We start from the raw sequence: 57,671 nt of genomic DNA, 5'->3' as shown, positions 1-57,671 counted from the left end.
ACCATTGTCTGCGTGGGTGCATGATGAGCGCAGAGAGTTTGACCTGCAGATTAACGCTTTGATGAGCTATAACCAGACGAATGACGAGTTACTGCTGGTGGAACATGTCACTTGGGCACGGGCCTATTTGTTACGGCGCATTGATGTCAATGTCTACGCCAGCCTGATAACTATCTTACGCCACCAGAGGCGAATGGTGTTGGCTGAACGCTACCGTCTGGAGGCCGCCATGCTATTCCCCGCCGATCGACGCTTTTCTGATGAGCCTTGGTATCAGCAACAGTAATATCCAGCGTGGCTTTGAACAAAAAGCTCAGCAGGGGCTTTTATTCCCGTACTCTGGCTTGTCGTGCTTACGACTCTGAGGTTACGTGTCGTTCGCAAGATTAACCCCCCGGATCTGGCGAGCCGGGGGGCTTTAAACGCTTAGAATGCCACGGAACCCTGCACGAAGAAGGTGCGCGGTTCACCGACGTACTTGCCGAAGTTGTTGTCGTTGGAGCGGGTGAAGTAGCGCTGATCAAACAGGTTTTTCACCCCGGCACCCAGCGTCAGGTTCGACAGCTGCGGCCCGAAGTTATACTCCCCACGCATATTCCACACCATATACCCGGCGATGTTGCCAAACTGGCCGTCGGCGCTTTCCTGCGTGACGTAATCCGGCCCGGTGCCCGGCGAGTGCTGCTTGGACTGGGCATAGCTGTCCAGATTCCACACCCAACTGCCGGTGGCGTAGCGGGTGCCGACGGTATACACCTGGCGCGAATAGAACGGCAAATCCTTACCGGCGAAGTCGCCCTTGTCAGTGCTGGCTTTAGTATAGGTGTAGCTGGTGTAGACGCTTACGCCATCCAGCGCGCGGTTCAGTTCGCTGAGATCGTAGCTGAGCGCCAGCTCGATACCCTTGTGCTTGGTGGCGCCCATGTTGGTCCAGCCGACATCGTTGCTGATGTACTGCAGCTGGTTATCGAAATCGATATAGAACAGCGTGGCCTCGGCTTTGACGATGGTGTCGTCATAACGGGTACCGAATTCATAGGTATGGGCTTTTTCCGCCGTCAGGCCCGGCGCGGGTTGGTTGCCGTTGCCGCCCTTGGTCAGCTGGAAGTACTGCATGCTGCCGAACGAGGTGTTGGCGTTGGCGAACAGCTTCCAGGCGTCGGACATATGGTACATGACGTTCAGTGACGGCAGCGGTTCGCTGTAGCTCTTCTCGCGGCTGATGTTGTTGAACGAATCATCCACATGGGTGCGGATGCTTTCATAGCGCAGGCCCGGCGTAACCGTCCAGTTGCCGACGTTAATGGTGTCGTCAATGTAGAGGGCGTGGGCTGCGGTGCCGCCGGAGGTGTGCTGATAGTAATCCGGCGTTTCCGGCGTAGAACCGATATCTGTCGGGTTGTACCAGGCTGAACGGGACGCTTTTTCATCCATGGTTTCGTTCAGGTAGCGGTAGCCGAGGGTGATCTCGTGCGCCATGTCCCAGAAACGGAATACCTGCGAGTAGCTGGGTTCGATCGCCCAGGTGGAGTAGTGGCGTGGGTAAGACACCATACGCTTCATCCCGGCGTTTTTACCGGTGCCTTCCGATTCGATGCTGCTGCCGCGATAGCTGTCGGTGAAATACGTCAGCACTTCGAACTGCTTGTCGTCTTCCTGGTGCTTATATTTGAACGACATGTCCTTGCGGCGGCCTTCGAACTGGTCCCACGGACGGGTCGACTGGAACGGATTTTGCGCATACTGCGCGCTGCTCAGCCCGCCCGGCATACCGGATTTTGCATCGTAATAGTGGAAATTGGCCAGTAACTCATCACGATCGGTAAACGCATAGCGCGTTTTCAGCATGAAATCGTCGATGTCGGTATTGTCGTTGTTGTCGCGATAGCCCTGGCCGTGCAGGCCGGAATACAGCAGCTCTGCACCGAAACCGTTGTCGGCGGTGCCGCCGAGCGAGGTGCTGGTCAGGGTTTTCAGGCCGCCGTGGCTGGCCCCCTGGGTCTGGACGCTGGCCGCGCCACCGAAGGTTTTGGGGATGTCCTTGGTGACGAAGTTAATCACGCCGCCGACGTTTTGCGGCCCGTAACGCACCGCGCCACCGCCGCGCACCACGTCAACCGATTGCAGGCTGCCAATCGACAGCGGTGCCATCGACAGCTGTGGCTGACCGTAAGGCGCGACCGCCAAGGGGACGCCGTCCATCAAAATGGTGGAGCGAGGTGAAAGGCGCGAAGTCAGGCCACGTACGCCGACGTTGAGCGAAATATCGCTGCCGCCGGTACCGTTGCTGTCGCGCACCTGCACGCCAGGCACGCCGCGCAGGGTATCGGCAATGGTCTGATCGCCTTGTTCATGCATTTGTTGTTCGGTCACGATGGAACGTGCGCCGGGGTGGTTGAGCAACACCGAACTGGTATCCGGGTTATCCAGCCAGTTGCCGACGACGGTAATAGTGTCGGCTGGCGCATCATTTTGAGATTTATTATCAGCAGCAAGGACTGGCATTGCCATGGCAACGGAAGCCGCCAACAGCGAAAGACGAAAAAGAATTGACATAATAATGCCTTAAAAGTTTCGAACCCGGATGTGTTTTTTTAGAAATGACAATCTTAATGATAATTATTGGCAAGTAAATAGCTTTGTTGCGGAATAATTCAACCGGTAAGCAAGTGGCGGGGAAAGGTGTCGGAGCCCGGCCGGCGGGCCCCGAGCGGGGGTTATTTTGCAGTGACCCAAAACACGCCGCTGTAATCCAGCGCGGTGAATTTATGGTGCACCATTTCAATATCCGCTTGCGGATCAATATCTTTAAATAAGTCCGGGTGCAGGAATTTAGCGATGGCCTCGACCGCAATAAAATTCAGCGGCGTGTCATAGAACTGGTGGTAAATCGCCATCACGCGTTTTTCCTTTACCGCCTTCAGCACGTTGAGGCCGGTGCGGTTCATCAGTATCGCCAGCTTTTTCTCTGTGGTGGCGGTATCGGTGGCATAGCCCAAGGGAACCGCCAATGTACCTTTATGACCGCGGCTCCAGTCGGCGCCGGTCATCAGATAGAAATCCGGGTTGCTGGCGATCATCTGTTCCACGTTCACCTCACCGCCCATTTCCGGGAACAGTTTACTGCCGATGTTGTTGCCGCCGGCGGTATCGATAAATTGGCCAAAGCTGCCCTTGCCGAAGGTGTTGCAGCACTGCTCGCCTTTCATGCCGGCGCTGCGTTCGATAAACACGCTGGGGCGCTGTTCCGGCTTCAGCGTAGCCACCCGCTGGCGTACCAGATCCAGACGTTGCTGGTAGAGCTGGATAAAGGCGTCGGCATTTTGCTGCTCGTCAAACACCTTGCCCAACAGTTGCATGCTGGCGACGGTGTTGGTCAGCGGCTGCTGACGGAAGTCGATAATCAGTACCGGGATGCCGATTTTTTCCAACTGGGCCAGCACGCCGCTGTCCTTCAGCTTGCTCAGCAGGCCGATGTCGAAAATGATCAGATCCGGCTTACGGACAACGGCGCTTTCTACGCTGAAATCGCTGACGTAAGGATTATCGAAGGTGGGGATCTGCATCACCTGCGGGAATTTTTTCGCGTAGGCCTCCACCAGATCCGGTGCCTTCACCTTCAGCGAGTTATCCCAGGCGATAATATTTTTCAACGGCTCCTGCGGATGCAGGATATTCAGTGCCAGCAGCGCGCGGGCATCGGCCAGGATCACCCGTTGGGCGGGCTGCTGCAGGGTGACTTCTCGACCCGCGACATCGGTGACGACGATCGGTGCGGCCTGTACGGCGCTGACCATCAGCAGGGCGCAGGCGGCCAGCCAACGGCTGGCTTTGGCAATAAGAACGGCAGGCATGGAGATCCTTGGGCATGGGGTGTTGAATAAAGAGGCTAATGATAATCCATATCCTTTCGCTTTTTGAACACCCCCGTGCGGATATCTTAGGCTTTGCCCATTAGCGGATCGCTGACGCTGTGCTCGCCGTTTTCCAGCCGCCCGGCCATGCGGCGTTGCCAACCGTCAGAGGCCTGCAGTGAAATATCGTACCAACCTCCGCTGGCCCTGGCGTCAAAGGCCTGCTGGTGGCGCTCTCCTGCCGGCAGCTCAATCGACCAGGGGCCGTTTTGCGTATAAGGGCAGCGGGCGATAGTCACGGTTATAGCCTGGCGGGCGGGGTTAGTGAGGGTTAATGACAAGTGGTCGCCTTGCGGCGTCAGGCGGACTTGCGGCTGCGGTTGCCCAATGGCGCCGCGCAGTTCACGATGAAAGCCGTTCGGGCCCAGCAGCCACAGGTGATACTGATCCGTCACGGACCAGTTATCGCTGAGCGCTTTGCCGGCCTCGACGGTATAGCGCCGTGGGATCTGGTTCAAATCCAACCGGTCGTAAACGTGAAATACCACCCCCTGTGCCCCGGTGTTGTACAGGTTGAGCGTCAGTAATTGCTGGCCGGGGGAGAGAGTTTCTTCAACATGCAATTGGTAAGGCAGGGCGCGTGAAGGGCGCGCCAGCCGTGCCTGATGCGGCAACTGTTGTTTGTCTGCTGCCGGCAGAGGCACCTGCGGCAATTGCTCCTGCCGCTGGCGCAGGCTGTCGGCGGAATGGCGGCTGGTGGCGGGCAGGTTGGGCAAGGTTTCCCCGTTGGGATCGACAAAGTTGAAGGCCGAAGTGAGATCGCCACATACCGCGCGTCGCCAGGCGCTGATATTGGGCTCGTGTACCTGGAAGCGCTTCTCGAGAAATTGCAGCACTGAAGTGTGGTCGAACACCTGTGAATTAACCCAGCCACCGCGGCTCCAGGGCGACAGCACCAGCATGGGCACACGCGGGCCGGGGCCATAGATGCGGCCGTCCGGCGGCGGTTGTTCCTGTGAGCCTGGCGGGGCGACATGCTGAAAGATTTCACTGTCGAACGGCACCGTCGATTTACCGGCGAAGGTGCCATCTTCACGCAGTGACGGTGCGGAGGGCGACGGCATATGATCGAAGAAGCCGTCGTTCTCGTCGTAATTGAGCAGCAGCACGGTTTTACTCCACACCTCGGGATTCTCCGTCAGCGCATTGAGGATCTCCTGGGTAAACCACCCACCCTGCACCGGGCTGGAAGGCCCGGGGTGTTCCGAGTAGGCCGCCGGAGCGATGATCCAGCTTACCTGCGGCAATTTGCCTTGCTGCACGTCGGCGCGGAAACCGGCCAACATGGCCTCTAAATCGTTGCCGTCCGCCGCCGGCAGCGTATTGCCATTGCCTTTGTATAACGGCGCTTGGGCGTTCAGCTTGTCGCGGTAGGGGACAAAGGCAGTAAAGTCCTTCGGCGGCTGCGCCGGATTGCCCACTTTCACGCTGGCCGCACGGTACTGACGGAACCCCGCCAAAGGGTTGTCGGTGAAGTTATCCGGTAAAAACTGGTAGACCTTCCAACTGACGCCGCTGGCTTCCAGCCGTTCGGGATAGGTTTGCCATTGGTAGCCTACGTCGGGTGGGCCTGGGCTGTCCCATTCGTTGACCACTACGGCGACCTCGGCTGCCGTCGGACCGTTAGTGCCGGTCCAGTGGAACAAGCGATTGGTGTTAGTGCCGGCGTGGATCGAGCAATGATAGGCGTCGCACAGGGTGAAGGTTTCGGCCAGGGCAAACTGGAAGGGCAGCTCATGCCGACGGTAATAACCCATCGAGGTCGGCGTTTTGTAGGTTGGCCAGGCGCTCATGCGGCCGCTGTCCCAGGCAGCTTGCTCATCCACCCACGAGTGCGGCGTGCCGCTCACCCGCTGGGCATTGCCACGTTTGCTGTCCAGATGGTAAGGCAGCACCAGTCGATCTTCCCCTTGCTGTTGCCAGACGTGACGGTTGTCGGGCAAAGGAATGGTTATGCGATCGCTAAAGCCGCGTACGCCGGGCAGCGTGCCGAAGTAATGGTCGAAGGAACGGTTTTCCTGCATCAGGATCACCACGTGTTCGACATCGTTGATGGTGCCGGTACGGTTATTGGCTGGGATCGCCAAGGCTTTGCGGATCGACGCGGGTAACAGTGAAAAAGCCGATCCGATGGCGGCAGCCCGCAGTATTTCTCTGCGCGAAAAGTCAGGCATGCGTCGTTAAACTCCCTGAGGTTTGTTTTGAAGATAGTTGCTAACGACGGTAATAGCGAAAAATAACAAGGAGATGAACAGGGGAAAAATAATGCCCCGCATGGGGGCATTGATGGGGAAGCTTATTGTCGGATCAGACGACCGAGGGTTGGCGCCGTTTCGAAGTCGCTACGGAACGGGTTGATGTCCAGGCCGCCGCGGCGGGTATAGCGGGCAAAAACGCTGAGCTTTTCCGGTTGGCAGCTTTGCTTGATGTCGTTGAAAATGCGCTCGACACACTGCTCGTGGAACTCGTTATGCTGGCGGAAGGAGATTAGGTAGCGCAGCAGGCGCTCGCGATCGATTTTCCGGCCCTGATAGTGGATCACCACGCTGCCCCAGTCCGGCTGGTTGGTGACCAGACAGTTGGATTTCAGCAGGTTGGACGACAGGGTTTCGGTCACGATGTCCCCATGTTGGTCTGCTGCACCGTGCAGATATTCCGGCTTAAAGTCGAAATCATCGACGGCAATATCCAGATCGTCGATATTGATGCCCGGCAGGCTATCGATCTGCGGCGAATATCCGTCCAGACCCGGATAGAGCTTAACCCCAACCTGGCCGTTTGCCGCTTGCGACAGGTCTTTTTGCATCGCGGCACTCACCTGTTCCACGCTGTCGAAGCGTGTCTGGTTAAAGCTGTTGAGATAAAGTTTGAATGACTTGGACTCGATCAGGTTGGTGGAAGAATGGGGCAGGGTGAATTCACCAATGCCCACCACCGGCTTGCCTTTGGCGTTGAGCCAGGAAAGCTCGAAGGCGGTCCACAGATCAAAGCCGCTGAACGGCAGGTTTTGTTCATCTACACCGATCAGATCCCGACCGCGTGAGCGTGGCAGGGCCTCGAGCAATTCGGGAGCGTACTGGTCCGGATAATCGGAGTTTGCGCCAAGATGGGTGATTTTATCTTGTTTTTTGATATGCATATTCATTGCTCCTTGCATGATCGGTATTGATATAGCGGTTAAACAGGCTGCGAGCGGCGTAAATCGGCCCGACACCCACCAGGGCGTAGACCACCTTGATCAAGAATTGTGACAGGATCATGGTCTTGATGATATCCCAGCTCAGAACGTTGTAGAACGCCAGCGTGCAAAACACCACGCTATCGATGGCCGAGGCGACCACGGTGCTGGTGATCACGCGCACAAACAGGTAGCGGGAGTTGGTCAGCTCTTTGATTTTGCACAGCAGGTAAGAGTTGACGTTCTCGGAGATTAAATAGGCCGCAGACGACGCCACCAGGACCGCCATGATGCTGTGGACGATGCCGTCATAGGTCTTGCTGAATTCCCATTGCGGAATACTGGGTACCAAGGTGGTGACCCAGACGCCCAGCACGAAAATCAGGTTTGCCATAAACGAGATGATGATGGTGCGCCTGGCCAGTCGCAGCCCGTAAAACTCGTTCAGAATATCCACCAGGATAAAGGTGAGGGGGTAAATAAAAATCGCCGGGGGAGTGATGAGGTTCAATGCGGGAATTTGAATCGGTTTGACGCCACACAGGGTTGAGAAGATATAAATCACGCTGAGTGCGACGGTAATGATCAGATAGGCGTACCACGATCGTTCATGGCGATCGCTGAGCTCATAGGCGGTTTGCTGCTGATTGTTACCGTAGATTTTGCGGTACAGCGCCTGCAGCTCATGCCGGCTCAGATCTTCCGATATTTCGCTGTCGGCCAGCTCATTGAGCCCCATGGTGATGGTTTTGCCGGTGGCCAATATCATGACATTGGCGGCGAGGGTGCCATGCCGGGTAAAGCCCAATAGCTTGAACTTTTGATTCGGTTCCATTTATAGCCGTTCTCCAAAGATATAACCCAGGAATTGCACGGTATCCTGATGATTTTTTTCCATGCAGTAATCTTCTTTGTCGTTAACCACAAAGAAGCCATTTTTTCCCGAGTGATACAATAAAGGCGAATCGCAAACCAGCACCGGCGGGCGTTTTATAATAATCACCTCGCCTGGAATAAATGAACCTTTTATTTCGGTCTCTATTTTCATTGCTACCATATTTGACTCATCGCCGAAGAAATAAGTCAAAGGGAACTCCGTTACCAACTGACCGACTTTCCAACCGGCAACTGCTAAAAAACGCGACTGAGGAATAACGGGCACTGCGGACGGGTTTTTATTGCCTTCGGTAGAGAGCGTTTCATTGAGCAGTTCCAGCTTGGCCAGATCATAATCTTCGATCTCTTCACAGGAAACGCCAAAGAAATCTGAAATCCGATTGATGGTGGCCTGCTGCACGTTGTTAACCCGGCCGTCGAGAATTTTATAGATGGTGGTACGCGTCAGGCCAGTGCGGTTAGAGAAGGATGCTTTAGTTTCGCCCCGGGTGCGCATCAGATATTCAATATTCTTAATGATGTTGATTTTGCGCTGCGCGTTAGTGGTCTTCATAAGCATTCCTTACAATATTCTGGCCGGCATTACTATATCGCACGCGCCGACATTGTCCAGAACTGACGCTGAGGCTGGGGTGGTAACCGGCTGATTAATCATTGGAAATGGGCTTTGATCTCTCACGTATCATGCCAACTGATGCTTTTATCATGATGAGTAAAATGTAAAACAAAGGTAATTAAATATAAATCAATTGGTTAGGTTTAAGACTGGAGAAAGTGGACACAAAAGTGGGTTTTGTGTCTACTTTTGTGTTGACCACGGTGGTTTCCGTGAGCTACTGTTCATCCACACTGAAGTGTTTCTTGACGGTCAAAACGGTTAATAAACGATTGTCTGACAACTTCTATAATAAAAAGCTCGGGGAGGGAGGCGTTTCCATTCTCTGGGTATTAAAGGATGTTTTAGCTACCGACACCAGGGATCCCCACTACGTCTTCTGTTTTACCTTCACAGTAAAAAACCCGCTTTCGTATTGATGCCAGTCGGCTTTTTAGCCGACCGATATCAATTTGTTGCGCCTAAAAAAGGTGGCGACAACTTAATCAAAAACCCTTTCTGTACCGATTACCCCCACTCCCCAGCGCGGGAGAGTAGGGATATCAATCAGCTTTGCGCAGGCGCAGTTTTCTGAGAACGGCTCGTGGCCAACTTAAATACCCAATAGATCAGGCTGGCAGCCAGCAGAGAGTTGATGGTCGGCACGCCCCACTCAGTCACCAAGCCGACAATGCTGCCGACGATGCTGGCGATGATCGCCGCCCAGCCGATAGTCGGCGTCTGGTCCGGCAATTTCCCTTCTCGACGGCTCTCGTCGAGAATTTTACGGTGAGTACGCAGCAGATAATAATCCACCAGCATGACGCCGATAATCGGCGGGAACACCACGCCAAGCACCGTCAGGAAGTCGACGAAGCGGTCGAGGATCCCCAGTACCGACAATGTGGTGCCCAGCACGCCGATCACCAGGGTGGTGGCGGTGTACTTCAGTCTTTTGCCCGTCATGCCTTCGACGGCGTTAACGATGCCCAGCGAAGAGGAATACAGGTTGAGGTCGTTAACCCTGAGGGTAGAGAACACCACGACCAGCAGGCCTGCACCACCGGCGACCTGTGACATGATGGTGACCACATCCGCCGTGCCCAGCGTTTTGGCGATCAGTATCGCCAGGCCGTTAACCACGAATTCCCCGGCAATGATGGTGAAAATGGTGACGCCAAAGACATGCTTGCCGTTCCTGGAGTAGCGCGTCAGATCCGGCGTCATCAGGCTGGCGACAATCGCACCGCCGACCACGATAGTTATACCGGCGCTGATCGACAGCGGTTCGCCTGGTGGCACCAATTGGATAATTTCAGGCAGATTGTGGCCGGTGAGGGTGATGATGGAGATATAGGCCACCAGCATAATAAACATCGGTACCGCAATCCTGGCGGCGATACGCAAGGCTTTAAAGCCGAACGCCACCAGAATGGTCAGCAGGGTGCCGGACAGACCGGCCGCCAGACCAAAGCCCAGCTTGTTCCCCAACGCGAAATCCAGCGACTTGGCGAAGATGGCGTTTTGAATGCCAAACCAGCCCAGCAGGCTGACGGCCACTACCACCCCGATCAACACCGATCCGAGTCGCCCAAAGCCGCACCAACGGGCCAACAGGCTGCCGGAGATCCCTTCGCGCATGCCCGCCAGGCCCAGGCCATAGGTCACCACGCCAAAGATCAGGCTGCCGATGAAAATGGCGGTAAATGCATCGAGCAGCGTCATGGAGTGGCCGAGTACGGCACCGAGCATAAACTGATCGAGCGCGGTCAGCATGCCCATATGCACTATGGCTACGCTTAAAAACGAGACTCTTTTATCCTGAGGTACCCGGGTTAACGGATAGTCTTCGATTTTGATCACGGTGAGGTATTCCTTGCTATTTAAATAAACTGGATGCCTTTAGCTATCAGGCGATCGGGAATGTAGCTGTCCAGCTGAGCATATTTGCAAAATTCCTCAAACTGCTGCTGTGTGTGGACATCAGATTTTTGATAAATGTTATATATTCTATTTTCTATGGTCTTATTGCTGATGTTATATATTTTGGCGATTTCTTTCACCGACAGCCGTTGCAGCATTAAAAATATAACGTCCAGCTCAGCCCGGGTAAAAATGGTGCTGTTGGTTTCTGTGGTCAGTACGCTGGGTTTTTGATGGTTGATATAGTTAAGCGGGGATAAGGTGTTAAGCGGTTTGGCGTTCCACATTACCCCGAAGACTTCTTTCTTGTCGTTGTAGATAGGCAGTTTTTCGCTGATAAACGGTGTCAGGCTGTCTTTCCCGTACCAATAATGTGTTTCTATCACGGCAACCCGATCCCGCGAGATCTCGGTCATTTTGTCATGTTCAACAAAATCGGCTGCAGATTCGGCCCAGTCGGCGGGGAACTCGTCGTCTCGTTTACCGGCTATATCAAAATTTAATGGCGTATTGGTATAGAGGTAGGCGGCCCGGTTCATGTAAAGATGACGGGATGCCAGGTCCTTGATGCCCCATGGCTCACTTAAGTGCTCCATCATGGCAATCAGGCCTTTCAAATAGAATTCATTACTTTTATCGGGCGAATCCATTCTGACCTCACCGACTGGAATTGGGTTAAATCTTTTTCGCCAGGTAGTGACGCGTATGCTGTTTGGCATAGTCGCCTAAGTTGCCGTAAACCTGATAGCCCAATTTTTCATAAAAGCCGCGGGCCTGAAAATCGAAAGTATCGACATAGGCCATGTGGCAACCGCGTTTCTTGGCCTCTTCTTCGGCCTGTACCATCAGTTGACGGCCATAACCGCTTTTACGGTATTGGTCGCTGACCCAAAGATACTGCACTTCAAGCCCGCCCCACCAGGTTCTGGCAACCAGTCCGGCAACGATTTTACCCTCGTCATCGGTGACGGTCAGGAATAAGGGGTGGATATCGACGGGTTCAATTTTGGCGTTGTGGGCCCAAAGACTGTCAATCACAAATTCTTCGTCTTTCGGGTTCGGTTGGTCGGTAATATTGATATTCATCGTTATAATATAATTCCCTGTGATAATTATTAGGCGGTGCAATCAAACGGAGGTTACTCCAACCGGTTTAACTATCACTTTTCATAATGTATTACAAGGGTGGTTTTCACCCGTTCCCGTCACGTACTCAAGGGGCTATATTAGCTGCGACAGGGCCAGAAAATAACGTAATACGCGGTAATAAATAGCCTTTGGTCCTGCTCAGTCTATCTATTCCTATTGTGCCTCACCAGGGCCCCATCCAGGAAATACATTAGCTATTCAGGCTCCACCGGTAGAGCAAGTTAACTTGCCAAAGGGGAGCCGCCGCGTACAGCCTTTTCCCAGAACCCGCTTTTAAAGCCTTATTTACCCGCCGCCTCGCCTTTGGCTATGCCTTCCAAAGCCGGCGGTATGGCCGCACCGAACATTGTCCCATGGTCTAAACCGGGCCATTCCCGATAGTCAACCTTAAGTCCGTCAAGTGTCGCCAGCCGTGTGGCCAGGCCATGAGCCGCATCTGCGGGTAACTGACTCTGCCTGATAATCGGCGGGGCTTCACGCATTTTCTCCGCACCGCCGATCCACAACTGCAAATGGGCGGACAAAGACGGATGCCTATCCATAACACGTTGCGCTTCTTGCAGGATAAAGCCTTTCCCCCACCACAGCGAAGGTTCCACCGCGATGTAATTCTGGAAAGTAGCAGGTTGGGTTAACAGAGTATGCAGAACGAAAAGGCCACCATAAGAGTGCCCCCACAGCGTTTGCTGCTGCGGGTTAACGGTGACCTGAGCGGCAACGGCAGGCTTAATCTGGGTTTCGATCAGTTTAAGGAAAGCGTCTGCACCGCCATGGGGCTGCTTTCCTGAACCTTGTTGCGAAGCCGGTGTGTAGTCGTAACTGCGGCCTCTGGAGTCGATACGCAGATCGTTGTCATAGCTGAGTAGCACCAGAACCGGCGGCTGTTTTTGTACGGCAAGCTGAGCCAGCAACTGGGCGTTCAACTCCATCAATACTGCGTTGCCGTCCAGGAAGTAGATAACCGGATAGCCGCCCAAGGGCGGAGCAATGCGCGGTTTTATTATGCGGACACGATAACGGCGCTGACCGTCCGCCGAAGTGAAGCGCAGATCGCTGAATTGATAATCAGGCGATTTTGAATCGACCAGGGTTGTGCCGATTTTACGTTCCAGATCGGGCCTGGCCTGCGCCAGCATGGGGGGAGCCAACGCCGATAATCAGCGCGATAACGAGGGTGAGACAGCGACGATAAGACGATGGCATGCTGGATTCTGTTTATCAAGAAAAGGGGATATTAGCATTTATGTTGGGAAGCAAAAAACCTGTCTTTCGACCCTATCTTTGCATAGGAAGCCGACCTTGGACGGCCGGCGTTAGCGGTGGTTGTACCATCATCCTGTAAAAGAGGTGTTGGCCGGGGAGGAAATTCCTTTAAGGAGCTAAACCCCGGCCAACTCTGACATCAGTCAGAAGTGCATTTTAGAAAAGATATTTCACGCCAAGCGCAGCCTGGGTGTCGCTGTAGCCTGTATCCCCCATTTGTTGCCCAATGTTTGCCCACAGATTCAGATTGTTACCGAGTTGCCCTTCCACACCTGTTTTTATTTCGCCGATGTGGCGAGTGCCGGCCATAGAGACCCTGGTGTCATCCAGGGTTACGCCGAAGTTTTTACTGTTATGGAGCCAGTTGGCTTCGACAAAGGGTTGGAATGTCCGATCTTTACCTTCGTCGATAGCGCTGTGCCCTTTAAGGTACGCCTTGACGCCAAGACGGGTACGGATGTTGTTTTGCCCGTCGCCCTGCACGCGAGTTCCATTGGATTCGGTATGTTCCTTCGCTTTCACGCCCATCCAGGTAACCTGAGCCTGAGGTTGTAACCAGAAGGTTCTGATCATGCCCTGGCGGCTCTTGCTTTCACCGAGAAGGAAGCTGTAACCGCTGGCTAATGATGCGGTAAATCCACGGGATTTATATTTCTCGGCGTTGAGGTTATCGCCATTCACTTCGTTGTTAAACCATTGGTATTGCAGCCAGCCATCCATGTAAAGACCAGACTTATTTGCCGCATTCGCATACCAGGTGCTGTAAATGCCGGTGGAGTAGCCATCAATGTTCCCACGTGAGCCGTAGCCGGTAACTGATGAGTGTGTATGGCTTTTCTGGTTGGCATAGCCTGACATTACACCGAGGTGGTAACGGTTAAGTCCATCAGTGCTCCACTGAGCGAGATCGGCACCCAACTGCACCACATAACGGTTGGCCTGAGTCTTGTTCTGACCATCAGCCATCTGGCTGCGTTGATGCCCACCCTGATTACGCAACCACATGCTGGTCACTTTTTTCTCACCGGTAAGCACGTCGGTGTACTGAGTTTCACCCAAACGGTCGTGCAGCGAGAGAGTAAATAGCGTATTGGCGGCCAGCATATTCGTGGCATAGCTGCCTGCTTCTGGGCGGAAGATATGCTCAGTGGGACGTTCTGGTTCCAGAGGGTATACCGGCGAAATCGGTTTTGCGGGGTCCCCCGGTATTACAGGCTCCGCTGGCGTTACAGGTTTTTCCTGCGTCCCAGGGTCTACAGGGGGGATAACAGGTTTTTCTTCCGATATGCCGGGGGAGACAGGGTTTGTCTGCGTGCTGGACAGATACCAGTTTTTGTTTTTCTTCACCAACTCGTAATCATAGGCACCGGCAGCAATACGTCCTGTTTTGGTGAAAACGCCTTCAGACTTTCCGCCGACGGAAATCAGCTCAATGCCTTCGACAGTTTGTGCGCCGCCGCCGCCGGCCTTATTTACCTGAACGTTTGAATTACCCGCCGAGTCACCGGTGATCACCAGCCGGTCCGTTTGCGACTTATCGTCACCCAGCAGGGTATTGAAGATCAGAGTGCCATTGTTACCGGTGTAGTTTTGGGTGGTGAGTGTTTTAAACTGCCCGCCGGTCGGGGGTGAGAAGGCAAGGGTGCCGGCGTTGCTGACAGATTGTGATACGGTTGAATTACCGGTTACCGTCCATACGCCGCCTTGGTCGAGGGTCATATTAGTGGCATTTTTGGCTGCCCCGGTAAGCGTGGCATCTTCCAGCCTGACCGATACCACGTTTTCTGGGGCGGCCATGATATCACCATAGAGGCTGGATTTTTGTGCAGTGAGATTGACAACGCCATGTTCACCGGGATCTGCGTCAAAGGAGGTAATCAGCAGGCCGCTGCCGGAGCGTGGGGCAATGACATTTTTAAACGTCACATCCAACGCGGCTCCGTAGGAAATCAGAATACTCCCCAGGGAAGACTTCAGCGTGCTGTCAGTTATGCTGACAGTACTGACATCATTATCTTTGGATAGTGTGTCTCTATTGGCAAAAATAACAGCGGCATTTTTCCCTTCTGTCTGGATTTGAGTATTAGTGGTGGTCATCCGGCCGCCGTTATATATGATCAGGCCGTGAGCGAGTTCACCGGTTGTTGTTATACTTCCGCCAACCAGAGTTATTTCTCCTTTGTTGCCGGCACCGGCACCTACAGAATTGAGCCCCTGTGTTTCTATGGCCACATTAATTGCAGATGCAGATGAGCCTTCATCTGCAGCTCCTATCCCGAGGCTTTTGTCACCGAAAGTTTTTATCGTACCGCCGTTGATGGCGACTTTGCCGCTTTTATAGGCCACCGCGCCATATGAGGCATTTCCGGTTGTTTCGGTGTTTACGTTAAACGTCTCAATAGCAGCACTATTATCCTTGGCCAGGATCCCCACGCTTTCTTCACCGGCGGTTTTTATGCTGCTATCACGAACAGTGACTTTGGCATTATTCAGAGCCACTGCCCCTACAGAGTTGTCCCCGGTGATTTCGATGGCTAATTTAGCAACCTCAGCGGATGATCCCGTATCAGTAACGGCAATACCGTGGCTGTTTATATCTGTGGTTTTTATCGTACTGCCGTTGATGATGAGCTTTCCGCTTTGATATGCGGCTACACCATAAGAATCCTTACCTGTTGTTTCTATACTGGCATCGGAGATTTCAATGGATGAATCAGCATCTTTGACATAGACCCCATAACTTTTGTCTCCTGTGGTTTTTATACTCCCGGCGCTGACGATGGTTTTCCCGCCCTGGTAAGCTGCCGCACCATAGGCTTCTTTACCACTTGTTTCTACGGCGACATCAGATGCCTTAACGGAACTGTCGACGCCAACTGCCTGGAGCCCATCGCTCATCTCACCCGCAGTTTTTATACTGCCGCCGCTCAGGGCTACTGTCGCAGCATCCTGAGCCATAGCCCCTTTTGTGCCATTTCCTCTGATATCCAGCGTGGTGCCCGTGGTGTTGATAGTCGAACCGTTACCAGACGCCATAAGCCCAGACCCCATATTTCCAAGGGTGGTAATACTTCCATCCGTCAGTGATATATGCGACTGGTCAAGGGCAATCACCCCAGTTTTATAATCTGAATTAGCGGTAAGTACAGTTATATTTTTTCCTGTGATAGAACTATCCTTTCCAGAGGAAATAATGATATCGAATGTTTTGTTCTCTACATCGATTTGCTTACCATTATTGACAATAAGCATTTCTGCCAAAGCATTCGGCAGGCCAGGTAAAAAACACGAAGTGCCTAGTATTAATGCGCCATTAATGGCGTAAGATATTCTTTTAACTTTAAAACTTAACATGGTATTAACGTCCCTTATGTTAACATATATATGATTGATATTTTATTTGATTGAGGGAGAGTTGGCCGAAGAATAGGGTGGTAATGCATTTGTTTTTTGAGGCTGATTGTTATCTCTCTCAGTATCTAACATGGCTAAAATAGCTCAGCTTGAAACTGGGGTAAAGCTTTCAGTTCTGATTTTTATTGATTATTGAAAGTGGGTTAGACTATTTGATGTTATTTGTTTTTGTTATGAATTAATATGTAATGTACTTACTGCTTATGTTTTTTATTTTCTATGTATTTTTATTTAAAGTCAAAGGGTTGTGGTTTTTGTTTTGGGTTTATGAGAGCCTGGGTTACCGGGGGCTTAACGTTGAAAACTAAAATATTCTGGTATAATTTTGATTGAATTAATAATTAATTGATTTATAAGAAAGTAGAGTTACTTATATCATGCTTTAAATAAATAATATGAATGTTTACTACTGTAATTATAATTTTATAGCGCGTGATATATGAGAGGTAATGTAATCATTTAAATAAGCTATTTAAGAATGGTGATTGTTCCTTCCTGTGGGGGAATAGCGTTTGCCCGCAGGGTGAGGCCTCTGGCCGAATAATCGAACGTGTTCGATGAAGAGTCCTACCCCAGAAAGCAAAAAACCCGCCATAGGCGGGTTCTTCTAAATATGGTGCCCGGACTCGGACAACCGGTGCTTGCACCGGATTGAACAACGCTTTAGCGTTGGCCCGCAGGGTGAGGCCTCTGGCCGAATAATCGAACGTGTTCGATGAAGAGTCCTACCCCAGAAAGCAAAAAACCCGCCATAGGCGGGTTCTTCTAAATATGGTGCCCGGACTCGGACAACCGGTGCTTGCACCGGATTGAACAACGCTTTAGCGTTGGCCCGCAGGGTGAGGCCTCTGGCCGAATAATCGAACGTGTTCGATGAAGAGTCCTACCCCAGAAAGCAAAAAACCCGCCATAGGCGGGTTCTTCTAAATATGGTGCCCGGACTCGGAATCGAACCAAGGACACGGGGATTTTCAATCCCCTGCTCTACCGACTGAGCTATCCGGGCAACGGGGCGCATTTAACCCTATTGGCCGGATATCGTCAATCGGTTTCTATCACAAAGCCGATCGGTTGCTCTATTTTCATGCAGTGGCGGGTAAGGTTCGTGGGGCATGGAGGAGGGGGGGGAGTGATAAATATGCAAAGAATCCGTGTATTTATACCGTTTTGGTTTTTCTGATGGTTATTATTATGTGTTTTATAACAATGGGTTATGCTTAAACAATTATGTAATTAATCGACATAATAGTTACTTGAACCTCATAAAAAAACATGCAATCATTGCGCAAATTTTAGCACTCTACGTCCCCTAACGGCGTTTCCGCTCATTTAAGTCAGAGGGTTGCAGGCATGACTGGTATGGTTACTCAAGCGCTACTGCGCACCAGACATCTGATGATGCCGCTACTCCGCCGCGATCTTTCCCGAACGTCGTCCTCCAGACACGCCCAGCCCAGCATGCGGTAAGGCAACTTCATGCTCGCTGTTAGGCATTATTAAAAATAGAGCTGTGGCTCTGATTTTACTGATGTCTATCGGACGCTGCCGATACCAGTTCCCGATAGTGGCCTGATAATCTTAAGAGAGTCAGCCGGTCACGTATGCGCTCTATGCTGCCACCCCGGACATCAAGTTGCCGGGATAACCTTTGTTATCTCATCACCGTGCCTTGTGGCACAGCCTCATCCTTAACCGTTTGAGAGTTAGCACTATGAAAGAATTGAAGATAGCCACCAGCGCCAGCCTGGTCGCCGCCATTGAAACGCTGCGCCAGATTGTCCGCGTCGAGCAGACGGATTATACCGACGTTGCGGCATTGGTCGTGTCGGTTGATGACGTCAACGCCGGCATCCTGGCACAGCTTAAAGCCACCGGGTTCGAGATCCCCACCTTTGTGGCGGTGGCCGGAGATGAGCATCTCTCGCCGGACTACCTGCCGTTTATCAGCGGTGTTTTCGCGCTGGACGGTGCCAGCAAGGCGTTTTATATGGCGCAGTTGGAAGCCGCGGCGGATGCTTACGAGCAGGCGCTGCTGCCGCCGTTTTTCAAAACCTTGAAAACCTATGTGGAAATGGAGAACTCGACCTTTGCCTGTCCGGGGCATCAGGGCGGGGAGTTTTTCCGCAAGCATCCGGCGGGCCGCAAGTTTTTCGAGTTTTACGGTGAAACGCTTTTTCGTTCCGACATGTGCAACGCCGACGTTAAATTGGGCGATTTGCTGATCCACGAAGGCTCGGCCAAGGACGCCCAAAAGCATGCGGCACGGGTGTTCAACGCCGATAAAACTTATTTTGTGCTCAACGGCACCTCGGCCGCCAACAAGGTGGTAACCAACGCGCTGCTGACCCGTGGCGATCTGGTGCTGTTCGACCGTAACAACCATAAGTCCAACCACCATGGTGCGTTGATCCAGGCCGGTGCGACACCGGTGTATCTGGAAACCGCGCGCAACCCGTTTGGCTTTATCGGCGGTATCGATTCCCGCTGCTTTGACGAGCGTTATCTGCGCGAACAAATTCGTCAGGTAGCGCCGGAGAAAGCCGAGGCAGCGCGTCCTTTCCGCCTGGCAATCATTCAGCTCGGCACCTACGACGGCACTATTTATAATGCGCGTCAGGTGATCGACACCATTGGTCACCTGTGCGACTACATCCTGTTTGATTCGGCCTGGGTGGGTTACGAAGGGTTTATCCCGATGCTGAAAGAGTGTTCACCGCTGCTGTTGGAGCTGGACGAGCTTGACCCGGGCATCTTTGTTACCCAGTCGGTACACAAACAGCAGGCCGGCTTCTCGCAAACCTCGCAGATCCACAAGAAAGACGACCATATCAAGGGCCAGAAGCGTCACTGCAACCACAAGCACCTGAACAACGCTTTCATGCTGCACGCCTCTACCAGCCCGTTCTATCCGCTGTTTGCGGCGCTGGACGTCAACGCCAAGATGCATGCCGGGGCCGCCGGTCGCCGTATGTGGATGGACTGCGTGAAGCTTGGCATCGAGACGCGCAAGCAACTGTTGGAACGCTGTTCGCAGCTCAGGCCGTTTGTCCCCCTGCAGATCGCGGGCAAGAACTGGCAGGATTACGACACCGATTTGATCGCCAACGACGCCCGTTTCTTCAATTTTGTGCCGGATGAGAAATGGCACGGTTTTGAAGGTTACGCGCAGGACCAGTATTTGGTCGATCCGTGCAAACTGCTGCTGACCACGCCGGGTATTGATGCCGCCACCGGCCAATACACCGAGTTTGGCGTGCCGGCCACCATTCTGGCCAATTTCCTGCGCGAGAACGGTATCGTGCCGGAGAAGTGTGACCTTAACTCGATCCTGTTCCTGCTGACGCCGGCGGAAAACCCGGCCAAGATGCAACAACTGGTGGATATGCTGGTGCAGTTCGAACGTTACGTGGAAGAGGACGCGCCGCTGAGCCAGGTGCTACCAACGGTATATCGCAAGAACGAGCAGCGTTATCGCGGCTATACCCTTCGCCAGCTGTGCCAGGAGATGCACGATTTATACGTCAGCTTCGACGTTAAGCAGCTGCAAAAAGAGATGTTCCGTCAGCGTCATTTCCCGCAGGTGATGATGAACCCACAGGACGCCAACGTGGAGTTTATCCGTGACAACGTTGAACTGGTGCCGATCGGGCAGGCCGAAGGGCGCATTGCGGCAGAGGGCGCGTTGCCTTACCCACCGGGCGTGCTATGCGTAGTGCCGGGCGAAGTCTGGGGCGGGGCGGTACAGCGTTATTTCATGGCGCTGGAAGAGGGCATCAACCGGCTGCCGGGCTTCTCCCCGGAGTTGCAGGGCGTTTATATCGAGAAAAAGGATCACGGCTGGAAACGCATTTTCGGCTATATGATCAAGCAATAGAAAATAAGGGCCGGTTTGCACCGGCCCTTATTATTGATAACGCCACCGCAAATTATCTTCTGCGGTAACTCTTCTGGGCGTTGTTCACCTTCACCAGGTAACGGCGAGATTCGCCGGCCGGATGCTTGGTGGTCAGCGTCTGATAGACGTCGCCCGGCTGCATGCTGTTGATGATGCTCACCGCACGGGTCCTGTCGCTAGAGAACACGCGTAGCACGCTACCGGCGCCGCCGTTATAGGCGGTGATAACCGCGTAGCGGCGTGAAGTAGGGTTTTGAATCCCTCCCAAATAGTTGTTCTGCAAAATGGCCAGATAAGCCGTACCGGTATCGATGTTGTTTTCCGGGTCGAACAGGTAACTGCGGCTTGGTTTGCCCCATTTCCCACGCATCTGGAACACATCCTTACCGGCGGTGTGCTGCACCACCTGCATCAGGCCCAACGCATCTGAACCGCTCACCGCATAGGGGTTAAAGCTCGATTCGGTCTGCATGATCGCCAGGATCAGCGACTCTTCCACGCCGTATTTCTCCGACGCCTTGCGAACCATCGGCAGGTATTTGTGGGCACGTTTGTCCAGGTGGTTTGGCACCAGCTGAATAGTGACCGAGTAAATCACGTGCAGGCCGGAGGTGCGTTTTTGCAGCTTGGTCTGCAACAGATAGTCGGCGAAGTGCGCCGCACGCCATTCCCAACGGATCGGCGCACCTTTGTTATCCAGTACCTGGCCGTACAGGAACGGCTCTTTACTGATCTGGATATCGTTGACGTCGGAATAGAGATCGATAGAACCCGGGTCGTCCCCCATCAGCAAGGTGCTGATAATCGCCTGGCGCAGGTGAGCGGCAGGATCGGTGGTGGCGATGGTTTCAATAGTGATGGCACCAGAATCAAAGTTGATGTGGCTACGGGTTTGATACTGGTCGGTGTATTTAACGTAATCTTTCGGCCCGGCGATCAGAACTTCGTTCAGACCCCAGATATTCTCGATGTTGTGGGCGAACTGACCCATCAGGATTTCGAAGCCGTTGGTGTCTTTGACCCAGGCTTCGTTGACTTCTGTGCTTTTTTTGCCGGAACAGGATATCAGCAGGGGCGCTATCACTAGCAAAGCTAAAATTTTCTTCATCTTAAAGCCGTATACGAGAAGTATTGGAAGGGCCAGCGCCTGGCCCCAACAGCATTATTCGCTTGGTGGCGTATAGCCTTCGATATGGACGTCATGCCCTTCGAACAGGAATTTGATCATTTCCGCTTCCAGCAATTTGCGGTCGTCAACGTTCATCATGTTCAGTTTTTTCTCGTTGATCAGCATGGTTTGTTTTTTCATCCATTCTGCCCAGGCTTCTTTCGAGATCTCGTTATAGATGCGTTTGCCGACTTCCCCTGGATAAAGCTGGAAGTCCTGCCCTTCGGCGTCACGCTGCAGGAAGGTACAAAAAATGGTTCTGCTCATGCTAATTCCTCATCAATGGCGCTATTGCCAATAAACCCGTCATACTTTGAGCTGCAGGTGTGTTGGCTGCCTTTTCTCACCCGAATCACTTACCTCAGTAAGCTCATCGGGACTCGCTCAGTTGCCGCCTTCCTGCAACTCGAATTATTTAGGCTATAAACCCTGTCGGCGCGGGGACTGTTTTGCCAACTGTTGCAACAGGCGGTCAACCGGTGCGGCCAGCCCGACCGATGGCGGCTGCGCTAAGTTATACCAGAGACCGGCGCCCTCATCCATGCTGCTGCCTGCGGCGTCCATTTCCAGCCATATTGGCACGATATCAAGATGGAAATGACTGAAAGTATGACGAAATGCGGTCAGTTGCTCCCGGCGATTGTTTTTCAGACCGCGCTGTTGCAGCCAGAGTTCCATCTCTTCACGTTCGCTGAACTGCGGGAAGCAGAACAGACCACCCCACAGACCGATGGCGGGGCGCTGCTCCAGCCAGGCGCGTTCGCCGTGCTGCAGCAATAAAAAGTAGGCGGTTTTTTCCGGCAGGGTCTGCTTGGGCTTTTTACCTGGATATTTTGCCCAACTGTGGTGGGCATAGGCGATGCAGCCGAGGCTGAGTGGGCACAGTTCGCATTTCGGCTTGGAGCGGGTGCAGACCATCGCCCCCAGATCCATCATCGCCTGATTGAACTGGCCAACGCCCTTGGCCGGGGTAACGTTTTCGCTGATTTCCCACAGTCGGTTTTCTACTTCTTTCTTGCCCGGCCAGCCTTCGACGGCATAGCAGCGGGCCAGGACGCGTTTTACGTTGCCGTCGAGGATTGGGTAGTGTTGGCCGAGCGCCAGCGACAGCACTGCGCCTGCCGTTGAACGGCCAATACCGGGCAGGGCGTGGATTTCTTCAAAGGTTGTCGGGAACTCACCGCCGTGCTGTGCGACAATAGCCTGCGCCGCCTTATGCAGATTGCGCGCACGGGCGTAGTAGCCCAGGCCGGTCCACAGGTGCAGCACTTCGTCCAGCGGCGCTTCAGCCAGCGCACGCACGTTGGGAAAACGTGCCATAAAGCGCTGGAAGTAAGGGATCACGGTGGCAACCTGAGTTTGTTGCAACATGACCTCAGAGAGCCATACTTGATAGGCGGTCTTATCAAGCTGCCACGGCAGGGTTTTACGGCCGTAACGCTGGTACCAGTCAAGCACCACCTGTGCGAACTGCTGTGCTTGCATCATAAGCTGATTCGATATCCGGCAGAAAATGAAGCGCGATTGCAGCATAGAGTCATGATGCTGTAAACCGGAACTTTCCGACGTCGCACGGCAGGTACATTAGATGAACACTTGCTAAACCAATGTATCTTTGCATAATGCGCGTTTCCCTAATTGGCAGCCAAACAGACAGAAAGCACTATGATTAATGACGTCATCTCCCCGGAATTTGATGAGAACGGCCGCGCGATGCGCCGTATCCGCAGTTTTGTCCGCCGCCAGGGGCGGTTGACCAAAGGCCAACAGCACGCGTTGGACAACTATTGGCCGGTGATGGGCGTGGAGTATCAGGCTGAACCTGTCGATATCGCCGCACTGTTCGGGCGCGACGCGCCGACCGTGCTGGAGATCGGTTTTGGCATGGGCGCCTCGCTGGTGACCATGGCGGGCAATAACCCGCAGCAGAATTTCTTGGGGATAGAAGTCCATTCGCCGGGCGTGGGTGCCTGCCTGGCCGACGCTACCGAAGCGGAACTGAGCAACCTGCGCGTAATGTGTCACGACGCGGTTGAGGTGTTGGAGAATATGATCCCGGACGGCTCGCTGGACATGGTTCAGCTGTTTTTCCCCGATCCGTGGCACAAAGCGCGCCACAACAAACGCCGCATCGTACAGACGCCGTTTGTTGAACTGGTGCGTCGCAAACTGAAAGTCGGCGGCGTCTTCCACATGGCCACCGACTGGCAACCTTATGCAGAACATATGTTAGAGGTTATGAACGGGATCTCAGGCTATCGCAATCTTTCCAGCGATAATGATTATGTGCCGCGTCCGGATTCACGCCCACTGACAAAATTTGAATTACGCGGCCAGCGTCTGGGACATGGCGTTTGGGACTTGATGTTTGAGAGGAAAGAATAATGGCTAAGAACCGCAGTCGTCGTTTACGTAAAAAGTTACACATTGAAGAGTTTCAGGAGCTGGGCTTCTCCGTTGCATGGCGCTTTGCCGAAGGCACCGCGGTTGAAGATATCGACAGCACGCTGGACGCTTTTATCGACGAAGTGATTGAGCCGAACGGCATGGCCTTTGACGGTAGCGGCTACCTGCAGTGGGAAGGCTTGATCTGTCTGCAGACCATCGGTCACTGCACTGACGAGCAACGCGAACTGGTCAAAAAATGGCTGGAAGCGCGTAAACTGACCGACGTTAAGGTCAGCGATCTGTTCGATATCTGGTGGGACTGATTTTCCTGCCTGATAAGCGCGGCCTGGCGTCGCGCTGAATCTATTGATTTAAGGTGCCTTTACGGCACCTTTATTTTGCCCGGAGTGTGACCGCGGTGGTAACAACATTGGATAACGCGTTGCTGGATGAGATCCTGCAACAGGTGCGCCCGCTGATTGGCCAGGGCAAGGTGGCGGACTATATACCGGCGTTGGCGGAAGTGGCGGCCGATCGTCTGGCGATCGCCGTTTGCACCGTCGACGGCGAAATGTTCCAGGCCGGTAACGCCGACGAGCGTTTCTCTATTCAGTCGATCTCCAAGGTGTTGAGCCTGACGCTGGCGCTGACGCGCTACCAGGAGGCGGAGATCTGGCGTCGGGTTGGCAAGGAGCCTTCCGGTCTGCCGTTCAACTCGCTGTTGCAGCTGGAGATGGAGCAGGGCAAACCGCGCAATCCGTTTATCAACCCCGGTGCGCTGGTGGTGTGCGACATGCTGCAAACCCGGCTCAGCGCGCCCAAGCAGCGAATGCTGGAAGTGGTGCGTCAACTGGCCGATGAAGATGACCTGGCCTATGATTCGCGGGTGGCCCGTTCCGAGTTTGAACACTCCGATCGCAATGCGGCGATAGCCTACCTGATGAAGTCGTTCGGCAATTTCGAAAACGACGTGCTTACCGTGCTGCAAACCTATTTCCACTACTGCGCGCTGCGAATGAGCTGTGAGGAGCTGGCTCGCAGCTTTGTTTATCTGGCCAATCACGGTCGTGATCTTAGCGGACGCGAGGTGATAAGCCCCCTGCAGGCGCGCCAGATTAATGCGCTGATGATGACCAGCGGCATGTACGACGGCGCGGGGGAATTTGCCTATCGCGTGGGCATGCCGGGCAAGTCCGGCGTGGGTGGCGGTATTGTCGCTATCGTCCCCGACGAGCTGTCGATCGCCGTCTGGTCGCCGGAACTGGATGCTTCCGGTAACTCATTGGCGGGAACTGCGGCGCTGGAACTGTTGTCTCAACGGATTAGCCGTTCGATTTTTTAGCCCCACCACGGAAGGGCGTCAGGAGAATATATGTTAAAGAAAACCGGGTTAGCCTTACTGCTGTTGACTGCTTCACAGGCCCATGCCGAGTATCAGTGCAGCGTTAAACCCCAGGACGACGTGATTATCAGCCCGCAGAACGTACAGGTGACCGGGGCCAGCGGCAATCTGCAGATTTCACCGGATGGCGATGTAACCCGCAATGGCCAGGCGTTGAGCCTGACAGACAGCCAGCGCCAGAAGGCCTTCAGTTACCAGAGCGCATTGCGCAAAGAGTTGCCGTGGATCGACAACGGCGCTCAGCAACATCTGGAAAAAGCGCGGGTGGCGTTGGACAAGGTGATCGTCAAAGAGTTGGGCAGCGACAGCAACGTGCGTAACCGCCTGACCACGTTGAACGGTCAGCTTAAGCAACAGATGAACCGTATCATTGAGCACCGCAGCGACGGCCTGACCTTCCATCACAAGGCGATTGATCAGGTTGAGCAGGATGGCCGCAATATCGTCCAGCAGAGCATGGGCGGCGTATTGCAGGACAGCCTGAATGAGATGGGCGTCAAGCAGGCAGCCAATAGCGGCGGCAACCCGCTGCAGGCGATCATGGGCAATCTGGGCGGCCTGCAGAAGGCGATTCAGAACGAATGGAATAACCAGGAGCAGGATTTCCAGAACTTCGGCCACGACGTGTGCAACCGCGTTACCGGCCTGGAAACCCAGCGCAAAGATTTGCTTAATGCATTGAAGTAACATGAAATCACAGCGGATAGCGTGTTTTTTGACCTCCTGACAGTTATCTGACAGACTGGTTAAACTACGTACAGATTCATGGGTGTTTACGGAGAACGCTATGAGCCATACTCGCTACGAAACTGATGTTGTCGCCTGGGCAAATGAACAGGCAGCTCTTTTGCGCTCCGGAAAATTGTCTGAGATCGATGTTGAAAAGATCGCCGAGGAGATTGAGGACGTGGGAAAGAGCGAGCAAAGGGAACTTGCGAGCCGAATGACGGTGCTGATAGCACACTTGCTGAAATGGAAATACCAGCCGGCTCGGCGCGGAACCAGTTGGGAAAGAACGATTAAGGCACAGCGTAAAGAGGTGCTTTATAGCTTGAAAGAGTCGCCCAGCTTAAAAAGCAAACTCGGCGATGCAGACTGGCTGGATGTGGTATGGTCAAAAGCAGTCGCCTTTGCCACCACGGAGACCGGATTGGATGTTTATCCGGAAAACGGTATTTGGGACATTCAGCAAGTCCTTGCTCAAGATTTTTACCCAGATTGATTCAAATAAAAAAGCGCTGAAAACTCAGCGCTTTTTTTCATTCATCCGCCAGGAACAACTCCAGTAGCGAATTAAGGAACAGTTTGCCTTTCTCGGTGATCTGCCAATACTCCGGCGTTTCTACCAGATAACCTTTCGCCAGCGCTTCGTCCAGCGCAGCACGGATCGCGCTTTCATCCAGCCCGGTGTAGTTGACGAATTCAGCACGCGGTGCGGCTTCCAGCAGGCGGAAGCGGTTCATAAAGAATTCGAACGGCCGGTCCGCCGCCGTCACCTCATGCTGCTTGTCCATATACTTGCCCTGCATAAAACCACGCGGATGCTTGGTTTTCGCGGTGCGCAGAATGCGGCCGTCGCTGAAGGTTAACTTGCCGTGCGCGCCGCAGCCAATCCCCAGATAGTCGCCAAAGCGCCAGTAGTTGAGGTTATGTTGGCACTGATAGCCCGGTTTGGCGTAGGCCGAAGTTTCATACTGCTGATAGCCGGCGGCGCTCAGCAATTCATGGCCCCGCTCGAAAATGTCCCACAGCGCGTCGTCGTCCGGTAGCACCGGCGGGCGTGAACTGAAAAGCGTATTGGGCTCGATAGTCAGTTGATACCACGACAGATGCGGTGGATTGAGGGCAATGGCCTGGCGCAGATCGTCCAGCGCCTCTTCCAGCGACTGGTCCGGCAGGCCGTGCATCAGATCCAGGTTAAAACTGCGCAAACCCAGGCCGGTAGCCAGGTGAGCTGCGCGTTTGGCCTCTTCCGGGCCGTGAATGCGACCCAGGCGAGTCAATTTCTCGGCGCTGAAGCTCTGCACGCCGATAGAAATGCGGTTCACACCGGCGCGCTGATAGCCGCTGAAGCGATCGGCCTCCACGGTACCCGGGTTGGCCTCCATGGTGATCTCGGCGCCGTCAATCACCGGAATGCGTGCCCGCACGCCGTCCAGCAGCGATTGCATCGCTTCGGCACTCAACAGGCTGGGGGTGCCGCCGCCGATAAAAATGGTGCTGATTTCGCGACCACTGACCAGCGGCAGATCGGCATCCAGATCCGCCAGCAGGTGATCGACGTATTCCTGATGCGGCACTTCGCCCTTCAACGCATGCGAGTTGAAGTCGCAGTACGGGCATTTCTGCACGCACCACGGAATATGAATGTACAAACTCAGCGGGGGCAACTTAAGCATTGCGCATCGCTTCCAGCATCAGCTTCAGGGCTTTACCACGGTGTGATACGGCGCGCTTTTCGTCACGGCTCAGCTCGGCAGCGGTGCGGCCCAGCTCCGGAACGTAGAAGATAGGATCATAGCCAAAACCGCCTTCACCGGCGGCGGCATCGGTGATTTCACCGGCCCAGCTGCCGTGGAACACCAGCGGTGTCGGATCTTCCGCGTGGCGCATATACACCAGCACGCAGTGGAACTGTGCGCCACGGCTGCCCTTGGGCACGTCTTTCAGCGCAACCAGCAGCTTGTCGAGGTTTTGCTGGTCAGAGGCGTCTACACCCGCGTAACGTGCAGAATAGATGCCTGGCGCGCCGCCCAGTGCATCAACCGCCAGACCCGAGTCGTCGGCGATCGCCGGCAGACCGGTGATTTGCGCCGCATGGCGGGCTTTCAGAATGGCATTTTCGATAAACGTCAGGCCGGTTTCCTCGGCGGACTCCACGCCCAATTCGGTTTGTGCGACCACGTTCAGGCCGAAATCGGCCAACAGGTCGGCGAGTTCGCGCACTTTACCCGGGTTACCGGTGGCAAGAACGACTTTTTGCATGATGACTACCTTGAAATTTATTCGATTAGCGCCGCGACCACGGCGGGGATCTGTTGCGGATTAACGATGCGTAACTGTTTATGCCGCCCCAGCTCGCCTTTCTCTATGGTGACGTTGCTTTTCGCCACTTTGAACTGCTTGGCGAGAAACTTGATCAGATGAGCGTTGGCCTGGCCGTCTACCGGCGGGGCGGTAATGGCGACTTTAAGTTCGTCGCCATGCAAACCGACAATCTGGTCGCGGCTGGCTTTCGGCTGAATATATAGCCTGATTGCCAGCCCGTCCAGCACGGGGGTGACTGCACTCACAGCAGGAACCAGATCTCACCGAACAGATCCATACCCAGGTAGTTGATCAGATACAGGATCAGGATCACTACCATCGCTGAAAAATCAATGCCGCCCATTGCCGGAAGAATACGGCGGATTGGCGCCATCAACGGTTCGGTCAGTTGATACATCAACTGATCAATCGGGCTGCGGCCCTGACTTATCCAGCTCATCAGCGCGCGGATAATCATCACCCAGAAGATCAGATAACCGGCCGACTTTACCAGAGAGATCAAGCCAAACAGCAGGTTATACGGGCTGAGTGACATCGCGCCGCCCTGAATCAGCAGCAACAGCGGATACTTGATGGTCATCAGCAGGAAAGCCAACAGCAGTGATGCGCTGTCAATTGGTCCCATTGACGGGATAATACGGCGCAGCGGGCCAATCACCGGCTGGGTGATCTTCACGATAAACTGCGCGAATGGGTTGTAAAAGTCAGCGCGTGTCCACTGCATCCAGATGCGCAGCAGCAGTACCATGACGTAAAGATCAATAACGGTTTTGACCAAAAAAGTCAGCGTTAGCATGAAGTCGTCCTTCTCCTTAACTCTCGATTATTTAAAATGATTTTTCCATTTCCTGCGCACGGGAAACTGCCGCCTGCATGGCTTTGGCCACGGTTGCCGGCAGTTGTTGCTCGTTGAATACCCGCAGCGCCTCGGCGGTGGTGCCGCCTTTGGACGTTACCTGCTCACGCAAGGTCGACAACGGCGTCTCCGGGTTGGCTTCCACCAGCGCAGCGGCGCCGGATGCCGCTTGTTGCACCAGCGCACGGGCCGTCTGGCTGTCGAAGCCCATACGTTCGGCTTCCTGCTGCATGGCTTCCATAAACAGGAAGAAATAGGCCGGGGCACTGCCCGCAGCGGCGATCACGCTGTTGATGCCGTTTTCGTCATCCACCCAACATACCTTGCCAACTGACGCCATCAAATCACTGGTGTAGTCACGATCCTGTTGGCTGACCTGCTGCGGCGCATACAGGCCACTCATGCCTTTACCCACCAGCGATGGCGTGTTTGGCATGATGCGTACAATATTCAGATTGTCGGCCAGCAGCTGGTAAAAACGGCTGACCTGAATGCCTGCGGCGATCGACAGCACCAGTTTGCCGCTGAAATCGATCTGATCGCGCAACGGCTGGCAGACATCTGCCATCATCTGTGGCTTCACCGCCAGTACGATGACGTCTGCCTCGCGTGCGCAGGCAAGGTTATCACCGCTGCTAACGATGCCGTAGTCGGCAGCCAGCGCATCGCGGTTTTTAGCCGAAGGCGCGCAGACGCTGATGGATTTGGCCGGGTAACCGCCCGCCACCAGGCCGGCGATGATTGCGCGGGCCATGTTGCCGGCGCCAATGAAGGTAATCTTACGGTGTTGCATTAAAATTCCTCGTCAGTGTGTCAGGACTGCGAATAATCTCGCGCGCCAAAAATGGCGGTACCGATACGAACCAGAGTGCTGCCTGCGGCAATGGCCGCCGTCATGTCATCGGTCATGCCCATCGACAGCGTGTCTACCTGTGGATAATGCTGTTGCAGCGCCAGGAAGGCGTCGTGCATCTGGCGGAATACCGCTAATTGGCTCTGGTAGTCTTCTTGCGGAGCCGGAATCGCCATCAGCCCGCGTAAACGAACGTTCGGCAAGGCGACAACCGCTTCTGCCAGCGCCGGCAGTTCAGCCAGTACAATGCCAGATTTACTCTGTTCATCGCTGATATTTATTTGGATCAGAACGTTAAGCGGCGGCATGTCTGCCGGGCGCTGGTCGCTTAACCGCTGGGCGATACGCAGCCGATCGACGGTATGGCACCAGGCAAAGTGCTCTGCCACCAGCCGGCTCTTATTGGATTGCAAAGGGCCGATAAAGTGCCAATCCAGCGTTGCGCCTTCCGGCAGCGCGGCAAAATGCTGAACCTTATCCACGCCTTCCTGTACATAGTTTTCCCCGAAGGTCCGCTGGCCTGCCGCGATAGCTTCTGCGATCGCCGCCACAGGTTTGGTTTTACTCACTGCAAGCAGCGTCACTTCTTCTGGAGCGCGAGCGCAGCCTTGAGCGGCCGCGGCAATGCGGTTTCTGACATCCTGCAGATTCTGTTGGATAGTGCTCATCATTGACCCAGGAGATTGATATGGATATCGGTGAATTCGTGGCCCTTAGTGTAAAGCATAATGCTTCCGATCTGCACCTTTGTACGGGGCATCAGCCGATGTTGCGCATCGATGGTGAATTACAGGCGCTGGCAGGTACGGAAAAACTGACCGAGACCAAGATGCATCGCTTGTGCAATGCGCTGCTGCAACCCCAGCAGCGGCAGCAATTGCAACAGCAGGGGCAGCTTGATCTGGCGCTGACGCTTGCGGGCGATATTCGGCTGCGCGCCAATTTCTTTCTGCAAAGCCTCGGGGTTTCGCTTGCCTTGAGGCTGATTGCCGGCGAGTGCCCGACGCTGGCGGCGTTGGCAGCACCAGACATCATTCCGGCCCTGGTGCGCAGGGAGGATGGCCTGATTTTGGTGACCGGCGCGACCGGCAGTGGTAAATCCACCACCCTGGCGGCAATGATTGACGACATCAATCAGCACCAGCGGCGGCATATCCTTACGCTGGAGGATCCGATCGAATTTATTCACCGCAGTCGACACTCTTTAATTCAGCAGCGCGAATTGGGCCGCGACAGCCACAGCTTTGACGACGCATTACGTGCTGCCCTGCGTGAAGATCCAGACGTCATCTTGCTGGGGGAGCTGCGTGACACCACAACCATCAGGCTGGCGCTTACCGCTGCGGAAACCGGCCATCTGGTACTGGCGACGCTGCATACCCGTAGCGCGACGCAGGCGGTCGATCGGCTGGTGGATGTTTTCCCGGCGGAAGAAAAGCCCTACGTGCGTGCACAGTTGGCCGGTAGCCTGCAGGCGGTGATTGCACAGAAGCTGTTGAGTCGGCCCGGGGGCGGCAGGGTGGCGATTTTTGAGGTGCTGACGGCGACGGCGGCGGTCAGCAGCATGATCCGCGAGGGCAAAACCCATCAGCTTGCCAGCGTGCTGCAAACCGGTGGGCAGTCCGGCATGCAGACCTTTGAGCAAGGTCTGCAACAGCGGATCTGTGCGGGATTACTGGGCGGCGCGGAGGGGACTTTGCCAAGGGATTAACCCAATTGCCGTTCGAACCAGCTTTCCAGGATTACCACCGCCGAGGCGGAATCCACGCTGCCCTTGTCCAGCGCGCGGAAGCCGCCGCGATCAAACAGGTTGGCGCGGGCTTCGACGGTACTGAGACGCTCATCATGCAGCGCGATCTGCACGCCAAAGCGGCCGTGCAGGCGGTTGGCGAACTTGCGCGCTTGCTCGGTGACCGGCTGTTCGGTGCCGTCCATGTTCAGCGGCAGACCGACTACCACCAAGTCCGGTTGCCACTCTTTCAGCAACTTCTCGATCTTTTGCCAGTCCGGCGAGCCGTCCTGCGCTTTGAAAGCCGCCAGCGCACGGGCGCTGCCGGTTAGCTCCTGGCCAATGGCCGCGCCGATGCTTTTGGTGCCGAAGTCGAAGGCGATAATGGTGCGGTTGGTCATCAGGCGTGTCCTGCGTGGTTGGCAATGCTGCGGATATCGATGCCAAGGCGATTGGCGGCCTCGCGCCAGCGGCTGGCGATCGGCGTATGGAACAGAATGTCGGTGTCGGCTTCGATGGTCAGCCAGGCGTTTTCCAGCACTTCCTGTTCCAACTGGCCTTTCTCCCAGCCGGCATAGCCGAGCGCGACCAGTACGTCCTCCGGCTGTTCCGGCGTGCCCAAGGTTTCCAGTACGTCTTTCGAGGTGGTGATCATGGTATCCGGCGAGATCTGGATACTGGAGCCGAAGCCTTTGCACGGCGTATGCAGGATAAAACCGCGATCGTCAGCCAGCGGGCCGCCGGCAAACACCGGTTTATCCAGACTGATGGCCGGATCGCGTGCCTGTGGCATGATCTTCAGTTTGCTCAGCACTGTTTCCACCGTGAACTGTTCCACCGGTTTATTGATCACCAGGCCCATGGCGCCGTCTTCATTGTGCTCGCAGACATAAATCACCGAGCGTTTGAAGCGAGGATCCTGAAGTGATGGCATAGCGATAAGAAAATGGTGTTGTAAATTCATGGTGTTATTTAAGGTATTTGATTGGTGAGAAGTTAAACAGCCGCCAGTATGCGGCTATCCCCATCGCCTTTCAAGCCGCGACTCGGTTGACGCGGGCTGACAGCGTCATTCAGGGAGGTCGGGAAGGCGGGCGACGCAAGTCACCCGCATTTCGATTACTTCGCTGCCAGACGCTTCTCGATTGCATCCATCAGCATACCGGTGATGGAAACCGGGAAGGCCGCTTCTATTTCACGCGCACAGGTTGGGCTGGTGACGTTGATTTCAGTCAGGCGATCGCCAATCACGTCCAGGCCCACAAAGATCAGCCCTTTTTCTTTCAGCGTCGGGGCTACCGCACGCGCAATTTTCCAGTCGCTTTCGCTCAGTGGACGCGCTTCACCACGGCCGCCGGCCGCCAGGTTGCCACGGGTCTCGCCCTGCGCCGGGATGCGCGCCAGGCAGTAAGGTACTGGCTCACCGTCAACCACCAGAATGCGCTTATCGCCCTCCTTGATAGCCGGCAAGAAGTTCTGCGCCATGCAGAAACGGCTACCGTGCTCGGTCAGGGTTTCGATAATCACCGACAGGTTAGGGTCGTCCTGCTTCACGCGGAAGATAGACGCGCCGCCCATGCCGTCCAGCGGTTTGAGAATAATGTCGCCGTGCTGCTGGTGGAATTTGCGGATGTGCGCCGCGCTGCGGCTGACCAGGGTGTCCGGCGTCAGTTCCGGGAACCAGGCGGTGAACAGCTTTTCGTTGCAGTCACGCAGGCTCTGCGGCTTGTTAACTACCAGCGTGCCTTTGACCTCTGCGCGTTCCAGAATATAGGTCGCGTAGATGTATTCGGTATCGAAAGGGGGGTCTTTGCGCATCAGGATCACGTCCAGATCATGCAGCGCCAGATCCTGCTCGCTGCCAAAGCTGAACCAGCTCTCTTTATCTTCCTTCACGCTCAGCAGGCGAGTGCGGGCGCGGCCGTCACCGGCGTGCAGATAGAGATCGTCCATCTCCATGTAGTGCAGTTCCCAGCCACGGCGCTGCGCTTCGAGCAGCATGGCGAAGCTGGTGTCTTTCTTGATGTTGATGGAGGCGATAGGGTCCATCACGATGCCGAGCTTAATCATCTTTTCTCCTTTAACCCAGATCGCCGAAACGTACCTGCAAAGCGGTAATTGCGGTGAGCGCTGTGGTTTCTGTACGCAGAACGCGTGGCCCAAGCAGGATATCAGTAAATCCGTGGCCTGTGGTCATCGCAATTTCGTCGGCGGATAAACCGCCTTCCGGCCCAATCAGCAGGCGGACATGTTCCACCGGCAGCGGCAGGGTATTGATACTGTGGTTGGCGCGTGGGTGCAGGTTGAGTTTCAGGCTGCCATCTTGCTCGGCGCACCAGTCTTCCAGTTTCATCGCCTCGCGAATTTCCGGAATACGGTTGCGGCCACATTGTTCGCAGGCGGCGATGGCGATCTTCTGCCATTGCTGGATTTTTTTCGCCAGACGCTCGCCGTCCAACTTCACACCGCAGCGCTCGGAAAACAGCGGAGTAATGACATTGACCCCGAGCTCGATGGATTTCTGAATGGTGAATTCCATCTTCTCACCGCGAGAAATCACCTGGCCCAGATGCAGATTGAGTGGCGATTCACGGTCTTCCGGTTGGCCGGCGGCTAGCCGCACCAGCACGTTTTTTTTGTCGACCTGGGTGATCTCGGCGTCAAATACCTGGTTGCTGCCGTCGAAGAGCTGCAGTGCCTGGCCGGCGCCCATTCGCAGTACACGCCCGATGTGGTTGGCGGCGTCTTCGCTCAGTGCGATTTCTGCATGGTCGATTAACGGCTGCGGGTGATAAATACGGGGTATACGCATTGAATATTCGATCCTGACTAATATGCAGTCATCAGTGCTGCAGCTTGAAAAAAAAGAGTATATACCCAAAGTAATTGAAGCTGCAGCAAGGCGGCAAGTGAGTGCATCCCGATGAGCTTACTTAAGTAAGTGATTCGGGGGCGCTCACGCAGTCAACACCGCTGCAGTTTTAAGTACGAAGGGGATTTAGCCCTTTCGTTGCTGGCAAGCCTGTTGAATATAGAGGTTATGGTTGCCCTGTACCTTAGCGATGCGTGCCTCCCGCAGGCATTCCCATTGGCTGACCGGATACTGACGGTTCCACACCTCGAAAAGCTGGGTCTGTTGGCGGGAAAGCCGTAGTTGATAGCGATCGCGCATATAAAAATAGGTGCGGGCGATCGCGCCGCGAGCGCGTGCGGGCGGTTCGGCCTGCTTATTTTTAAAGTCCACTTTCATTGGGCACTGGCCATACTGACCTTCGCCGCCTTTCCATTGGCTGTACATGAAATTATTGCGATCGCCGTTCACTTCACCTATCGCCGGCTGCAGGTTGTGCAGGTCAGTTTCGATTTGGCGGTAGCTCGCGTCTTTGTTGCAGTTTTTGCGGCCACCTTGTTGCCAGCACTGCAATTGGTGTCCGAACTGCCAGGCCGGTACCACATGTTCCCATTCGATACGCTGTGCGCGTTGGGCGTTCTTGCGTGGTTGATAGCCACAACTGTTTAAATCTGGGATGCCTTTCTTGCCCTGCCAGGTGATCTGGCAGCCGCAGTAGAAAGAACCGGGCGCATCTTGGTTGATTTTGGCCGCTGCCGCCTTGGCCTGAGAAAAATTATTGATGCCGTGCGCCTGTACGGCGCCGGTGGTGAAAATAACCGTAAACAAAATTTTGCGAAGCATATTCCAAAACTGCTCAAAATTGGAAAGGCAGGCAGGGTAGCGGAAGTCAACGGCAGTGGCAAACGACGGGCGTTAACCCCGTGACTTTTCAAGCCAGCGCCGGAGTCTGGCTGTAACTTGGGACGTAGGGAGCAGAGGTTGGATTTTTCGCTTAAACAGGCTCACCGGCGATAAATTTCAATTTTTCGCCGCACTGACGGCAGCGGTATTCGCTTTCTCCGCGAAGCACCCGATTATGCCGACGTACGGTGAGCTGATGTTGTTGGCAACGACAGAGGTAGGGGAAGGTTTTGCTTTGCACCGAGGCAATTTCAAACTGGTGGGTGCGGCTGGCCGGTACCTGCAACACGCTTTCCATCATCCAGCGCCATTCGCGCCCATGTGGGGCCACGCGGCCAAACTGGCGGAAGACTAACAGGTGCGCCAGTTCGTGCGGCACCACTTCGTCGATAAACGGCTGTTGGTTTTCCATCAGCAAAACCGGATTCAGCCGAATTTCCCAGGCTTGCAGCCAGGCGGTGCCCGCACTGGTTCCGCGTTGCTGGTAAACGACTTTGGGTTCCGGAAACTCGACGGAAAAATGCTGACGCGCCAGCAGAAGTTTTTCACGCAGGCAGCGCATCACCGCCTGTTGCAGCGCTATGGGGATTCTTACTTTGTTCATTGCGGCTAGCTTAAGCAATGGCGCGACGGCTGGCAATAATACGAAAAACTAATTCTCATCCCGCCTGTCGGGCCGGTTTTTCATCGCATTGATAACCCGATCGACGCTGATGGATTGTAATCAATGTGTTAACTGCGGGATAATAAACCGTACATGCTGAGTCTGTACCCGCAGCGCTCACAGAAAAGATTGGAAAGCATCCCGAGAAAATACCTTTCTAACGCAGGGGTTATTATGCGATTTAGCGCAATAACCGACTGATTAAAAATACGTAAGGTGTGGGAAGTTTTTTGACGCGGCCTGCCCCGAGCTGGCTGAGTAAGTGTGAATTTAACGCAGCTGATGTTGCAAGTGAGAGATCAATGTCGAATAAACCGTTCCATTATCAAGATCCGTTCCCGCTGAAGAAAGACGATACCGAATACTATCTGTTAAGCCGCGATCACGTTTCCGTGAGCGAATTTGAAGGCCAGGAAGTTCTGAAAGTAGCCCCTGAAGCGTTAACCCTCCTTGCCCAGCACGCGTTTCATGACGCCTCATTTATGCTGCGCCCGGCGCACCAGCAGCAGGTTGCCGATATCCTCAAGGATCCGGACGCCAGCGAAAACGACAAATACGTTGCGCTGCAATTTTTGCGTAACTCAGAAATCGCCGCCAAAGGTATTTTGCCGACCTGTCAGGACACCGGTACCGCCATTATCGTCGGTAAAAAGGGCCAGCGCGTCTGGACCGGTGGCGGCGACGAAGAAGCGTTGTCACGCGGGGTGTACAACACCTTTATCGAAGACAACCTGCGCTATTCGCAAAACGCCGCGCTGGATATGTATAAAGAGGTCAACACCGGCAGCAACCTGCCGGCGCAGATCGACCTCTACAGCGTCGACGGTGAAGAATACAAATTCCTGTGTATTGCTAAAGGCGGCGGTTCTGCCAACAAAACCTACCTTTATCAGGAAACCAAAGCGCTGCTGTCTCCGGGCAAGCTGAAGGATTATCTGGTAGAGAAAATGCGTACGCTGGGCACCGCGGCTTGCCCGCCGTACCACGTGGCGTTCGTTATCGGCGGCACCTCGGCGGAAGCAACGCTGAAAACCGTAAAACTGGCGTCGACCAAGTACTATGACGGCCTGCCGACTGAAGGCAATGAGCACGGTCAGGCATTCCGCGACGTGGCGCTGGAAGAAGAGTTGCTGAAAGAAGCGCAGAACCTGGGATTGGGCGCGCAGTTTGGCGGCAAATACTTTGCGCATGACGTTCGCGTGGTGCGTCTGCCGCGCCATGGCGCATCCTGCCCGGTGGGAATGGGGGTTTCCTGCTCCGCTGACCGTAACATTAAAGGCAAGATCAACCGTGACGGCATCTGGCTGGAGAAGCTGGAGCATAATCCTGGCAAATTCATCCCGCAGGAGCTGCGTCAGGCCGGTGAGGGCGAGGCAATCAAGATTGACCTTAACCGCCCGATGGCCGAGATCCTCAAGCAGCTGTCGCAATACCCGGTATCCACCCGCCTGTCCTTGAGCGGCACCATCATCGTGGGCCGCGATATTGCGCATGCCAAGTTGAAAGAGCGCCTGGACAGAGGCGAAGGTCTGCCGCAATACGTTAAGGATCATCCGATTTATTACGCGGGCCCGGCCAAAACGCCGGACGGCTACGCCTCTGGTTCACTGGGGCCAACCACTGCCGGGCGCATGGATTCTTACGTCGACCTGCTGCAGTCTCATGGCGGCAGCATGATCATGCTGGCGAAAGGCAACCGCAGCCAGCAGGTGACCGACGCCTGCCACAAGCACGGTGGCTTCTACCTCGGCAGCATCGGTGGCCCGGCGGCGGTACTGGCGCAGCAGAGCATCAAGAGCCTGACCTGCGTCGAATATCCGGAGCTGGGTATGGAAGCGATCTGGAAAATCGAAGTGGAAGATTTCCCGGCGTTTATTCTGGTGGATGATAAAGGCAATGACTTCTTCCAGAAGATCCAGTCTGGCCAGTGTTCTCGCTGCGTGAAGTAACCGCCGAAAGGATTTGCCGTCCGCAGTGGGGCGGCAAATTTCAGGTTTTATCAACCCCTGTGTAAATTACTGTAGCCCGCTGGACGCGATGTTTTAACCTGTATACCCTACGCGCAAAGCACTAATACGCGCATAAAGGCATATTTGGAACAGAAGGTTCGGCAAACTCATGGAAACGCAGGAAAGTCATATCAGGGAATTGCTGGTCTGGATTGAAGACAACCTAACCAATCCCTTGTCATTGGATATCGTTTCTGCCAAATCAGGCTACTCGAAATGGTATCTGCAGCGAATGTTCAAAAAGCAGACCAGTTTGTCGCTGGCTTCCTATATTCGCGCGCGCCGCTTGTACCTCGCCGCTTTCGCCTTGCGTTATACGCAAAAAAGCATTCTTGATATTTCTATTGAATATCAATTCGATAACCAACAAACCTTTTCTCGCTGCTTCAAAAAGCACTTTGCCGAATCTCCCAGTGTTTATCGCCATGCGCGTAAACAGGACTTCAGCCATCTGGTTCGCTCGCTGTCGGTGAATCAGCCGGGGGATATTAAGGTCGATCGCATCAAGGTCGCCAAGGGGCAGTATGCTATCCGAGGGAAGAGTTACCCTTACCATCTGGACATTACCGATCTGGATAAGTCGCACCTTCCCATCCGCAGCAAAATCAAAGAGACGTTCTATGCTCTGCTGGGTGAGCGCCCGGCATTGACCTATTCGCTGGCCCAGTTTGTGCCAGATGGGGAACGAGTGCGGGTGGATTATACCCTGGGCGTTGCGGCAGACTGCCCGGTCAGTGACGGTGCCGGGCTTGAAGCGCTGCCGGATATCTCCGGTGATTTTTGTCGTTTTTGCTATGCCGGCAAGCCAGTGGCCCTGAACGATCATATTGTGCAGATGTACACTCAGGTCTTGCCGCAACTTGGCCTGGCTCGCCGGGAAGGGCCTGACCTGACGATGTTCAACTATTCGCTAAATGAGCGGGAGGAGCTGCATCTTGAGCTCCAACACCTGGTGCCGGTGACTCCCCTTGACTGAGCGGGGTGGCAGAGCGGTTCTTTTGCTGCACGATATCTGCCATCACCGCCAGCGCGATTTCAGCCGGGGTCTTGCTGCCGAGCGGTAAGCCAATCGGGGCATGAATTCGCTCCAGCTCTTGTGGGCTGAATTCGGCAATCTGCTGCAGGCGTTGGCGACGACGCGCGCTGTTGCGCAACGATCCCATGGCGCCGATATAAAACGCCGGGGTATGGATAGCTTCCATTAGCGTCAGATCGTCCATGCGGGGATCGTGCGTCAGCGCGACAATCGCGGTATTGGCGTGACAGCCGCCGTCTTCAATAAACTTGGCAGGAAACTGACGCAGTAGCGTCACGTTGGATCTCAGCTGCGGGGCGAAATTTTCCAGCGCCTCCGGACGGTTCTCGCACACCAACACTTCAAACCCCAGCGAACTGGCGAAATCGGCGCAGTACAATGCCACGCTGGAAAGACCGGCGATCAGCAAACGCGGGGCTGCGGCAATATGTAGGGTAATTTGCGGGCCGCGGCGTTCCACCTGGGTCGCACTGGCGAAATCGGTCAACGTCAGGCTGCCGCAGGCATCCGGCAGAGTGAGGCGTTTGACCAGCGCATGGTGTCCGTTTAACGCGCCGGCGAGGGTTGTCAGGTAATCGATGCTCTCGTCGCCCGCCGGTAAATACTCAATCAGCACCTCCAGCACGCCGCCGCAGGGCAGCGCTACGTTGGGCTCCAGACCGCCCTCACCGTAACGAATGACCTGGCTGGCAGCCTGATACTCCCCGTCCGCCAGGCGCCGCAGAAAGTCTTCTTCCACGCATCCTCCGGACAGCGAGCCGCAATAATGTCCGTCCTGCGTGGCGGCCAACAGCGCCCCCGGCGATCGCGGTGAGGAGCCGTAAGTGCTCAGCACGGTGCACAGCCACACCGGTTGTTGTTTCAGCCAGTTTATCGCCTGGCTGACCACGGTGATATCGAGATGTTGCATAGATGAGTTACTCGCTGACCGGTAGCTGTGACGGAAGATCTATATCCTGCACGACAGTGGGTTGATCAAGATTAAGCCAGTGTACCGCCTGCTCTTTAAGCAGATCGCGTGCACCATTATCGCCACGTAATTGGCTCAGTTGTTTGCGCAATAGAGCGGAAAACCCAACCGGGTGACCCGGCTGTTGTTCAAAACGGGGACGGACAATGGCGTGGTGCTGCAACGCGCTGGCTACCTGCTGGAAAACCGCCGGGGTAACGAACGGCATATCCGCCAAATGAACCAACCAGCCTTGCCAGTGCGGCGTGGCGTTAACGCCGGCGGCAATGGAATCGCCAAGGCCGACGCTGGCCAGCAGCGTGACCGGAACCTGATAGGCGGCGCAAATCTGTTGAACCTGGCGGTTGTCTGGCCGGGTGACCACCCATATGGGCAGGCCGGAAGCCAACGCTTGACGCAGCGTCTGTTCAAACAGCGAACGTTGGCGGCCTGCGGCATCCGCAAACTCGGCATTTAATTTATTGCCTGCGCCACCGGCCTGAGAGAAGCGTTCTCCACGTCCGGCAGCGGCGATCACTATGCCTGTTGTCATCTTATCCGCCCGAATTTGCGCAACTTCTAATTACCTTACTAAAAATATGTGTTGTTGAGATGTGTTTTTATTGAAAATAGCATGTTAATCATCACATAATTTTGGTTATAAGCATATGCTTATGACGTCTACGGCAAGGTCGTCAGCGTTTGCGCAACACCACCGCTGAACACAAAACTACAATAAAGATGCAAAGGACTTTTTATGAGCAATTTCAACCCGTCGCGGCGTCGCTTTATCAAAAGCGCCGTGATAGCGGGGGTCTCCGTGTACCTCGCGCCCCTGTACAGCCGTGCCTATGCCGCGCTGTTTGAGCAGAAGATCCTCCAGTCCCCGAACTGGGATGCCCACGAGAAACGTATACGCTTTCGTATCGATGGCCGTGCCAAGGTCATGGGGCAGAAGGTCTTTGCCCGTGATATTCGCGCGGTGGATATGCCGCACTGGCCACAGCAGCAGGCGCACGCCTTTATTTTGCGTGTCACTCAAGCAGACAAGCTGTTCGAAGGTATCGATCTCTCATTGCTGGGCGACGACCTGCAGCCCGATCGGCTGGTAACCGCCGAAGATTTGGCGCGCGACGGTTTGGCCTTCCCGGCATTTTACGGCGACGACATGCTGCTGCCGATTGGCAAAACCCCGGCTTACCTGGGCCAGGCGGTGGCAATCCTGATTTATCACGATTTTGCCCGCTTCCGCTTTGCCAAAGACAAGCTGAAATTCCGCGAAGGCACGATTAAATACGGGGCGCAAACCGGCCCGCTGCAGCGCGACCCTTGGGGCACTTTCCGCTATGTGCGGGTGGGGGGAGACAAGCCGTTTGATGACGATCGTTTTTCCAGCCTGAAAGATACCCCGATTTTCCCGGTTTCGATGAAGAAACACCTGCCGGTCTGGCCGGAAGGACGCGAAGGCGGCAAGCTGGATCAGGAAGGCATGTATTACGCCGGCATGATTGCCGATGAGTTGAAAACGCCGCCGGATGAGTGGCTGGTGATGTCACGCCGCTATACCACGCAGTCCGTCGACACCTCCGCGCTGGAGCCGGACAACGCCAACGGCTGGTTCGATGCCGAGACGCAAACGCTGCATCTGGTGGTGCCGACTCAATCGCCGCAGGAAGTGGCAGATGAAATGCCGCGCATGCTGGCAAAACGCAATCCGCCGGTTAAACAGCTGATTCTGCACCCATGCTACACCGTCGGTTACGGCTCGAAAGATCACTTTAATTTCCCGTATTACGGCGCGGTGGCGGCGATGTACGGCGACGGGCACCCGGTTCGGCTGGCCAACGACCGTTTCGAACAGTTCCAGACTGCGCTGAAACGCCATGCCTTCGACATGAATTACCGCATTGCGGTAAACCGCCAAACCGGCGTGCTGCAGTCATTCCATGGTGAGATGACGGCAGACGGCGGTGGCCGCAGCAACTTTACGCCTTCGGTGGTGATGGTGGCGGCGACCGCGGCGCAGTCGATTTATTACTTCCCGAAAAGCGATTTGTCTGCGGTGGGGCTGGCTTCGCGCGCTATCGACGCAGGGTCGGCACGAGGTTACGGCACGCTGCAAAGTATGGCCGCCACCGAGATGATGGTCGATGAGTTGGCTGCCGAACTGAAGATTGACCCGATTGAATTCCGTTTGCGCAACGTACTGAAGTCCGGCATGAAAAATACGCAGGGGGCCATTCCTGCCGGGGCTATTCGCGCCGATGAAGTGCTGGAGAAGGCGGCGAAGCATGAGATGTGGCTGCAACGCGCCAAGCGCAAGGCGGAGTTTGAAAGCCAGCATCCGGGCAAACGCTATGGCGTAGGCTTTGGCTGCGTGCAAAAAGACTTCGGTACCGGTGCCGAAACTTCATTCGCCCGCGTCGAACTGGGAGAAGACGGGCGCATTATGCTGCATCACAGCGGTGCCGAGATGGGCACCGGCATGTCGACCTCACAATCGGTGTTGTGCGCACAGTGGCTGGGCAAACCGGCAGACGAGGCTCACTTCTCGGTGACCGACTGGTCTGTGCTGCCGATGGTTACCAGTGGCGATCCCTACGTTATGTCGCAGGCCGATCAGGATCGGTTGCAAACCAATCCGGCCTGGACGCCAAGCTACTGCTCACCTTCCAGCGCCAGCAACTCGGCGTATTACTTCTCGCACAGTACGCGCGAAGCGGCGCGGCTGATATTCGATCATGGCCTGTGGCCGGCAGCGATGGCCATTTGGCAATCCGGCCCCGGTGGCGGCCAGGCGGCACCTTTAGTGGTGCGCCGAGAGGATGCGCGTTGGGTGGAGGGGGGATTGACCGCTGCCGGTATGGAGGTGTTGAGCCTGGAGCGGCTGGCAAAACAACTTTACCAGATGGGCGGGATCGCAGGCGCAGCGGTGCACGTATTCAACCGCTGGCAGTGGGCGGAAGCGGACTTTACCCTGAGTGGCAATAGCGAACGCCTGCCGATTGATGGCCTGGCTGTGCGCAACGCCGGTGGCGAGTTCAAAACGCTGCCACGCAATCAGGTCTATTATCCCCCGACTCAACGCAATAACGCGGCGGTGACCTATTACAGTGCCGTCGGAACCCTGGCGGAAGTGGCGGTGGATATCGCCACCGGCCAGGTAGAACTGCTGAATCACCATTCGATCATGGAGTGCGGCAACCTGATTGTGCCGGAACTGGTTTCCGGCCAGTTGCAGGGCGGGTTGGCGATGGGAATTGGTCATGCACTACACGAATATTTACCGCTGTACGAAGACGGGCCCGGTAACGGTACCTGGAACTTTAACCGTTACCACCTGCCACGCGCCAGCGATGTGGCGGTCTGGAAACAGACCGATGACATCCTGCCCGCGTTGTCGGAAACCGATCCGCCCAAAGGCATGGCCGAAGTGGTGATGATCCCGGTGGTCGCTGCCCTGGTCAACGCCATCGCCGACGCCACTGGCCACCGTTTCCGTGATTTGCCCGTTCGTGCAGAAAATATTCGTGAGGTATTACAATGAGCATCAAAACCCAGCCGATTTCCCTGACCATCAACGAAAAGCAATACGGCCCGATCGACGTACCTGAAGGGCTGATGATGATCGATTTCCTGCACGAGTATCTCGACCTGACCGGATCGCGTCTTGGCTGCGGGCAGGGTATCTGCCACGCCTGCGTAGCAATTGTCGATCACCCAAGCGGTACCAGCGAAGAGGTGCGTACCTGTATCACCGGCGCGCACTTCTTCAGCGGCAAAAAAGTCCGCACCGTAGAGGGGCATGCCAAGGTGGATGCGCAGGGCGAAGTGGTGGAGTTGTCACCTATCCAGCAGGCGTTTCTGGAGCATTACAGCTTCCAGTGCGGTTACTGCACGCCGGGCTTTGTCAACGCCGCCACCATTTTTGTGGAAAAACTCAAGCGTGAACCCATTGCCCGTGAGCAACTGGAAAGCGCCATTGAGCAGGCGCTGGACAGCCATATCTGCCGCTGTACCGGCTATGTTCGTTACTATGAAGCGGTTCGCGACGTGGTGCTCAAAACCCCGGGCCTGCTGAAGGAGACGGCGCAATGAAAAAACGTCTCGCACTGTTGATCCTGCTGGTGGTCATCATCGTCATCGCCGTGCTGTGGTGGCGTGAAAACCGCCGTTACGATGGCCCGGTGCAGCAGGTAACCGCCAGCACGGAACAGGTTGCCCGCGGTCGCTATCTGGCGCAGGCCGCCGACTGTGCCGCCTGCCATACCGCCAGCGGCGGCGCGCCCTTGGCCGGGGGCTATCCGCTGGAGACGCCGTTCGGCACTATCTATGGCAGTAACCTGACGCCTTCGGCCGATCATGGCATTGGCCGCTGGACCAAAGACGATTTCTTCCTGGCGCTGACTCAGGGTGTGGCACCGGGCGGGCGTCATCTGTACCCGGCGATGCCCTATACTTCGTATAAAGGTATTTCACGCCAGGATGCCGATGATATCTACGCCTATCTGATGACCCGACCGGCGGTGGATGTTGCCATTCCTGAAAACGACATGCCGTTCCCGTTTAATCAACGCATGGCGCTGATCGGTTGGAACCTGCTGTTCCGCAGCCAGGCGCCGTTGCCAGCCAGTTCACAAGGCAATTCGGCGCAGTGGCAACGCGGCCGTTACCTGGCGGATACGCTGGGTCACTGCGGGGAATGCCATACGCCACGCGGCATGCTGGGGCAGATGAATCTTGGCAAGCCGATGCAGGGGGGCGATTTGGGGCGCTTTATGGCACCGGACATCACGCCGCACGGATTGGCCCAGCGCGGCTGGACGCCGGATGACCTCAACCGTTTCCTGGCAACCGGGATGGCACCTCAGGGATCTGCGTTCAGTGAGATGCACATGGTGGTGGATCTCAGCACCCGTCATCTGACGCCGGAAGACCATCAAGCACTGGCGACCTATCTGATGGGTGAACAGCCGCCGGCCGCAGTGCCGGTTAAAATCGGCCAGGGCAGCGATGCCGGGCGTATCAGCTATCTGGATCAGTGCTCCGGCTGCCATGCGCGTGAAGGTGAGGGCAAGCCGCACGTAGCGGTGGCGATGCGCGATAACGCCACGCTGCGCCAACCGGATGCCAAGAATCTGATTGTCTCGGTGCTGGACGGTTTACCGGCGCAGCAATTCCCCAACGGCGAAAGTATGCAGAGCATGCCGGCCTTTGGCGAACGTCTGGACGATGCGCAAGTGGCGGAGCTGGTGAACTATCTGCGCGTAACCTGGGGGGGCTTGCCGGCGGATATCACCGCCGAGCAGGTGAAGGCCCTGCGCAAGAAGTAGCCTAAGTCAGGCTAAAAAAATGGCCCGCAGTTTTACACTGCGGGCCATTTTGTTTTTGGCGTGAACTAGCTGCGGCTGGTTGCGCTCATTGCACGCTGGCTACGTTGCTTGACGATATAGCCAATGGCCAAAATTGCCACCCAAACCGGGATCAGCAACACCGAGATTTGAATGCCCGGCGTCAGGTACATGATCACCAGGATGCCGGCCATAAACACCAGGCACAGGTAGTTGCTGAACGGATACCAGAAGGCCTTGAACTTCGGCTCTACGCCTTCGCGGTTCTTGGCTGCGCGGAACTTCAGGTGCGCCAGGCTGATCATCGCCCAGTTGATCACCAGCGCCGAGACCACCAGCGCCATCAGCAATTCGAATGCGCGACCGGGGATCAGGTAGTTAATCAGTACGCAGAACGCCGTGGCCGTGGCGGAGACGGCGATAGCGATGACCGGTACGCCGCGTCCGTCCACCTTCAGCAGGCTCTTCGGACCGTTGCCTTGTTTCGCCAGGCCGTACAGCATGCGGCTGTTGCAGTAAACGCAGCTGTTGTACACCGACAGGGCGGCGGTCAACACCACGATGTTCAGCACGGTTGCTACCAGGTTGCTGTTCAGCGCGTGGAAGATCAGCACGAACGGGCTGCCGCCTTCCACCACTTTGCCCCAAGGGTACAGCGACAGCAAAATGGTCAGTGAGCCGATATAGAACAGCAGGATGCGGTAGATCACCTGGTTGGTGGCCTTGGGAATGCTTTTCTGCGGGTTGTCGGCCTCCGCGGCGGTAATACCCACCAGCTCGAGCCCACCAAACGAGAACATGATCACCGCCATTGCCATCACCAGCCCCATGATGCCGTTCGGGAAGAAGCCGCCCTGTGCCCACAGGTTGGTTACGGTGGCTTCCGGGCCGCCCAGGCCGCTGAACAGCAGGTAGGCACCGAACACGATCATGCCGATAATCGCCACGACTTTGATGATGGCAAACCAGAATTCCATCTCGCCGTAGACCTTAACATTCGCCAGGTTGATGGCGTTGATGGCCAGGAAGAACACCGCCGCCGATACCCAGGTTGGGATCTCCGGCCACCAGTACTGCACATAGATACCGACCGCGGTCAGTTCCGCCATCGCCACCAATACATACAGCACCCAGTAGTTCCAGCCGGAAGCAAAGCCGGCAAAATTGCCCCAGTATTTATAGGCGAAGTGGCTAAAGGAACCGGCTACCGGCTCTTCCACTACCATTTCACCCAGTTGGCGCATGATCAGAAATGCGATAAAGCCGCCAATGGCATAGCCGAGAATGACCGAAGGACCGGCCATTTTTATTGTTTGCGCGATCCCGAGAAATAGCCCGGTACCAATAGCGCCCCCTAGAGCAATAAGCTGAATATGGCGGTTTTTCAGGCCGCGCTTCAGCTGGTCGCCATGCTGTTGACCATCCATCAATGAAACCCTCTGTCGTTGCAGAATTACTCACATGCTGTAAAGCAGTGGTTACGATGTGTGTTTTATTTTATTTACGGCGTTATATCTATTAATTCCACGGAGCCGCTACCGTTTGGCAAAGAATAATGTTATGCGCGTCAGTTTGCACCTGCTTTATAGGGTGAGTGATTAAGATTTCAGCAGTTTAGGAAACAAAATGCGGGTTGTGTGACGGCAGGGGGGATTCAGTGCATGAAATAAGCAGCAAATCACATAATGCGCAAAAATAATTTTGCGCTGGTCGCTTTGGTTCGGCGAAATATTGACCGGTTAAGCGCACCTTATGCGCTGCAAATAGCTATTCGTTAAAGCTTAATAAACATGCAATAAAATCCTGCCTTTGATGCTTCAGTCTGCCTGACGGCAGGTTTCGCAAAAGTTAAATCAAAAACCTACCTCGTAAATGGTATTACCAAGCGTGCGTTAGCGGTTTGCAGCAGCTCTGGTATTGAGGTGTTAAAATGTGCGGGTAACCTGATTTCGATCAAGGCCCATATGGACAGGAGGTGAATACTTTGTTACTTTACCGTCACGTTTTTGAAATTGGTATTACCAATTGACTCCGCGCCATTCGCAGAGAAGAATTCACCCATGGCCTACAGCAAAATCCGCCAACCCAAGTTGTCAGATGTTATCGAGCAGCAGCTCGAACACCTGATCCTCGAGGGAACACTGCGTCCAGGCGAAAAACTGCCACCGGAGCGCGAGCTGGCGAAACAATTTGATGTTTCCCGTCCTTCTCTGAGAGAGGCCATCCAGCGCCTGGAAGCCAAAGGGCTGCTCCTGCGCCGTCAGGGCGGTGGTACCTTTGTGCAAACTAATCTGTGGCAGAGCTTCAGCGATCCTCTGGCTGAACTGTTGGCCGACCACCCTGAATCACAATTCGATCTGTTGGAAACCCGTCATGCCCTCGAAGGCATTGCTGCCTATTACGCGGCGTTGCGCGGCACCGACGAAGATCTGGCGCGCATCCGCGATTGCCACATTGTGATCCAGCAGGCCCAGGAAAGCGGCGATCTCGACGCCGAAGCCGACGCGGTCATGCAATACCAAATCGCCGTGACCGAAGCTGCCCACAACGTTGTGTTACTTCACCTGCTACGCTGCATGGGGCCGATGCTGGAACAGAACGTACGTCAGAACTTTGAATTGCTCTACTCGCGCCGTGAGATGTTGGCAAAGGTGAGCAGCCACCGCGCCGGAATTTTTGAGGCGATTGTGGCACGCGAGCCGGAAAAGGCCCGTGAAGCCTCGCACCGCCATTTGGCGTTTATCGAGGAAATCTTGCTGGATCTCAGCCGGGAGCATACTCGGCGCGAGAGATCGCTACGGCGTCTCCAGCAACGCAAGGATTAAGAGCGTTCTCTTCAGGGCACACCAGCCTGCGGAGCTTTCGTTCGAAGTGCTTAGTTAAGCATTTAAGCGGCAACTAAACTGATGGGCCTGTCTTCGTGTGTTTTGCCTCAGAACACAGGAAGACAGGCTCCAAAACAAACCATTAGACAGATAAGGAATACCACCATGTCAGAACGTTTAAACAATGACGTGGATCCGATCGAAACCCGCGACTGGCTGCAGGCGATCGAATCGGTCATCCGTGAAGAGGGTGTTGAGCGAGCTCAGTTTCTGATTGATCAGGTATTGGGTGAAGCCCGTAAAGGCGGTGTTAGCGTTGCAGCCGGTGCTGCGGCTCACAACTACGTCAACACCATCGCGGTGGAAGACGAACCTGCTTACCCTGGTAACCTGGATCTTGAGCGTCGTATCCGCAGCGCTATCCGCTGGAACGCGGTAATGACCGTGCTGCGCGCTTCCAAGAAAGATCTGGACCTGGGCGGCCACATGGCTTCCTTCCAATCTTCCGCGACCTTCTATGAAGTCTGCTTCAACCACTTCTTCCGTGCACGCAACGAGCAAGACGGCGGCGATCTGGTTTACTTCCAGGGCCACATCTCTCCGGGCGTTTACGCACGTGCCTTCCTTGAAGGCCGCTTGACCGAAGACCAAATGAACAACTTCCGTCAGGAAGTTCACGGTAAAGGCCTGTCTTCTTACCCGCATCCTAAACTGATGCCTGAATTCTGGCAGTTCCCAACCGTTTCCATGGGCCTGGGCCCAATCAGCGCCATCTACCAGGCGAAGTTCCTGAAATATCTGGAACACCGTGGCCTGAAGAACACCTCTGCTCAAACCGTTTACGCCTTCCTGGGCGACGGTGAGATGGATGAGCCGGAATCCAAAGGTGCGATCACTATCGCCACCCGTGAGAAACTGGACAACCTGGTGTTCGTCATCAACTGTAACCTGCAACGTCTGGACGGCCCAGTCACCGGTAACGGCAAGATCATCAATGAACTGGAAGGTATCTTCTCCGGCGCAGGCTGGCAGGTACTGAAAGTGATTTGGGGCGGTCGTTGGGACGAACTGCTGCGTAAAGACACCAGCGGCAAGCTGATCCAGCTGATGAACGAAACCCTGGACGGCGACTACCAGACCTTCAAATCCAAAGACGGCGCTTACGTACGTGAGCACTTCTTTGGCCGCTTCCCGGAAACCGCCGCCCTGGTCAAAGACATGACCGACGACGAAATCTGGGCGCTGAACCGCGGTGGTCACGATCCGAAGAAAGTCTTCGCTGCACTGAAAAAAGCGCAGGACACCCAAGGCAAACCAACCGTTATCCTGGCCCATACCATTAAAGGTTACGGCATGGGTGAAACCGCGGAAGGTAAAAACATCGCTCACCAGGTGAAGAAAATGAACATGGAAGGGGTTCACCACTTCCGCGATCGTTTCAATGTGCCAGTTGCCGATGCCGACATCGAAAAACTGCCGTACATCACCTTCGAGAAAGACTCTGAAGAGTACAAATACCTGCACGAACGCCGTCAGGCGCTGAAAGGTTATGTACCGACCCGTCTGCCAGCCTTCACCCAGAAGCTGGAAATGCCGGCTCTGGAAGACTTCAGCTCACTGCTGGAAGAGCAGAACAAAGAAATCTCCACCACCATCGCCTTCGTGCGTGCCCTGAACGTGATGCTGAAGAACAAGTCGATCAAAGATCGTCTGGTTCCTATCATCGCTGACGAAGCGCGTACCTTCGGTATGGAAGGTCTGTTCCGTCAGATCGGTATCTACAGCCCGAACGGTCAGCAATATACCCCGCAAGACCGTGAGCAGGTTGCTTACTACAAAGAAGACGAAAAAGGTCAGATCCTGCAGGAAGGCATCAACGAACTGGGCGCAGCATCTTCATGGCTGGCCGCAGCGACTTCCTACAGCACCAACGATCTGCCGATGATTCCGTTCTACATCTACTACTCGATGTTCGGTTTCCAGCGTATCGGTGACCTGTGCTGGGCAGCAGGCGACCAACAGGCGCGCGGCTTCCTGATCGGCGGTACTTCAGGCCGTACCACCCTGAACGGTGAAGGTCTGCAGCACGAAGACGGCCACAGCCACATTCAGTCTCTGACTATCCCTAACTGCATCTCTTACGATCCAGCTTATGCATACGAAGTGGCAGTGATCATGCACGACGGTCTGGTCCGCATGTACGGTGACGCGCAAGAAAACGTCTACTACTACATCACCACGCTGAACGAAAACTACCACATGCCGGCCATGCCGCAGGGCGCAGAAGAAGGTATCCGCAAAGGTATCTACAAGCTGGACACTCTGGCAGGCAGCAAAGGCAAGGTTCAGTTGCTGGGTTCAGGTTCTATCCTGCGTCACGTACGTGAAGCGGCGAAGATCCTGGCAGACGATTACGGCGTGGGTTCTGACATCTACAGCGTGACTTCCTTCACTGAACTGGCGCGTGATGGCCAGGACTGCGAGCGTTGGAACATGCTGCACCCAACCGAAACTCCACGTGTACCGTACATTGCTCAGGTGATGAACGATGCGCCGGCGGTTGCGTCTACCGACTACATGAAGCTGTTTGCAGAACAGGTTCGTACTTACGTTCCAGCCAGCGACTATCGCGTACTGGGTACTGACGGCTTCGGTCGTTCAGACAGCCGCGAAAACCTGCGCCACCACTTTGAAGTTGACGCTTCTTACGTTGTGGTTGCTGCACTGGGTGAACTGGCTAAACGCGGTGAAATCGAAGCTTCTGTGGTAGCTGATGCGATTAAGAAATTCGACATCAACCCAGAAAAAGTTAACCCGCGTCTGGCATAAGAGGTACAGAAGAAATGTCTATCGAAATCAAAGTACCGGACATCGGTGCAGACGAAGTGGAAATCACCGAGATTCTGGTGAAAGTGGGCGATAAAGTTGAAGCTGAACAATCGCTGATCACCGTTGAAGGTGACAAAGCTTCCATGGAAGTCCCTTCCCCGCAGGCGGGTGTGGTTAAAGAGATCAAAGTTGCCGTCGGTGATAAAACCGAAACCGGCAAACTGCTGATGATCTTTGAAGCGGAAGGGGCGGCTCAGGCCGCACCTGCTGCCAAGGCTGAAGAAAAACCGGCTGCGGCACCTGCTGCTCCGGCTGCCGCGGCTGCCAAAGACGTTGCCGTACCGGACATCGGTGCTGACGAAGTGGAAGTGACCGAGATCCTGGTGAAAGTGGGCGACAAGGTGGAAGCCGAGCAGTCCCTGATCACCGTTGAAGGCGACAAGGCTTCCATGGAAGTCCCCGCACCGTTCGCAGGCACCGTGAAAGAGATCAAAATCGGCACTGGCGACAAAGTCACCACCGGTTCTCTGATCATGGTATTCGAAGTGGCTGGCGCAGCTTCTGCTGCCGCTCCGGCTGCGACTGAAACGCCTGCTGCTCCAGCGGCACCGGCTGCCTCTGCGGCCAAAGACGTTGCCGTACCGGATATCGGTGGCGATGAAGTAGAAGTGACCGAAGTGATGGTGAAAGTGGGCGACAAAGTTGCCGCTGAGCAGTCACTGATCACCGTTGAAGGTGACAAGGCTTCTATGGAAGTGCCGGCACCGTTCGCAGGTACCGTGAAAGAAATCAAAATCAGCGCCGGCGACAAAGTGAAAACCGGCTCCCTGATCATGGTGTTCGAAGTTGAAGGCGCTGCACCAGCGGCTGCTCCTGCTCAAAAAGCAGAAGCAGCGCCGGCACCGGCTGCCAGCGCGGCACCAGCCAAACAGGCTGCTCCAGCTGCCAAAGGTGAGTTCGCCGAGAACGACGCTTATGTGCATGCCACCCCGGTCATCCGCCGTCTGGCGCGTGAGTTCGGCGTAAACCTGGCGAAAGTGAAAGGTACCGGTCGTAAAGGCCGCATCCTGCGCGAAGACGTTCAGACTTACGTGAAAGACGCGGTCAAACGTGCAGAAGCGGCGCCAGCTGCTGCTGCCGGTGGCGGTCTGCCAGGCATGCTGCCATGGCCGAAAGTGGACTTCAGCAAGTTCGGTGAGATCGAAGAAGTTGAACTGGGCCGCATCCAGAAAATCTCGGGTGCCAACCTGAGCCGTAACTGGGTGATGATCCCGCACGTGACTCACTTCGACAAAACCGACATCACCGATCTGGAAGCTTTCCGCAAGCAGCAGAACGAAGAAGCGGCCAAGCGTAAGCTGGATGTGAAGTTCACCCCGGTGGTGTTCATCATGAAAGCCGTTGCTGCCGCTCTGGAGCAGATGCCGCGCTTCAACAGCTCTCTGTCCGAAGATGGTCAGAAGCTGACGCTGAAAAAGTACATCAACGTCGGTGTTGCGGTTGATACGCCAAACGGCCTGGTAGTTCCGGTATTCAAAGATGTGAACAAGAAGAGCATCACCGAACTGTCCCGTGAGCTGATGGCTATCTCCAAAAAAGCGCGTGACGGTAAACTGACCGCCGGCGAAATGCAGGGTGGCTGTTTCACCATCTCCAGCCTGGGCGGTATCGGGACAACTCACTTCGCGCCGATTGTGAACGCGCCGGAAGTGGCTATCCTGGGTGTCTCCAAGTCTGCTATGGAGCCAGTCTGGAACGGTAAAGAGTTCGTGCCGCGCCTGATGATGCCAATGTCGCTCTCCTTCGACCACCGCGTTATCGATGGTGCAGATGGTGCGCGCTTTATTACCATCATCAACAACATGCTGGCTGATATCCGCCGTATGGTGATGTAATGAAAAAAGGGCGCAGCATGCTGCGCCCTTATCGCTTCTGTAGCAGTTTTGTCGGTTTTTGCACGACTCGACAAAATTGTTGAGACACGGGTCACTCGAACACGCTTTGCAGATTATTAACAATTCTGTAAACTGCTCGCGGTGTAAGCGTCCCGGTGGATGAAGGGCGTTATGAGATCGATTAGCAATAAAAATGACGTCTGACCCGCCGGACAATCAATTAAGAGGTCATGATGAGTACTGAAATTAAAACTCAGGTCGTGGTACTTGGGGCGGGCCCGGCAGGTTACTCTGCTGCCTTTCGTTGCGCTGACTTAGGTCTTGAAACCGTTCTGGTTGAACGTTATTCCACGCTGGGCGGTGTTTGCCTGAACGTGGGATGTATCCCTTCCAAAGCACTGCTGCACGTAGCCAAAGTGATCGAAGAAGCCAAGGCGCTGGCCGAGCACGGCATCGTTTTCGGCGAGCCGAAAACTGACATCGACAAAGTGCGCGTCTGGAAAGAAAAAGTCATCAATCAGCTGACCGGCGGTCTGGCTGGCATGGCTAAAGGCCGTAAAGTGAAAGTGGTTAACGGCCTGGGCAAGTTCACCGGCGCTAACACCCTGGTTGTTGAAGGCGAAAATGGTCCAACCACCATCAACTTCGACAATGCCATCATCGCTGCAGGTTCTCGTCCGATCCAACTGCCATTCATTCCTCATGAAGATCCACGCGTGTGGGACTCTACCGATGCACTGGAGCTGAAAACTGTCCCAGAGCGTCTGCTGGTTATGGGCGGCGGTATCATCGGCCTGGAAATGGGCACCGTATACCATGCGCTGGGTTCACAGATCGACGTTGTCGAAATGTTTGACCAGGTGATCCCGGCGGCTGACAAAGACGTGGTGAAAGTCTTCACCAAGCGCATCAGCAAGCAGTTCAACCTGATGCTGGAAACCAAAGTGACCGCGGTAGAAGCCAAAGAAGACGGCATCTATGTCACTATGGAAGGCAAAAAAGCGCCTGCAGAACCACAGCGTTATGACGCGGTGCTGGTGGCTATCGGCCGCGTGCCGAACGGTAAGCTGCTGGAAGCGGGTAAAGCCGGTGTGGAAGTTGACGAGCGTGGCTTCATCAACGTCGACAAACAGCTGCGTACCAACGTGCCGCACATCTTCGCTATCGGCGACATCGTCGGTCAACCGATGCTGGCGCACAAAGGCGTGCATGAAGGCCACGTTGCCGCTGAAGTTATTGCCGGCATGAAGCACTACTTCGACCCGAAAGTGATCCCATCGATCGCTTACACCGAGCCGGAAGTTGCCTGGGTGGGTCTGACCGAGAAAGAAGCGAAAGAAAAAGGCATCAGCTACGAAACTTCCACCTTCCCGTGGGCAGCTTCTGGCCGTGCTATCGCTTCCGACTGCGCAGACGGCATGACCAAACTGATTTTCGACAAAGAAACTCATCGTATCATCGGTGGCGCGATTGTCGGCACCAACGGTGGCGAGCTGCTGGGTGAAATCGGTCTGGCTATCGAGATGGGTTGCGACGCAGAAGACATCGCGCTGACTATCCATGCTCACCCAACCCTGCACGAATCCGTAGGCTTGGCGGCAGAGATCTTTGAAGGCAGCATCACCGATCTGCCTAACCCGAAAGCCAAGAAGAAGTAATTCTGCTGGTTTGAAAGGTGAATAAGCGGCTCCTGAAAAGGGGCCGTTTTTTTATGCGCGGCATCCAGGTAAAAGGCCGCTCGATGAGCGGCCAGTAGCTTACTTGTTCTGGAATATCACGTTGAACGTGAGGCTGTTGCCGTTAACCGACCAACCGCCTTTGCTCACGCCAAACGCCGATCCCAGTACAATGAGCAGGATAAACATGGAACTCCCTTTCATTGCGCGATCCTTGTGGAACCACGACCACCGCGACTTCACCGGAAAAATCCCGGCGGAACAAGCGCTTTGTGGCGCCTGTATCGCAGTTGTTGCAGCACTGTTCTCAAGCCCGATGACCGACTGCTAAACCGGTAGAACAGACCCGGCTAAATATTACGTTGAAATGAATTTTCAAACATTCTTTTTGTTGATTTTTTAATCATCGTTGCGCACAATGTCCCTGCTTTGTGGCGCTTGTATCGTTCTTAACGATGTAAGAAATCCGTGAGGTGCCTGCTAACACTGAACGGAACAACAGAACCGCCTTAATGGCGGTTTTTTTGTGCCTTCCGCTCTCAAATTTTACTATTCGCGACCAGTAGCCATTGTAAGTGAGTGGGTATTATGTTGTTCTCGTCAGGCTGATGTATGTTGGGAACGGAACCTCTCTGTAGCCCCGTCGGGCCTGTGTCGCAGCCGATTACACTGCGCTCAACGATTCAGCAAAGATTTAATGTTGCTTTTATGTGAACGAATTAACAACCAATTCAAATCCTGATATGCTGGCTGAGCGGAACCGGGCACTGTACTTACAGTCCAGGACATCGACAGCAGTGCCCCGTCAGGATCAATGGCATCAACACCGTGCGCTAAACCCGGTTTGAATAGAGAACGCCAGGCACAATAAATGACAATGAGAGCGAGGAGAATGTCGTGCTAGAAGAATACCGTAAGCACGTAGCCGAGCGTGCTGCAGAGGGCATCGTCCCTAAGCCGTTAGACGCCACCCAAATGGCAGCGCTGGTTGAATCATTAAAGAATCCGCCAAAAGGCGAAGAAGAATTCCTGTTAGACCTGCTGATTAACCGTGTGCCACCGGGCGTCGACGAAGCCGCCTATGTAAAAGCCGGTTTCCTGGCAGCCATCGCCAAAGGCGAAGCGACCTCCCCCCTGATTACCCCCGAGAAAGCCGTAGAGCTGTTAGGCACCATGCAAGGTGGCTATAACATTCATCCGCTGATCGACGCGCTGGATAACGAAAAATTGGCTGCGATTGCCGCCAAAGCGCTGTCCCATACGCTGCTGATGTTCGACAACTTCTACGACGTGGAAGAAAAAGCCAAAGCGGGTAACCCGCACGCCAAGCAGATTATGCAGTCCTGGGCCGATGCCGAGTGGTATCTGTCTCGTCCGCAACTGGCGGAAAAAATCACCGTTACCGTATTCAAAGTCACCGGTGAAACCAACACCGATGACCTGTCGCCGGCACCGGATGCCTGGTCACGCCCGGATATCCCACTGCACGCCCTGGCGATGCTGAAAAACGAACGTGAAGGCATAGTGCCGGATCAGCCGGGCAGCGTTGGGCCTATCAAGCAAATCGAACTGCTGAACAAGAAAGGTTTCCCGCTGGCTTACGTCGGTGACGTTGTCGGCACCGGTTCTTCTCGTAAATCCGCCACCAACTCGGTGCTGTGGTTTATGGGCGACGATATCCCTTACGTGCCTAACAAGCGCGGTGGCGGTGTAGTGCTGGGCGGTAAAATCGCGCCTATCTTCTTCAACACTATGGAAGATGCCGGTGCATTGCCGATTGAAGTGGACGTCAATGACCTGAACATGGGCGACGTGATCGACATTTACCCGTACAAGGGTGAAGTGCGCAACCACGAAACCGGTGAGCTGATTGCCAACTTCGAACTGAAAACCGACGTACTGCTCGACGAAGTGCGTGCCGGTGGCCGTATTCCGCTGATCATCGGTCGCGGTCTGACCACCAAAGCGCGTGAAGCGCTGGGCCTGCCGCACAGCGACGTGTTCCGCATTGCCAAAGAAGTGGCTGTCAGCAGCAAAGGCTTCTCCCTGGCGCAGAAAATGGTTGGCCGCGCCTGTGGCGTTGCCGGCGTGCGCCCGGGCGAATACTGCGAACCCAAGATGACCTCTGTCGGTTCACAGGACACTACCGGCCCGATGACCCGTGACGAGCTGAAAGATCTGGCTTGTTTGGGCTTCTCCGCCGATCTGGTGATGCAGTCGTTCTGTCACACCGCTGCGTACCCGAAACCGGTTGACGTGACGACCCACCACACGCTGCCGGACTTCATCATGAACCGTGGCGGCGTGTCGCTGCGTCCGGGTGATGGCGTTATTCACTCCTGGCTGAACCGTATGCTTCTGCCGGATACCGTAGGCACCGGCGGTGACTCCCACACCCGTTTCCCAATCGGTATCTCCTTCCCGGCGGGTTCCGGCCTGGTTGCCTTTGCCGCCGCTACCGGCGTGATGCCGCTGGATATGCCAGAGTCTGTCCTGGTGCGCTTCAAAGGCAAGATGCAGCCTGGCATTACTCTGCGTGACCTGGTACACGCAATCCCTTACTACGCCATCCAGCAGGGCCTGCTGACCGTAGAGAAGAAGGGCAAGAAGAACATCTTCTCCGGCCGCATTCTGGAGATCGAAGGCTTGCCGGATCTGAAAGTCGAGCAGGCATTTGAACTGACTGACGCTTCGGCCGAACGTTCCGCTGCCGGCTGTACCATCAAGCTGGATAAGGCACCGATTGAAGAGTATCTGAACTCTAACATCGTGCTGCTCAAGTGGATGATCTCCGAAGGCTACGGCGATCGTCGTACCCTGGAGCGTCGTATTCAGGGCATGCAAAAATGGCTGGCGGATCCGCAACTGCTGGAAGGCGATGCGGATGCAGAATACGCTGCGGTGATCGACATCGATCTGGCAGAGATCACTCAGCCAATCCTGTGTGCACCAAACGATCCGGATGACGCGCGTCTGCTGTCCGACGTGGCCAACAGCAAGATCGATGAAGT

At 55.0% G+C, this 57,671-nt stretch carries 48 protein-coding genes and 1 tRNA gene (2 of these 49 cut by a window edge); 19 read left to right on the top strand and 30 right to left on the bottom strand.

Features of this window, described 5'->3' with window-relative positions; all coding sequences use genetic code 11:
- Positions 1-286: the 3' portion of a PglL family O-oligosaccharyltransferase gene (locus H0S68_RS20935; protein ID WP_232807856.1), read on the top strand. Its footprint begins 1,451 nt before the window's first position; only the last 286 of its 1,737 coding nucleotides appear in the window; its start codon lies off the left edge, out of view; it ends in the stop codon at positions 284-286.
- Between the two features lie 140 nt (positions 287-426).
- On the opposite strand, the gene H0S68_RS20930 is transcribed toward H0S68_RS20935, so the two are convergent.
- From H0S68_RS20930 to H0S68_RS20875, 12 genes are all read right to left on the bottom strand, one after another.
- Positions 427-2,556: a TonB-dependent receptor family protein gene (locus H0S68_RS20930; RefSeq protein WP_201896007.1), complete on the bottom strand. Its 2,130-nt coding sequence runs from the start codon at positions 2,554-2,556 to the stop codon at positions 427-429.
- 161 nt (positions 2,557-2,717) lie between these two features.
- Positions 2,718-3,797 carry an ABC transporter substrate-binding protein gene (locus H0S68_RS20925; RefSeq protein WP_408988247.1) on the bottom strand — a complete coding sequence of 360 codons (1,080 nt, stop codon included), beginning with the start codon at positions 3,795-3,797 and terminating at the stop codon, positions 2,718-2,720.
- A gap of 143 nt (positions 3,798-3,940) precedes the next feature.
- Complete coding sequence (locus H0S68_RS20920) at positions 3,941-6,088, bottom strand: phosphocholine-specific phospholipase C (protein ID WP_410528999.1); 2,148 nt, start codon at positions 6,086-6,088, stop codon at positions 3,941-3,943.
- A 122-nt stretch (positions 6,089-6,210) separates the two neighbouring features.
- Positions 6,211-7,053 (bottom strand): NADPH-dependent 7-cyano-7-deazaguanine reductase QueF, encoded by an 843-nt coding sequence (queF, locus tag H0S68_RS20915; RefSeq protein ID WP_020828623.1) that lies wholly within the window; start codon positions 7,051-7,053, stop codon positions 6,211-6,213.
- Positions 7,031-7,927 carry a queuosine precursor transporter gene (locus H0S68_RS20910; protein WP_020828622.1) on the bottom strand — a complete coding sequence of 299 codons (897 nt, stop codon included), beginning with the start codon at positions 7,925-7,927 and terminating at the stop codon, positions 7,031-7,033. The genes queF and H0S68_RS20910 overlap by 23 nt, the downstream gene beginning before the upstream one ends.
- Entirely contained in the window at positions 7,928-8,542 is a 615-nt protein-coding gene (locus tag H0S68_RS20905) for a helix-turn-helix domain-containing protein (RefSeq protein ID WP_048759767.1), read from the bottom strand.
- A 609-nt stretch (positions 8,543-9,151) separates the two neighbouring features.
- Positions 9,152-10,447 (bottom strand): cytosine permease, encoded by a 1,296-nt coding sequence (locus tag H0S68_RS20900; protein WP_410528998.1) that lies wholly within the window; start codon positions 10,445-10,447, stop codon positions 9,152-9,154.
- A 20-nt stretch (positions 10,448-10,467) separates the two neighbouring features.
- A complete protein-coding gene (locus tag H0S68_RS20895) occupies positions 10,468-11,157 on the bottom strand; it encodes a helix-turn-helix transcriptional regulator (protein ID WP_020828619.1) in 690 nt (229 codons plus the stop codon).
- A 25-nt stretch (positions 11,158-11,182) separates the two neighbouring features.
- Entirely contained in the window at positions 11,183-11,593 is a 411-nt protein-coding gene (locus H0S68_RS20890; protein WP_020828618.1) for a GNAT family N-acetyltransferase, read from the bottom strand.
- Between the two features lie 344 nt (positions 11,594-11,937).
- Complete coding sequence (locus H0S68_RS20885; RefSeq protein WP_410528997.1) at positions 11,938-12,792, bottom strand: alpha/beta hydrolase; 855 nt, start codon at positions 12,790-12,792, stop codon at positions 11,938-11,940.
- Between the two features lie 283 nt (positions 12,793-13,075).
- On the bottom strand, positions 13,076-16,273 hold the full coding sequence (locus tag H0S68_RS20880; protein WP_410528996.1) for an autotransporter outer membrane beta-barrel domain-containing protein: 3,198 nt from the start codon (positions 16,271-16,273) through the stop codon (positions 13,076-13,078).
- Between the two features lie 990 nt (positions 16,274-17,263).
- A tRNA-Phe gene (locus H0S68_RS20875) sits at positions 17,264-17,339 on the bottom strand.
- Positions 17,340-18,044: 705 nt separating this feature from the next.
- Here H0S68_RS20875 and speF point away from each other — a divergent pair.
- On the top strand, positions 18,045-20,207 hold the full coding sequence (gene speF, locus H0S68_RS20870) for an ornithine decarboxylase SpeF (protein WP_020828616.1): 2,163 nt from the start codon (positions 18,045-18,047) through the stop codon (positions 20,205-20,207).
- Positions 20,208-20,259: 52 nt separating this feature from the next.
- Here speF and mltC read toward each other — a convergent pair whose 3' ends face one another.
- From mltC to mutY, 3 genes are all read right to left on the bottom strand, one after another.
- Complete coding sequence (gene mltC, locus H0S68_RS20865) at positions 20,260-21,336, bottom strand: membrane-bound lytic murein transglycosylase MltC (RefSeq protein WP_262239784.1); 1,077 nt, start codon at positions 21,334-21,336, stop codon at positions 20,260-20,262.
- Between the two features lie 54 nt (positions 21,337-21,390).
- Positions 21,391-21,663: an oxidative damage protection protein gene (locus tag H0S68_RS20860; protein WP_020828614.1), complete on the bottom strand. Its 273-nt coding sequence runs from the start codon at positions 21,661-21,663 to the stop codon at positions 21,391-21,393.
- A gap of 153 nt (positions 21,664-21,816) precedes the next feature.
- Complete coding sequence (gene mutY, locus H0S68_RS20855) at positions 21,817-22,884, bottom strand: A/G-specific adenine glycosylase (protein ID WP_238387481.1); 1,068 nt, start codon at positions 22,882-22,884, stop codon at positions 21,817-21,819.
- A 177-nt stretch (positions 22,885-23,061) separates the two neighbouring features.
- Between mutY and trmB the strand changes: the two genes are divergently transcribed.
- The 5 genes from trmB (at position 23,062) to H0S68_RS20830 (ending at position 26,408) form a co-directional block, all read left to right on the top strand.
- Positions 23,062-23,781 (top strand): tRNA (guanosine(46)-N7)-methyltransferase TrmB, encoded by a 720-nt coding sequence (trmB, locus tag H0S68_RS20850; RefSeq protein WP_020828612.1) that lies wholly within the window; start codon positions 23,062-23,064, stop codon positions 23,779-23,781.
- Positions 23,781-24,107, top strand: coding sequence for a YggL family protein (locus tag H0S68_RS20845; RefSeq protein ID WP_020828611.1), 327 nt, complete (start codon positions 23,781-23,783; stop codon positions 24,105-24,107). Before trmB ends, H0S68_RS20845 begins: the two co-directional genes overlap by 1 nt.
- 95 nt (positions 24,108-24,202) lie before the next feature.
- Positions 24,203-25,126 (top strand): glutaminase B, encoded by a 924-nt coding sequence (gene glsB, locus H0S68_RS20840; protein ID WP_122080671.1) that lies wholly within the window; start codon positions 24,203-24,205, stop codon positions 25,124-25,126.
- A 30-nt stretch (positions 25,127-25,156) separates the two neighbouring features.
- Positions 25,157-25,873: a DUF2884 domain-containing protein gene (locus H0S68_RS20835; RefSeq protein WP_020828609.1), complete on the top strand. Its 717-nt coding sequence runs from the start codon at positions 25,157-25,159 to the stop codon at positions 25,871-25,873.
- Positions 25,874-25,973: 100 nt separating this feature from the next.
- Positions 25,974-26,408 carry a DUF29 domain-containing protein gene (locus tag H0S68_RS20830; protein WP_122080179.1) on the top strand — a complete coding sequence of 145 codons (435 nt, stop codon included), beginning with the start codon at positions 25,974-25,976 and terminating at the stop codon, positions 26,406-26,408.
- A gap of 37 nt (positions 26,409-26,445) precedes the next feature.
- Here H0S68_RS20830 and hemW read toward each other — a convergent pair whose 3' ends face one another.
- Genes hemW through H0S68_RS20800 form a run of 6 tightly spaced genes read right to left on the bottom strand, consistent with a single transcriptional unit; the run spans position 26,446 to position 30,611 of the window.
- A complete protein-coding gene (gene hemW / locus H0S68_RS20825; protein WP_046372639.1) occupies positions 26,446-27,585 on the bottom strand; it encodes a radical SAM family heme chaperone HemW in 1,140 nt (379 codons plus the stop codon).
- Positions 27,578-28,171: an XTP/dITP diphosphatase gene (locus tag H0S68_RS20820; RefSeq protein ID WP_046372640.1), complete on the bottom strand. Its 594-nt coding sequence runs from the start codon at positions 28,169-28,171 to the stop codon at positions 27,578-27,580. The genes hemW and H0S68_RS20820 overlap by 8 nt, the downstream gene beginning before the upstream one ends.
- 17 nt (positions 28,172-28,188) lie before the next feature.
- The gene (gene yggU, locus H0S68_RS20815) at positions 28,189-28,479 is read right to left on the bottom strand and encodes a DUF167 family protein YggU (RefSeq protein WP_020828604.1); all 291 of its coding nucleotides are present in this window, start codon (positions 28,477-28,479) and stop codon (positions 28,189-28,191) included.
- Positions 28,476-29,030 (bottom strand): YggT family protein, encoded by a 555-nt coding sequence (locus H0S68_RS20810; protein WP_044553435.1) that lies wholly within the window; start codon positions 29,028-29,030, stop codon positions 28,476-28,478. The genes yggU and H0S68_RS20810 overlap by 4 nt, the downstream gene beginning before the upstream one ends.
- A 31-nt stretch (positions 29,031-29,061) precedes the next feature.
- Positions 29,062-29,883 (bottom strand): pyrroline-5-carboxylate reductase, encoded by an 822-nt coding sequence (gene proC / locus H0S68_RS20805; protein ID WP_020828602.1) that lies wholly within the window; start codon positions 29,881-29,883, stop codon positions 29,062-29,064.
- A 20-nt stretch (positions 29,884-29,903) separates the two neighbouring features.
- Positions 29,904-30,611, bottom strand: coding sequence for a YggS family pyridoxal phosphate-dependent enzyme (locus H0S68_RS20800; RefSeq protein WP_020828601.1), 708 nt, complete (start codon positions 30,609-30,611; stop codon positions 29,904-29,906).
- Positions 30,612-30,631: 20 nt separating this feature from the next.
- Between H0S68_RS20800 and H0S68_RS20795 the strand changes: the two genes are divergently transcribed.
- Positions 30,632-31,654, top strand: coding sequence for a type IV pilus twitching motility protein PilT (locus H0S68_RS20795; protein WP_128865428.1), 1,023 nt, complete (start codon positions 30,632-30,634; stop codon positions 31,652-31,654).
- Here H0S68_RS20795 and ruvX read toward each other — a convergent pair.
- The 6 genes from ruvX to H0S68_RS20765 form a co-directional block, all read right to left on the bottom strand.
- Positions 31,651-32,073 (bottom strand): Holliday junction resolvase RuvX, encoded by a 423-nt coding sequence (gene ruvX, locus H0S68_RS20790; RefSeq protein ID WP_020828599.1) that lies wholly within the window; start codon positions 32,071-32,073, stop codon positions 31,651-31,653. The two genes, H0S68_RS20795 and ruvX, sit on opposite strands and share 4 nt — an antisense overlap.
- Positions 32,073-32,636 (bottom strand): YqgE/AlgH family protein, encoded by a 564-nt coding sequence (locus H0S68_RS20785; RefSeq protein ID WP_041414955.1) that lies wholly within the window; start codon positions 32,634-32,636, stop codon positions 32,073-32,075. The genes ruvX and H0S68_RS20785 overlap by 1 nt, the downstream gene beginning before the upstream one ends.
- Before the next feature lie 155 nt (positions 32,637-32,791).
- A complete protein-coding gene (gene gshB, locus H0S68_RS20780; protein WP_020828597.1) occupies positions 32,792-33,742 on the bottom strand; it encodes a glutathione synthase in 951 nt (316 codons plus the stop codon).
- A gap of 10 nt (positions 33,743-33,752) precedes the next feature.
- Positions 33,753-34,484 (bottom strand): 16S rRNA (uracil(1498)-N(3))-methyltransferase, encoded by a 732-nt coding sequence (gene rsmE, locus H0S68_RS20775; protein ID WP_130016771.1) that lies wholly within the window; start codon positions 34,482-34,484, stop codon positions 33,753-33,755.
- Between the two features lie 186 nt (positions 34,485-34,670).
- Complete coding sequence (gene endA / locus H0S68_RS20770; RefSeq protein WP_122080177.1) at positions 34,671-35,366, bottom strand: deoxyribonuclease I; 696 nt, start codon at positions 35,364-35,366, stop codon at positions 34,671-34,673.
- Positions 35,367-35,517: 151 nt separating this feature from the next.
- A complete protein-coding gene (locus H0S68_RS20765; protein ID WP_041414952.1) occupies positions 35,518-36,030 on the bottom strand; it encodes a SprT family zinc-dependent metalloprotease in 513 nt (170 codons plus the stop codon).
- A gap of 362 nt (positions 36,031-36,392) precedes the next feature.
- Here H0S68_RS20765 and fumA point away from each other — a divergent pair, with 362 nt between their 5' ends.
- Both fumA and H0S68_RS20755 read left to right on the top strand, forming a co-directional pair.
- Positions 36,393-38,039, top strand: coding sequence for a class I fumarate hydratase FumA (fumA, locus tag H0S68_RS20760; protein WP_020828593.1), 1,647 nt, complete (start codon positions 36,393-36,395; stop codon positions 38,037-38,039).
- 169 nt (positions 38,040-38,208) lie between these two features.
- Positions 38,209-39,075, top strand: coding sequence for a helix-turn-helix domain-containing protein (locus H0S68_RS20755; protein WP_046372645.1), 867 nt, complete (start codon positions 38,209-38,211; stop codon positions 39,073-39,075).
- Here H0S68_RS20755 and H0S68_RS20750 read toward each other — a convergent pair.
- A complete protein-coding gene (locus tag H0S68_RS20750) occupies positions 38,999-40,045 on the bottom strand; it encodes an XdhC family protein (RefSeq protein ID WP_409325497.1) in 1,047 nt (348 codons plus the stop codon). The two genes, H0S68_RS20755 and H0S68_RS20750, sit on opposite strands and share 77 nt — an antisense overlap.
- A 7-nt stretch (positions 40,046-40,052) precedes the next feature.
- Complete coding sequence (locus tag H0S68_RS20745; protein ID WP_409325498.1) at positions 40,053-40,637, bottom strand: NTP transferase domain-containing protein; 585 nt, start codon at positions 40,635-40,637, stop codon at positions 40,053-40,055.
- A 204-nt stretch (positions 40,638-40,841) separates the two neighbouring features.
- On the opposite strand from H0S68_RS20745, the gene H0S68_RS20740 reads away from it, so the two are divergent.
- Genes H0S68_RS20740 through H0S68_RS20730 form a run of 3 tightly spaced genes read left to right on the top strand, consistent with a single transcriptional unit; the run spans position 40,842 to position 45,417 of the window.
- A complete protein-coding gene (locus tag H0S68_RS20740; protein WP_020828589.1) occupies positions 40,842-43,631 on the top strand; it encodes a xanthine dehydrogenase family protein molybdopterin-binding subunit in 2,790 nt (929 codons plus the stop codon).
- Positions 43,628-44,182: a (2Fe-2S)-binding protein gene (locus H0S68_RS20735; RefSeq protein WP_020828588.1), complete on the top strand. Its 555-nt coding sequence runs from the start codon at positions 43,628-43,630 to the stop codon at positions 44,180-44,182. Before H0S68_RS20740 ends, H0S68_RS20735 begins: the two co-directional genes overlap by 4 nt.
- Entirely contained in the window at positions 44,179-45,417 is a 1,239-nt protein-coding gene (locus tag H0S68_RS20730) for a cytochrome c (protein WP_020828587.1), read from the top strand. Before H0S68_RS20735 ends, H0S68_RS20730 begins: the two co-directional genes overlap by 4 nt.
- 65 nt (positions 45,418-45,482) lie before the next feature.
- Here H0S68_RS20730 and H0S68_RS20725 read toward each other — a convergent pair whose 3' ends face one another.
- Positions 45,483-46,862, bottom strand: coding sequence for an amino acid permease (locus H0S68_RS20725; protein ID WP_046372651.1), 1,380 nt, complete (start codon positions 46,860-46,862; stop codon positions 45,483-45,485).
- Positions 46,863-47,495: 633 nt separating this feature from the next.
- On the opposite strand from H0S68_RS20725, the gene pdhR reads away from it, so the two are divergent.
- From pdhR to acnB, 6 genes are all read left to right on the top strand, one after another.
- The gene (gene pdhR, locus H0S68_RS20720) at positions 47,496-48,260 is read left to right on the top strand and encodes a pyruvate dehydrogenase complex transcriptional repressor PdhR (protein ID WP_020828585.1); all 765 of its coding nucleotides are present in this window, start codon (positions 47,496-47,498) and stop codon (positions 48,258-48,260) included.
- A gap of 165 nt (positions 48,261-48,425) precedes the next feature.
- Positions 48,426-51,089 carry a pyruvate dehydrogenase (acetyl-transferring), homodimeric type gene (aceE, locus tag H0S68_RS20715; RefSeq protein WP_020828584.1) on the top strand — a complete coding sequence of 888 codons (2,664 nt, stop codon included), beginning with the start codon at positions 48,426-48,428 and terminating at the stop codon, positions 51,087-51,089.
- 14 nt (positions 51,090-51,103) lie between these two features.
- Positions 51,104-52,984: a pyruvate dehydrogenase complex dihydrolipoyllysine-residue acetyltransferase gene (gene aceF, locus H0S68_RS20710; protein ID WP_020828583.1), complete on the top strand. Its 1,881-nt coding sequence runs from the start codon at positions 51,104-51,106 to the stop codon at positions 52,982-52,984.
- 233 nt (positions 52,985-53,217) lie between these two features.
- Positions 53,218-54,642, top strand: coding sequence for a dihydrolipoyl dehydrogenase (gene lpdA / locus H0S68_RS20705; protein ID WP_020828582.1), 1,425 nt, complete (start codon positions 53,218-53,220; stop codon positions 54,640-54,642).
- Positions 54,643-54,847: 205 nt separating this feature from the next.
- The gene (locus H0S68_RS20700) at positions 54,848-54,991 is read left to right on the top strand and encodes a hypothetical protein (RefSeq protein ID WP_153263149.1); all 144 of its coding nucleotides are present in this window, start codon (positions 54,848-54,850) and stop codon (positions 54,989-54,991) included.
- Between the two features lie 566 nt (positions 54,992-55,557).
- A protein-coding gene (gene acnB / locus H0S68_RS20695) for a bifunctional aconitate hydratase 2/2-methylisocitrate dehydratase (protein WP_046372654.1) crosses the window boundary here: on the top strand, positions 55,558-57,671 show its 5' portion. 484 nt of this gene lie beyond the right edge of the window; 2,114 of the gene's 2,598 nt are visible here — the first part of the coding sequence; it begins with the start codon at positions 55,558-55,560; the stop codon falls past the right edge of the window.

It is taken from the genome of Serratia sp. AXJ-M, from assembly GCF_046531865.1.
GTDB lineage: Bacteria > Pseudomonadota > Gammaproteobacteria > Enterobacterales > Enterobacteriaceae > Serratia > Serratia liquefaciens.
This window is presented reverse-complemented; position numbering and strand designations above follow the sequence as displayed.

Coding starts and splice junctions, on each gene's coding strand:
- H0S68_RS20930 (WP_201896007.1), bottom strand. CDS start 2,556: ATGTCAATTCTTTTTCGTCTTTCGCTGTTGGCGGCTTCCGTTGCCATG.
- H0S68_RS20925 (WP_408988247.1), bottom strand. CDS start 3,797: ATGGTCAGCGCCGTACAGGCCGCACCGATCGTCGTCACCGATGTCGCG.
- H0S68_RS20920 (WP_410528999.1), bottom strand. CDS start 6,088: ATGCCTGACTTTTCGCGCAGAGAAATACTGCGGGCTGCCGCCATCGGA.
- queF (WP_020828623.1), bottom strand. CDS start 7,053: ATGCATATCAAAAAACAAGATAAAATCACCCATCTTGGCGCAAACTCC.
- H0S68_RS20910 (WP_020828622.1), bottom strand. CDS start 7,927: ATGGAACCGAATCAAAAGTTCAAGCTATTGGGCTTTACCCGGCATGGC.
- H0S68_RS20905 (WP_048759767.1), bottom strand. CDS start 8,542: ATGAAGACCACTAACGCGCAGCGCAAAATCAACATCATTAAGAATATT.
- H0S68_RS20895 (WP_020828619.1), bottom strand. CDS start 11,157: ATGGATTCGCCCGATAAAAGTAATGAATTCTATTTGAAAGGCCTGATT.
- H0S68_RS20890 (WP_020828618.1), bottom strand. CDS start 11,593: ATGAATATCAATATTACCGACCAACCGAACCCGAAAGACGAAGAATTT.
- H0S68_RS20885 (WP_410528997.1), bottom strand. CDS start 12,792: ATGCTGGCGCAGGCCAGGCCCGATCTGGAACGTAAAATCGGCACAACC.
- H0S68_RS20880 (WP_410528996.1), bottom strand. CDS start 16,273: ATGTTAAGTTTTAAAGTTAAAAGAATATCTTACGCCATTAATGGCGCA.
- speF (WP_020828616.1), top strand. CDS start 18,045: ATGAAAGAATTGAAGATAGCCACCAGCGCCAGCCTGGTCGCCGCCATT.
- mltC (WP_262239784.1), bottom strand. CDS start 21,336: ATGAAGAAAATTTTAGCTTTGCTAGTGATAGCGCCCCTGCTGATATCC.
- H0S68_RS20860 (WP_020828614.1), bottom strand. CDS start 21,663: ATGAGCAGAACCATTTTTTGTACCTTCCTGCAGCGTGACGCCGAAGGG.
- mutY (WP_238387481.1), bottom strand. CDS start 22,884: ATGATGCAAGCACAGCAGTTCGCACAGGTGGTGCTTGACTGGTACCAG.
- trmB (WP_020828612.1), top strand. CDS start 23,062: ATGATTAATGACGTCATCTCCCCGGAATTTGATGAGAACGGCCGCGCG.
- H0S68_RS20845 (WP_020828611.1), top strand. CDS start 23,781: ATGGCTAAGAACCGCAGTCGTCGTTTACGTAAAAAGTTACACATTGAA.
- H0S68_RS20835 (WP_020828609.1), top strand. CDS start 25,157: ATGTTAAAGAAAACCGGGTTAGCCTTACTGCTGTTGACTGCTTCACAG.
- H0S68_RS20830 (WP_122080179.1), top strand. CDS start 25,974: ATGAGCCATACTCGCTACGAAACTGATGTTGTCGCCTGGGCAAATGAA.
- hemW (WP_046372639.1), bottom strand. CDS start 27,585: ATGCTTAAGTTGCCCCCGCTGAGTTTGTACATTCATATTCCGTGGTGC.
- H0S68_RS20820 (WP_046372640.1), bottom strand. CDS start 28,171: ATGCAAAAAGTCGTTCTTGCCACCGGTAACCCGGGTAAAGTGCGCGAA.
- H0S68_RS20810 (WP_044553435.1), bottom strand. CDS start 29,030: ATGCTAACGCTGACTTTTTTGGTCAAAACCGTTATTGATCTTTACGTC.
- proC (WP_020828602.1), bottom strand. CDS start 29,883: ATGCAACACCGTAAGATTACCTTCATTGGCGCCGGCAACATGGCCCGC.
- H0S68_RS20800 (WP_020828601.1), bottom strand. CDS start 30,611: ATGAGCACTATCCAACAGAATCTGCAGGATGTCAGAAACCGCATTGCC.
- H0S68_RS20795 (WP_128865428.1), top strand. CDS start 30,632: ATGGATATCGGTGAATTCGTGGCCCTTAGTGTAAAGCATAATGCTTCC.
- ruvX (WP_020828599.1), bottom strand. CDS start 32,073: ATGACCAACCGCACCATTATCGCCTTCGACTTCGGCACCAAAAGCATC.
- H0S68_RS20785 (WP_041414955.1), bottom strand. CDS start 32,636: ATGAATTTACAACACCATTTTCTTATCGCTATGCCATCACTTCAGGAT.
- gshB (WP_020828597.1), bottom strand. CDS start 33,742: ATGATTAAGCTCGGCATCGTGATGGACCCTATCGCCTCCATCAACATC.
- rsmE (WP_130016771.1), bottom strand. CDS start 34,484: ATGCGTATACCCCGTATTTATCACCCGCAGCCGTTAATCGACCATGCA.
- endA (WP_122080177.1), bottom strand. CDS start 35,366: ATGCTTCGCAAAATTTTGTTTACGGTTATTTTCACCACCGGCGCCGTA.
- H0S68_RS20765 (WP_041414952.1), bottom strand. CDS start 36,030: ATGAACAAAGTAAGAATCCCCATAGCGCTGCAACAGGCGGTGATGCGC.
- fumA (WP_020828593.1), top strand. CDS start 36,393: ATGTCGAATAAACCGTTCCATTATCAAGATCCGTTCCCGCTGAAGAAA.
- H0S68_RS20755 (WP_046372645.1), top strand. CDS start 38,209: ATGGAAACGCAGGAAAGTCATATCAGGGAATTGCTGGTCTGGATTGAA.
- H0S68_RS20750 (WP_409325497.1), bottom strand. CDS start 40,045: ATGCAACATCTCGATATCACCGTGGTCAGCCAGGCGATAAACTGGCTG.
- H0S68_RS20745 (WP_409325498.1), bottom strand. CDS start 40,637: ATGACAACAGGCATAGTGATCGCCGCTGCCGGACGTGGAGAACGCTTC.
- H0S68_RS20740 (WP_020828589.1), top strand. CDS start 40,842: ATGAGCAATTTCAACCCGTCGCGGCGTCGCTTTATCAAAAGCGCCGTG.
- H0S68_RS20735 (WP_020828588.1), top strand. CDS start 43,628: ATGAGCATCAAAACCCAGCCGATTTCCCTGACCATCAACGAAAAGCAA.
- H0S68_RS20730 (WP_020828587.1), top strand. CDS start 44,179: ATGAAAAAACGTCTCGCACTGTTGATCCTGCTGGTGGTCATCATCGTC.
- H0S68_RS20725 (WP_046372651.1), bottom strand. CDS start 46,862: ATGGATGGTCAACAGCATGGCGACCAGCTGAAGCGCGGCCTGAAAAAC.
- pdhR (WP_020828585.1), top strand. CDS start 47,496: ATGGCCTACAGCAAAATCCGCCAACCCAAGTTGTCAGATGTTATCGAG.
- aceE (WP_020828584.1), top strand. CDS start 48,426: ATGTCAGAACGTTTAAACAATGACGTGGATCCGATCGAAACCCGCGAC.
- aceF (WP_020828583.1), top strand. CDS start 51,104: ATGTCTATCGAAATCAAAGTACCGGACATCGGTGCAGACGAAGTGGAA.
- lpdA (WP_020828582.1), top strand. CDS start 53,218: ATGAGTACTGAAATTAAAACTCAGGTCGTGGTACTTGGGGCGGGCCCG.
- H0S68_RS20700 (WP_153263149.1), top strand. CDS start 54,848: ATGGAACTCCCTTTCATTGCGCGATCCTTGTGGAACCACGACCACCGC.